General features: G+C 70.5%; 55 protein-coding genes and 1 rRNA gene (1 of these 56 running past the window's edge). 34 read left to right on the top strand and 22 right to left on the bottom strand.

The window, feature by feature from the left end; all coding sequences use genetic code 11:
- Nucleotides 1–24 carry the end of a fascin domain-containing protein gene (locus tag IE140_RS33795; RefSeq protein WP_150193493.1) on the top strand. It extends 642 nt beyond the left edge of the window, so only the last 24 of its 666 coding nucleotides appear in the window; its start codon lies beyond the left edge, outside the window; its stop codon occupies nucleotides 22–24.
- A gap of 13 nt (nucleotides 25–37) precedes the next feature.
- Here IE140_RS33795 and IE140_RS33790 read toward each other — a convergent pair whose 3' ends face one another.
- Nucleotides 38–679 carry a maleylpyruvate isomerase family mycothiol-dependent enzyme gene (locus IE140_RS33790; RefSeq protein WP_150193494.1) on the bottom strand — a complete coding sequence of 214 codons (642 nt, stop codon included), beginning with the start codon at nucleotides 677–679 and terminating at the stop codon, nucleotides 38–40.
- A 270-nt stretch (nucleotides 680–949) separates the two neighbouring features.
- Between IE140_RS33790 and IE140_RS33785 the strand changes: the two genes are divergently transcribed.
- Both IE140_RS33785 and IE140_RS33780 read left to right on the top strand, forming a co-directional pair.
- A complete protein-coding gene (locus tag IE140_RS33785; RefSeq protein ID WP_150193495.1) occupies nucleotides 950–1,423 on the top strand; it encodes a spore-associated protein A in 474 nt (157 codons plus the stop codon).
- Nucleotides 1,424–2,139: 716 nt separating this feature from the next.
- Entirely contained in the window at nucleotides 2,140–3,480 is a 1,341-nt protein-coding gene (locus tag IE140_RS33780; protein WP_150193496.1) for an LAETG motif-containing sortase-dependent surface protein, read from the top strand.
- 100 nt (nucleotides 3,481–3,580) lie between these two features.
- Here IE140_RS33780 and IE140_RS33775 read toward each other — a convergent pair whose 3' ends face one another.
- Nucleotides 3,581–4,576, bottom strand: a complete 996-nt coding sequence (locus tag IE140_RS33775) for a GlxA family transcriptional regulator (RefSeq protein WP_150193497.1) — start codon at nucleotides 4,574–4,576, stop codon at nucleotides 3,581–3,583.
- A gap of 155 nt (nucleotides 4,577–4,731) precedes the next feature.
- Between IE140_RS33775 and IE140_RS33770 the strand changes: the two genes are divergently transcribed.
- The 3 genes from IE140_RS33770 to IE140_RS33760 all read left to right on the top strand — a co-directional run bounded on the left by IE140_RS33770 (nucleotide 4,732) and on the right by IE140_RS33760 (nucleotide 7,795).
- Nucleotides 4,732–5,319 carry a cysteine hydrolase family protein gene (locus IE140_RS33770; RefSeq protein WP_150193498.1) on the top strand — a complete coding sequence of 196 codons (588 nt, stop codon included), beginning with the start codon at nucleotides 4,732–4,734 and terminating at the stop codon, nucleotides 5,317–5,319.
- A gap of 109 nt (nucleotides 5,320–5,428) precedes the next feature.
- Nucleotides 5,429–7,177: an immunity 49 family protein gene (locus IE140_RS33765; protein WP_167533444.1), complete on the top strand. Its 1,749-nt coding sequence runs from the start codon at nucleotides 5,429–5,431 to the stop codon at nucleotides 7,175–7,177.
- 123 nt (nucleotides 7,178–7,300) lie between these two features.
- Entirely contained in the window at nucleotides 7,301–7,795 is a 495-nt protein-coding gene (locus IE140_RS33760; RefSeq protein ID WP_150193499.1) for a GNAT family N-acetyltransferase, read from the top strand.
- A gap of 18 nt (nucleotides 7,796–7,813) precedes the next feature.
- Here IE140_RS33760 and IE140_RS33755 read toward each other — a convergent pair whose 3' ends face one another.
- A complete protein-coding gene (locus tag IE140_RS33755; protein WP_150193500.1) occupies nucleotides 7,814–8,338 on the bottom strand; it encodes an ATP-binding protein in 525 nt (174 codons plus the stop codon).
- Nucleotides 8,339–8,490: 152 nt separating this feature from the next.
- On the opposite strand from IE140_RS33755, the gene IE140_RS33750 reads away from it, so the two are divergent.
- Genes IE140_RS33750 through IE140_RS33740 form a run of 3 tightly spaced genes read left to right on the top strand, consistent with a single transcriptional unit; the run spans nucleotide 8,491 to nucleotide 10,971 of the window.
- Nucleotides 8,491–9,561, top strand: coding sequence for a helix-turn-helix domain-containing protein (locus IE140_RS33750; RefSeq protein WP_088576002.1), 1,071 nt, complete (start codon nucleotides 8,491–8,493; stop codon nucleotides 9,559–9,561).
- The gene (locus tag IE140_RS33745; protein ID WP_189461007.1) at nucleotides 9,558–10,214 is read left to right on the top strand and encodes a YdcF family protein; all 657 of its coding nucleotides are present in this window, start codon (nucleotides 9,558–9,560) and stop codon (nucleotides 10,212–10,214) included. The genes IE140_RS33750 and IE140_RS33745 overlap by 4 nt, the downstream gene beginning before the upstream one ends.
- Nucleotides 10,150–10,971: a WbqC family protein gene (locus tag IE140_RS33740; protein WP_150193502.1), complete on the top strand. Its 822-nt coding sequence runs from the start codon at nucleotides 10,150–10,152 to the stop codon at nucleotides 10,969–10,971. Before IE140_RS33745 ends, IE140_RS33740 begins: the two co-directional genes overlap by 65 nt.
- A 204-nt stretch (nucleotides 10,972–11,175) precedes the next feature.
- Here IE140_RS33740 and IE140_RS33735 read toward each other — a convergent pair whose 3' ends face one another.
- From IE140_RS33735 to IE140_RS33725, 3 genes are all read right to left on the bottom strand, one after another.
- Nucleotides 11,176–12,576, bottom strand: a complete 1,401-nt coding sequence (locus IE140_RS33735) for a S41 family peptidase (RefSeq protein ID WP_229827019.1) — start codon at nucleotides 12,574–12,576, stop codon at nucleotides 11,176–11,178.
- Between the two features lie 123 nt (nucleotides 12,577–12,699).
- A complete protein-coding gene (locus IE140_RS33730) occupies nucleotides 12,700–13,338 on the bottom strand; it encodes an HAD family hydrolase (protein WP_150193503.1) in 639 nt (212 codons plus the stop codon).
- A gap of 20 nt (nucleotides 13,339–13,358) precedes the next feature.
- A complete protein-coding gene (locus IE140_RS33725; protein WP_093445373.1) occupies nucleotides 13,359–13,802 on the bottom strand; it encodes a hypothetical protein in 444 nt (147 codons plus the stop codon).
- 467 nt (nucleotides 13,803–14,269) lie between these two features.
- On the opposite strand from IE140_RS33725, the gene IE140_RS33720 reads away from it, so the two are divergent.
- Entirely contained in the window at nucleotides 14,270–15,415 is a 1,146-nt protein-coding gene (locus tag IE140_RS33720) for a hypothetical protein (RefSeq protein ID WP_189461005.1), read from the top strand.
- Between the two features lie 15 nt (nucleotides 15,416–15,430).
- Here IE140_RS33720 and IE140_RS33715 read toward each other — a convergent pair whose 3' ends face one another.
- From IE140_RS33715 to IE140_RS33705, 3 genes are all read right to left on the bottom strand, one after another.
- A complete protein-coding gene (locus tag IE140_RS33715) occupies nucleotides 15,431–15,784 on the bottom strand; it encodes a hypothetical protein (RefSeq protein ID WP_189461003.1) in 354 nt (117 codons plus the stop codon).
- 48 nt (nucleotides 15,785–15,832) lie between these two features.
- Nucleotides 15,833–16,516 (bottom strand): hypothetical protein, encoded by a 684-nt coding sequence (locus IE140_RS33710; RefSeq protein WP_189461001.1) that lies wholly within the window; start codon nucleotides 16,514–16,516, stop codon nucleotides 15,833–15,835.
- 147 nt (nucleotides 16,517–16,663) lie between these two features.
- On the bottom strand, nucleotides 16,664–18,487 hold the full coding sequence (locus tag IE140_RS33705; protein WP_150196998.1) for a bifunctional metallophosphatase/5'-nucleotidase: 1,824 nt from the start codon (nucleotides 18,485–18,487) through the stop codon (nucleotides 16,664–16,666).
- Between the two features lie 240 nt (nucleotides 18,488–18,727).
- Here IE140_RS33705 and mshD point away from each other — a divergent pair, with 240 nt between their 5' ends.
- The 11 genes from mshD (at nucleotide 18,728) to pstB (ending at nucleotide 30,668) form a co-directional block, all read left to right on the top strand.
- Nucleotides 18,728–19,651 (top strand): mycothiol synthase, encoded by a 924-nt coding sequence (gene mshD / locus IE140_RS33700; RefSeq protein WP_150196999.1) that lies wholly within the window; start codon nucleotides 18,728–18,730, stop codon nucleotides 19,649–19,651.
- 97 nt (nucleotides 19,652–19,748) lie between these two features.
- Nucleotides 19,749–20,213 (top strand): GntR family transcriptional regulator, encoded by a 465-nt coding sequence (locus tag IE140_RS33695; protein ID WP_109179176.1) that lies wholly within the window; start codon nucleotides 19,749–19,751, stop codon nucleotides 20,211–20,213.
- Complete coding sequence (locus IE140_RS33690) at nucleotides 20,210–21,121, top strand: ABC transporter ATP-binding protein (protein ID WP_150197000.1); 912 nt, start codon at nucleotides 20,210–20,212, stop codon at nucleotides 21,119–21,121. The genes IE140_RS33695 and IE140_RS33690 overlap by 4 nt, the downstream gene beginning before the upstream one ends.
- Complete coding sequence (locus tag IE140_RS33685) at nucleotides 21,118–22,119, top strand: ABC-2 membrane transporter-related protein (protein ID WP_150197001.1); 1,002 nt, start codon at nucleotides 21,118–21,120, stop codon at nucleotides 22,117–22,119. The genes IE140_RS33690 and IE140_RS33685 overlap by 4 nt, the downstream gene beginning before the upstream one ends.
- Nucleotides 22,120–22,510: 391 nt before the next feature.
- The gene (locus tag IE140_RS33680; RefSeq protein ID WP_109179179.1) at nucleotides 22,511–24,760 is read left to right on the top strand and encodes an RNA degradosome polyphosphate kinase; all 2,250 of its coding nucleotides are present in this window, start codon (nucleotides 22,511–22,513) and stop codon (nucleotides 24,758–24,760) included.
- Entirely contained in the window at nucleotides 24,747–25,886 is a 1,140-nt protein-coding gene (locus tag IE140_RS33675; protein WP_150197002.1) for a CHAD domain-containing protein, read from the top strand. The genes IE140_RS33680 and IE140_RS33675 overlap by 14 nt, the downstream gene beginning before the upstream one ends.
- Entirely contained in the window at nucleotides 25,883–26,332 is a 450-nt protein-coding gene (locus IE140_RS33670) for an NUDIX hydrolase (protein ID WP_093445254.1), read from the top strand. The genes IE140_RS33675 and IE140_RS33670 overlap by 4 nt, the downstream gene beginning before the upstream one ends.
- Nucleotides 26,333–26,530: 198 nt before the next feature.
- Nucleotides 26,531–27,667 (top strand): phosphate ABC transporter substrate-binding protein PstS, encoded by a 1,137-nt coding sequence (gene pstS, locus IE140_RS33665; protein WP_093445253.1) that lies wholly within the window; start codon nucleotides 26,531–26,533, stop codon nucleotides 27,665–27,667.
- Between the two features lie 103 nt (nucleotides 27,668–27,770).
- Nucleotides 27,771–28,772 (top strand): phosphate ABC transporter permease subunit PstC, encoded by a 1,002-nt coding sequence (gene pstC / locus IE140_RS33660; RefSeq protein ID WP_032766255.1) that lies wholly within the window; start codon nucleotides 27,771–27,773, stop codon nucleotides 28,770–28,772.
- Nucleotides 28,769–29,851, top strand: coding sequence for a phosphate ABC transporter permease PstA (gene pstA, locus IE140_RS33655; RefSeq protein ID WP_189460999.1), 1,083 nt, complete (start codon nucleotides 28,769–28,771; stop codon nucleotides 29,849–29,851). Before pstC ends, pstA begins: the two co-directional genes overlap by 4 nt.
- A gap of 40 nt (nucleotides 29,852–29,891) precedes the next feature.
- Nucleotides 29,892–30,668: a phosphate ABC transporter ATP-binding protein PstB gene (gene pstB / locus IE140_RS33650; RefSeq protein WP_032766252.1), complete on the top strand. Its 777-nt coding sequence runs from the start codon at nucleotides 29,892–29,894 to the stop codon at nucleotides 30,666–30,668.
- Between the two features lie 132 nt (nucleotides 30,669–30,800).
- Here the strand turns inward: pstB and IE140_RS33645 are convergent, their stop codons facing one another.
- Together IE140_RS33645 and IE140_RS33640 are read right to left on the bottom strand one after the other, a co-directional pair.
- A complete protein-coding gene (locus tag IE140_RS33645; RefSeq protein WP_093445251.1) occupies nucleotides 30,801–31,799 on the bottom strand; it encodes an inorganic phosphate transporter in 999 nt (332 codons plus the stop codon).
- Nucleotides 31,800–31,804: 5 nt separating this feature from the next.
- The gene (locus tag IE140_RS33640; protein ID WP_003968094.1) at nucleotides 31,805–32,425 is read right to left on the bottom strand and encodes a DUF47 domain-containing protein; all 621 of its coding nucleotides are present in this window, start codon (nucleotides 32,423–32,425) and stop codon (nucleotides 31,805–31,807) included.
- A 187-nt stretch (nucleotides 32,426–32,612) separates the two neighbouring features.
- Between IE140_RS33640 and IE140_RS33635 the strand changes: the two genes are divergently transcribed.
- Nucleotides 32,613–33,023, top strand: a complete 411-nt coding sequence (locus IE140_RS33635) for a metal-sensitive transcriptional regulator (protein WP_093445250.1) — start codon at nucleotides 32,613–32,615, stop codon at nucleotides 33,021–33,023.
- Nucleotides 33,024–33,047: 24 nt separating this feature from the next.
- Here the strand turns inward: IE140_RS33635 and IE140_RS33630 are convergent, their stop codons facing one another.
- Nucleotides 33,048–33,251 (bottom strand): hypothetical protein, encoded by a 204-nt coding sequence (locus IE140_RS33630; protein WP_093445249.1) that lies wholly within the window; start codon nucleotides 33,249–33,251, stop codon nucleotides 33,048–33,050.
- A gap of 213 nt (nucleotides 33,252–33,464) precedes the next feature.
- A complete protein-coding gene (locus tag IE140_RS33625) occupies nucleotides 33,465–34,349 on the bottom strand; it encodes an SCO4651 family lipoprotein (protein WP_189460997.1) in 885 nt (294 codons plus the stop codon).
- Between the two features lie 112 nt (nucleotides 34,350–34,461).
- Here IE140_RS33625 and IE140_RS33620 point away from each other — a divergent pair, with 112 nt between their 5' ends.
- A complete protein-coding gene (locus IE140_RS33620; protein ID WP_189461013.1) occupies nucleotides 34,462–34,734 on the top strand; it encodes a hypothetical protein in 273 nt (90 codons plus the stop codon).
- A gap of 114 nt (nucleotides 34,735–34,848) precedes the next feature.
- On the opposite strand, the gene IE140_RS33615 is transcribed toward IE140_RS33620, so the two are convergent.
- From IE140_RS33615 to IE140_RS36300, 7 genes are all read right to left on the bottom strand, one after another.
- Nucleotides 34,849–35,580, bottom strand: a complete 732-nt coding sequence (locus tag IE140_RS33615; protein WP_093445247.1) for a phosphatase PAP2 family protein — start codon at nucleotides 35,578–35,580, stop codon at nucleotides 34,849–34,851.
- 335 nt (nucleotides 35,581–35,915) lie between these two features.
- A complete protein-coding gene (locus IE140_RS33610; RefSeq protein ID WP_150198464.1) occupies nucleotides 35,916–36,911 on the bottom strand; it encodes a C40 family peptidase in 996 nt (331 codons plus the stop codon).
- Between the two features lie 151 nt (nucleotides 36,912–37,062).
- Nucleotides 37,063–37,659, bottom strand: a complete 597-nt coding sequence (locus IE140_RS33605) for a hypothetical protein (protein WP_150198460.1) — start codon at nucleotides 37,657–37,659, stop codon at nucleotides 37,063–37,065.
- Complete coding sequence (locus IE140_RS33600; RefSeq protein WP_189460995.1) at nucleotides 37,656–40,079, bottom strand: alpha/beta hydrolase; 2,424 nt, start codon at nucleotides 40,077–40,079, stop codon at nucleotides 37,656–37,658. The genes IE140_RS33605 and IE140_RS33600 overlap by 4 nt, the downstream gene beginning before the upstream one ends.
- 233 nt (nucleotides 40,080–40,312) lie before the next feature.
- Nucleotides 40,313–40,807, bottom strand: a complete 495-nt coding sequence (locus IE140_RS33595) for a hypothetical protein (RefSeq protein ID WP_373296215.1) — start codon at nucleotides 40,805–40,807, stop codon at nucleotides 40,313–40,315.
- Nucleotides 40,808–40,848: 41 nt separating this feature from the next.
- Entirely contained in the window at nucleotides 40,849–42,660 is a 1,812-nt protein-coding gene (locus IE140_RS33590; RefSeq protein WP_189460993.1) for an alpha/beta hydrolase, read from the bottom strand.
- Nucleotides 42,657–42,947: a hypothetical protein gene (locus IE140_RS36300; RefSeq protein WP_229827017.1), complete on the bottom strand. Its 291-nt coding sequence runs from the start codon at nucleotides 42,945–42,947 to the stop codon at nucleotides 42,657–42,659. Before IE140_RS36300 ends, IE140_RS33590 begins: the two co-directional genes overlap by 4 nt.
- Before the next feature lie 529 nt (nucleotides 42,948–43,476).
- Here IE140_RS36300 and IE140_RS33580 point away from each other — a divergent pair.
- The 7 genes from IE140_RS33580 (at nucleotide 43,477) to IE140_RS33550 (ending at nucleotide 51,696) form a co-directional block, all read left to right on the top strand.
- Entirely contained in the window at nucleotides 43,477–44,052 is a 576-nt protein-coding gene (locus IE140_RS33580) for a hypothetical protein (protein WP_229827015.1), read from the top strand.
- A 263-nt stretch (nucleotides 44,053–44,315) separates the two neighbouring features.
- A complete protein-coding gene (locus tag IE140_RS33575) occupies nucleotides 44,316–44,624 on the top strand; it encodes a DUF8827 family protein (RefSeq protein WP_003968086.1) in 309 nt (102 codons plus the stop codon).
- Between the two features lie 181 nt (nucleotides 44,625–44,805).
- Nucleotides 44,806–45,678, top strand: coding sequence for a DUF8175 domain-containg protein (locus IE140_RS33570; RefSeq protein WP_150198599.1), 873 nt, complete (start codon nucleotides 44,806–44,808; stop codon nucleotides 45,676–45,678).
- The gene (locus IE140_RS33565; RefSeq protein WP_189460987.1) at nucleotides 45,668–47,032 is read left to right on the top strand and encodes a hypothetical protein; all 1,365 of its coding nucleotides are present in this window, start codon (nucleotides 45,668–45,670) and stop codon (nucleotides 47,030–47,032) included. The genes IE140_RS33570 and IE140_RS33565 overlap by 11 nt, the downstream gene beginning before the upstream one ends.
- The gene (locus IE140_RS33560; protein WP_093445239.1) at nucleotides 47,029–48,579 is read left to right on the top strand and encodes an SCO6880 family protein; all 1,551 of its coding nucleotides are present in this window, start codon (nucleotides 47,029–47,031) and stop codon (nucleotides 48,577–48,579) included. Before IE140_RS33565 ends, IE140_RS33560 begins: the two co-directional genes overlap by 4 nt.
- A 101-nt stretch (nucleotides 48,580–48,680) precedes the next feature.
- Nucleotides 48,681–50,108, top strand: a complete 1,428-nt coding sequence (locus IE140_RS33555) for an ATP-binding protein (RefSeq protein WP_006125754.1) — start codon at nucleotides 48,681–48,683, stop codon at nucleotides 50,106–50,108.
- Between the two features lies 1 nt (nucleotide 50,109).
- A complete protein-coding gene (locus tag IE140_RS33550) occupies nucleotides 50,110–51,696 on the top strand; it encodes a type IV secretory system conjugative DNA transfer family protein (RefSeq protein WP_189460985.1) in 1,587 nt (528 codons plus the stop codon).
- Between the two features lie 24 nt (nucleotides 51,697–51,720).
- On the opposite strand, the gene IE140_RS33545 is transcribed toward IE140_RS33550, so the two are convergent.
- On the bottom strand, nucleotides 51,721–52,281 hold the full coding sequence (locus IE140_RS33545) for a GNAT family N-acetyltransferase (RefSeq protein ID WP_150198692.1): 561 nt from the start codon (nucleotides 52,279–52,281) through the stop codon (nucleotides 51,721–51,723).
- Between the two features lie 145 nt (nucleotides 52,282–52,426).
- Here IE140_RS33545 and IE140_RS33540 point away from each other — a divergent pair, with 145 nt between their 5' ends.
- The 4 genes from IE140_RS33540 to IE140_RS33525 are packed head-to-tail and all read left to right on the top strand — an operon-like array spanning nucleotide 52,427 to nucleotide 56,243.
- Nucleotides 52,427–53,398, top strand: coding sequence for an ABC transporter ATP-binding protein (locus IE140_RS33540; protein ID WP_150198690.1), 972 nt, complete (start codon nucleotides 52,427–52,429; stop codon nucleotides 53,396–53,398).
- Entirely contained in the window at nucleotides 53,395–54,189 is a 795-nt protein-coding gene (locus IE140_RS33535) for an ABC transporter permease (protein WP_189460983.1), read from the top strand. Before IE140_RS33540 ends, IE140_RS33535 begins: the two co-directional genes overlap by 4 nt.
- Before the next feature lie 18 nt (nucleotides 54,190–54,207).
- Nucleotides 54,208–55,581, top strand: a complete 1,374-nt coding sequence (locus tag IE140_RS33530) for a sensor histidine kinase (protein WP_150198659.1) — start codon at nucleotides 54,208–54,210, stop codon at nucleotides 55,579–55,581.
- Nucleotides 55,578–56,243 (top strand): response regulator, encoded by a 666-nt coding sequence (locus tag IE140_RS33525; RefSeq protein ID WP_032766228.1) that lies wholly within the window; start codon nucleotides 55,578–55,580, stop codon nucleotides 56,241–56,243. Before IE140_RS33530 ends, IE140_RS33525 begins: the two co-directional genes overlap by 4 nt.
- 69 nt (nucleotides 56,244–56,312) lie before the next feature.
- Here the strand turns inward: IE140_RS33525 and rrf are convergent.
- A 5S ribosomal RNA gene (rrf, locus tag IE140_RS36765) occupies nucleotides 56,313–56,384 on the bottom strand; the annotation flags it as partial.

Genomic DNA, 56,384 nt, shown 5'->3' with positions numbered 1-56,384 from the left:
GAGCTCTTCGAGATCACCGGCTGACACCACGGGCCCCTCAGGCCGCGGCCCCCGCCAGCGTTCCCAACCCCGGCCCGTCCAGTTCGTCGAGCGCCACCCGGCGGCCGGACACGGCCAGAAGCAGGGACAGGGCGGGGCCCGCCACCTCCGGCCCCTCCCCGATCGACAGGTCGGCGTCCGTCGCCGTCAGCCGGACGGACGCCACCGCCTCCCTCGCCCCGCCGAACGACGCCGGAGTCCGCACCTGGAGACGCAACGCCCGGACCAGCGCCTCCCGCGGATAGGAGCGGGCCAGGCCCACCGCCCGCCGGATGTCCTCGCCGTGCACGACCTCCTCGACCAGCCGGGTGTCGAGCGAGGCCGGAGGCGTGGTCGTCCGCGACACCACCCGGCGCAGCCGCTCCAGCGCCTCCGCGGGCGTCGCCCCACGCCGGAGCTCCACGCCGCGCGCGTTCTGCAGGTCGAAGTCGAACCGCGCCCGCACGAGTCCGGCCACGAAGCCGATACGGGTCGTGAGCGCGGTGTCCACGAGATGGGCGGCCACATCGTGCACGGTCCACCCCGCGCAGAGCGACGGCGTCGCCCACTGCCCGGCGTCCAGCCCCGCGAGGTCGTCCACCAGCGCCGCGCGCTCGGCGTGCACCATGCGCCAGATCCCGCGCTTCGCGTCGCTCTTCACGGCTGCCTCCACTCGACTGCGTCATGACCAGGTCTGCCGTATGAGACCCCGGACGCGCCCGGAACTCATCGCCGGGAGCCGCCGCACCCGTGATCAATAAAGGTGATCTTGTCCCCTTGTGTCATGAATTCGTAACAGCGCGCAAACAGCACAACTCCTCCGCGTCACGACCTGTCCGACAGGGTGTGACTCACACCACTTCGAGGGGTGGGGAGCCGGGCGCCCGACCAGGCGCCGCGCAGTGAACGAATCAAGAAACCGGGGAACGACATGATCAACATCCGACGGGCGTCAGCCATCGGCGCCGCTGTCACCGCCACCGCCTGTGCCGCGGTCGCGCTCGCACCGGCCGCCGTCGCGGCCGAGCCGGCCGCCCACCGGGCCGCCGCGGCACCGAAGGCCGCAGCCGCGCAGTACAACGGAGTCTGCGGCAGCGGCTACGCCGTGGTGAACTCCGCGCAGATCGGCACCAAGGGCACGGTCTTCCTCACGTACAACTCCGCCACCGGCAAGAACTGTGTGGTGACCATCCGCACCAAGCCCGGGAAGGCCGTGCACATGACGGCCTCGCTCGGCTTCGCCTCGCCCACCACGTGGGTCACGGACACGGGGTACTTCACCACGTACGCGGGGCCGGTCCACCTCGACGCACGCGGCCTGTGCGTGACGTGGCGCGGCGAGATCTCCGGCGAGGTGGCGGGCAAGAACGGCACCAACTGCGGCTCCCTGGCCGCGAACCGGTGACGGTCCCGCACTGAACGTCAGCGGCCCGCCGTGTGGTGTGCGCACACCACACGGCGGGCCGCGGCGCACTCACTCCCGGGGCCGGGGCCGGGTCGCCGCGGACGGCGGTCGCGGGCGCGGGCGCGGTACGCCTTGGGTCCCCGGGGGCGATGCCGTCGGGACGCAGGCTCCGGGAAGGTCCGGCGTGGCACAGCGGGGCGGAAGATCGGGGGTGAGCAGTTGGCGTGCGGTCATGGGTCCCACCTGCCGTACGAGGGGAGCCGGTCTGTCTCTCACCAGTGATTCGTAGCCGTACGGCAGGAGGATTGGGCCCGCCCCGACTCAGGCGCCGGGGTCAGGCGCCGGGGCCAGGCGTCCAGGCGCTCAGGCGCTCAGGCGCTCAGCAGCGAGTGCGGTCGATCACTGAGCCACCGGGACGCTCCCGCATGGCCTTCGTCACAGCGAAAACACAGAAATCGAGGGCAACTGCACGCTTTGGCGACGTCTGTCCGCTCCGTGTGACACCGCCCCGGCCCCGGGCCCCCGAATATTCACCCGGCACCGTCACAGAATCCCCATACGATCGGCGCAGGCAGCCCGCGTGATCCATTCCGCCGTGGCAGCCGCCTCTCTCCGTACTCACGCACCCACCGCCTCACCTCCGAACTGCCGGAACGCCGCTCGCCGCTCGCCGCACCACCGCTCGACCTCCTCCCGGAGCCGACCCAAGGGAACCTGTGAAGATTCGCCGCGTACTCGCCACCGCTGTCGCCCTCGCCGTGACCACCCCTGCCGCGCTGCTCTCCGTGAGCCCCGCGTACGCCGACGCCAAGCCGGCGGCGCAGACGCAGGAGAAGCAGAGCAAGCCGACCATCAAGGAGCTGGAGGAGGCGGCCGCCGAGGCGCAGAAGGCGTACGACAAGGCGGCCAAGGCGGAGGCCGCGGGGCGCATCGAGCTGGAGAAGACGCTCGACGACCTCAGTGAGGTCAGCGGCACCCACCCCCTCGCGGTGGCCTCGGCCGCCGCCGATCAGGCCGCCAAGGACGCCGCCGCCGCGAAGACCACCGCCGACCAGGCCGTGACCGACGCGAAGGCCGCGCTCGACGCCCTGACCGAGAACGCCACGGAGGAGGAGAGGACCGCGGCCGAGACCGCGCTCTCCGAGGCCGAGGCGACCGCCACGACGGCCGCCACCGCGAAGACGGCTGCGGACAACGCGGCTGCCGAGGCCGAGGAGAAGCTCGACGACGCACGGGTCGCGGCGGTCCGCGCCTACGGCGTGCTGCAGAACGCGGCGGAGAACGCGCTCGCCGTGAAGGTCGCGGCCGACGCCGCGCTGGCGAAGGCCATCAAGGAAGCCGAAGAGGCCGGGGAAGGCGAGGAGGGCAAGGAAGGCGGGGCCTGCGAGCCCGAGCTCGACCTCACCTCCAAGGTCACCGGCCTGCCGGACAAGCTCGTCGCGGGGACGTCCACCGACTTCTCCCTCCGGGTGACCAACGGCTCCGACCGGCACATGGACGAGGTCCTCGCGTTCGTCTCGGTCCACGCGACCGACAGGAGCGGCCTCAAGGACACGGGCAAGTTCTTCCGCCTCCAGTGGTCCACCAAGTCCGCCCCGAAGTGGCAGAACGCCGACTCGGACGACTACATCGACGGCGTGGGCGCGCTGAAGCCCGGCGCGCACGCCGATGTGAAGCTGCGCCTCACCCTCGACAAGGCCACCCCGGCCGGCAACGGCGTCGCGTTCTTCGCGGCCGACTTCTTCAACGAGGACGGCAGCTGCGGCGGAGCGCCCGACCTCGACATGTACGAGTTCGACGTCAAGGCGGCCGGCAGCAAGCCCGGCAAGACGGGGGACGCCAAGCCCTCCACGACCCCGAGGCCCGGCAACACCGGCACCACCCCGCAGGGTTCGGTGTCGGGCACCCCGGCGAGCACCGGCTCGAACGGCAGCCTCGCCGCGACGGGATCATCCTCCGCCACCACCCCGATCGCCCTCGCCGGCGGTGCGGCCGTGCTGCTCGGCGCGGCGGCGGTGTTCGTGGCCCGCCGCCGGAAGACGGGCACGGACGCCTGACGCTCCGTCACGCATGAAGCCCTGAGGGGGTGGTGAGCCGGGTCCGGCTCACCACCCCCTCGGGTTTCCGCCCCCTCAGGGGACCGCCCCCACACCCCTGTCAGCAGACGGGGGTGGACCGGAACCGGCTCCGGTACTCCGTCGGCGTCGCGTTCAACCGCCGCCGGAACGCCCGCACCAGCGTGTCCACCGTCCCGAACCCGCAGACGGTGGCGATGCGTTCGAGGGTGGAATCGGAGGACTCCAGCTCGTTACGGGCCTTCTCGACCCGTACGGACTCGATGTAGGCGTGCGGGGTCATGCCGAGCTCGGTCTTGAAGATCCGGGTCAGGTGGCGGTCGCTGACATGCGCGTACTCCGCGAGGTCCACGACGGTGAGCCGACGGCCGATGTTGCGCAGGATGTGGTGCCGGAGGTCCTCGATGCGCCGGGTCGCCGAGACCCGCTCCAGCGGAACGCTGAACTGGCTCTGCCCGCTCTGCCGCTTCAGGTACATCACGAGCTGCCGGGCGACGCGCAGCGCGATCGTCTCGCCGAGGTCGTCCGCGACCAGGGCGAGCGACAGATCGAGGCAGGCGCTGATCCCGGCCCCCGTCCACACATCGCCCTCACGGATGAAGATGGGGTCGGCGTCCACCTCGATCTCCTGGTGATCGGCGGCGAGTTGCTGCGCGGTCGACCAGTGGGTGGTGGCCCGCTTGCCGTCGAGCAGGCCGGCGGCGGCCAGCAGATGGGCCCCGACGCAGACGGACGTGGTCCGCCGCGTCCGCGCTGCGAGCGCCTTCACCCGTTCCACCAGCTCGGGATCGACGATGGCGTGCACCCGCCGCTCGCTGTCGACCTCCACCGAGCCGGGCACGATGAGGGTGTCGATGCTCCGCCCGGCGGCCTCCTCGAAGGTCAGATCCGGCAGGATGCGCACCCCGGCCCCGGTGGTGACGGGCTCCAACGTCTCGGCGGCGAGGACGACTTCGTACCCCGCCGCGTCGTCGGTCTCGCGGCGGGCGAGCGAGAAGACCTCCGGGGGCCCGGTGACGTCGAGCAGGTCGACGCCCTCGAAGAGCATGATGACGACGAGCCGCCTGACGGTATCCATGGTTGCCCTCCTGACTCCGTTCCCCCGCCCCATGTCGGTATCTGCATGCTAGACGTCATTGTGGACATGCGGGGCGGCTCCTAGCGTGGAGACCAGCTCGCCGCGCGGAACGGGCGAGCACTTCCCCGACGTACGATTCCCGAGGCGGTACACCCATGTCCCGAACCACCCTGCGCGAACTCAACGGCTTCGACGCGACCCCGGCCACGCTGACCGGCTCGACGCTGATCCTCGTGGACTTCCAGAACACCTACACCCGTGGCGTGATGGAACTCGACGGCTGGCGGCCCTCGTTGGAAGCGGCCGCAGACCTGCTGACCCGGGCCCGCGAGGCGGGCACGAAGGTCGTGCACGTCATCAACGACGGAGGCGAGGGCACCCCGTACGACATCCGGTCCGAGATCGGACAGATCCACCCGGCGGTCGCCCCGGCCGCCGGAGAGCCCGTCGTCGTCAAGCAGGCCCCGAACGCCTTCCACGGCACGGACCTCGGCGAGCATGTGCCCGCCGGCCAGGACGTGATCGTGGCCGGCTGGATGACACACATGTGCGTGGCGTTCACCGCCCAGGGCGCGTTCCTGCGCGGCAACCGCCCCACGGTCGTCGCCGACGCCTGCGCGACGAGATCCCTGCCGGCCCTCGGGTCCGACCTCGACGCCGCCCAGGTGCACGGTGGCGCGCTGGCGACCATCGGCGACCTGTACGGAGTGGTCGTCGCATCCCAGAAGGACATCATGCGATGAAGCCGCCTGTTCACCGCAGCGGAAATCCCTGAAGCAGCCCTTCCCGACCCTCTTCCTCTCCCCGGAGACGACCTCACCCCCCGGCGGTGGCCCTCAGTAGGGTTTCCGGGTGACACAGGACAACGACAGCAACGCACCCGACGCCCATCTGCCCGCATTGACCGCCGACCTGGCCGACCACCTGCGCCGCCTGGTGGCCGACGACCTGAGCGCGCGGGACGGAGTCCGCCCCCAGGTGGACGGAGCGACAGCCGTACGCGAACGCTCCTCCCACAACCTCACCATCCTGGCGCAGCGCTGCGGGGCGGAGGCCCCGGAGCACTGGCCGGCGCTGATAGCCCTGCACTTCACCTCCCTGGACGCGGTGGCGCAGGGCGGCGAGAGCGCCGAGGAGCTGCTGCGCCGGACCGTCCTGCGTCTGCTGCCCGCCGAAGCGCTCACCGGGGACGTGGCAGCCGGCCACCGGTACGCCTGGCAGCCGGCCGACGGCCTGGTGACCGCCCTCGCCCTGGACGCCCCCGACTCCGTACGCATGCTCACCGACGCTGACGTCGAGCGCGTCGGCCTCGACGCTCTGAAGGCGGCAGGCCGGGCGAACCTGCTGGCCGAACCGGTGGAGCACGAGGAGATCCGTACGCCGTCGGGCGCGCTGCTGCACTCGGTCTACGGCGACTCCCACTTCGTGGCGAGCAAGGCGCTCGTCCTGGGTGACCTGGCCCGCACCCTCACCGGCCGGGACCTGCCGGAGGCCGGGGCACTCGTCGTCGTGCCGACCCGGCACCTCCTGGCGTTCCACCCGATCGTCGATGCCACGGTGGTGGACGCGGTCAACGAGATGGGGATGTACGCGGTGGGCGCGTACGAGGACGGGCCCGGTTCCCTCAACCCGCTGCTGTACTGGTGGCGTCGGGACGGTCTGGTCTGCCTCACCGCCTTCGACGAGCAGACCCGCGCGATGCAGGTGGTGCCGCCGCCGGAGCTGATGGACCTGATGCGCGGGCTGCACACGGAAAGCCAGGGCGACACGGAACAGACCCGAGCGGACACCGCGCTCTCGGCCGACGAAACGGCCACCGAAGCGCGGCAGTTCACGGAGCGGCTCCCCCAGGAACCGGCCCTGCTCCCCGAGGCCTTTCGCGCGGCGACGGCCCACGCACTCGCCCGCTGCGTGGAGGACCCCGACAGCGCGAAGCTGGAGACCTGGGAGGCCTGGGTCACCGCCATGCAGCTGGGCGACGCCCTGTTCGCCACCACCCTCCCGCACACGGGCCCGGTGGAATGCCGCATCGGCGACCGCGTCGTCGCCCTGCCCGCCACCGGCCCGTCCCCGCAGGCGAACGCCCGCGCCTGGCTGGACGCCTTCTGGTTCGCCCTCGTCTGCCGCGAGCGCGACCGCCTGTCCCGGCTGGCGCAGATCCCCCTGGACGACCTGCGCCGCGCCGATCCGAAGCAGGACGCCTACCTGCTCCACTGGATCGACACGCTCCAGGCCTACTGGCGCGGCGCGTCCCTGGACGACATCGCCCAGAAGCTCATCGCCACGATGGAGACGTCCGACCCGAAGGTCGCGACCGGCACCGAACCGGCCCTGCTGAACCAGATCGACTACCAGCCGGCCGCCCTCTTCCACCGCCTCATCACCGGGAACCGCGAGGCGTTCGCCGAAATCCTCACCGAAGCCGTGACCCTCCACGACCACTACTGGTCCGACTCGCCGGACCCCCGCAGCCACGTGGCCCTCGGCCCGCTCGCCCTGGCCTGTCTTGCCCACGACGGCGACTTCCCGGTGGACGCGACACTGCCGCGCCTGCCAAAACACCTGATCAGCCGGGCGTGGTGCGGGGAGTTCCCGACCTGACCGTCGAGCAGACGGACCGACGAGCGGAAGGAGGGACAGCACAGCAAGGCCCTCCGTAGCCCGCCGGATGGCACCGCATATCCACGCGCACCCCGTCCGGCCCCCGTGATACACCTCCCTGCCATGGGAGACCTGATGACCGAACGACTCGCGCTGCACCCGATATCCGTGGATGAGGCCGAGCAGATGGCGGCGGGCCGGCCGGACGCCGAGGCGCGCTGGGAGCCCGGCTTCCCGACCGAGGGCGATGTGTCCGTGGCCAAGCGCTTCCTGGAACACTGCGCGGCCACCGGCGATCCTCAGCCGTTCGGCCCGTACGTGATCCGCCGCCGCTCGGACCACCGTGCGATCGGAGGCATAGGATTCCATGGCCCGCCGGACGAACACGGCAGCGTCACAATCGGCTACGGCCTCGTCCCGTCGGCACAGGGCAAGGGGTACGCCGCCGAAGCGCTCCGCGCCCTGCTGCCGTTCGCGCGGGACCAGGGGGTCACCTCGGTGAAGGGCGACGCCGACCACGACAACACGGCGTCCCAGCACGTGATGACAGCGGCGGGGATGCGGCAGGTCGGCGAGGACGAACGCGTCAAGTACTACGCGATCTCCTGGAGTCGGTGAGACCTGGATCCCGTGGCACTACGTTCTTGGCGCGCGCTGAACCAGACCGGTCTGCTGGTCTTCGGGCACGGCCTTGAAGTGGGACCACACGACCTTCCCGAACGGCTCACGGCGGTCGACGCCCCAGTCCTGCGCGAGCGACTCGACGATCCGCAGCCCTCGCCCTGACCCCTGCGTGCCGGCCGCGTGCCGCACCTGTGGGTGTCGCTCGGGACTGACATCACGGCTGTCATGGACTTCCAGGCGGATCAAGTCGTCAAAGGCCGAGAGGCCCACCAGGAATCCGTGGCCGCGGCGCGTGCCGTGGGTCAGCGCGTTGGAAGTTAGCTCCGACGCGCACAGGCGGATGTCTTCGGTTGATCCACCGGTGATCCCCCACGCTGCCAGCGTGGTCGTCACGAACTGGCGTGCCAGCCGGACCGACATCCGCTTCGCGTCGAAGTACCGGCGCGCAGCGCGGGCCACGGCCCTGTCCGGCTGCGGAATCCTGTGACCGACCACCAGTGAATTCGCCGGGCCGGGTAATGCGGTGAAAGGTTCCATGCGTGGACCGTCCAGAAGGTGCGGAGGGCTGGTCCTCCGAGCTTCGCCTTCTCCGAATCGTCGCGGAATCAACCGCTGTTCCACTTCTGTTCCACTTCCGCCCCGCCCTCTGCGCGTGACGTGATTCCATGACGGCCGGAGAGGAGCAAGACGTGGCCACCGTGCACCAGTGGAGCGGCCTGGAGGCCCGGGCTCTGCGCAAGGCGCTGCGAAAGAGTATCCGCGGCTTCGCGGAGCACCTCGGCGTGGCGGTCAACACCGTTGCCAAATGGGAGAAGCTGCTCTCAGAAACGACTCCGCAGGCCGACAGCCAGGCCATACTCGACACCGTTCTCGCCCGGGCCGAGCCCGCCGTGCAGGAGCGCTTCGAGCGCCTGCTGGACAGCGACGGTCTGACGCACCGGCCCCGCAGGCCGCCGGTTCCGTCCCTCGGGGATCACGAGACATGGGCCGAGGACCTGGAGCGGGCGATGGTCTGTCTGAGCCGACAGGACTTCACCTTCGCCCGCACCCTGCTCGACCGGTGGCTGCACCAAGTACTGCCTGGTGAACTGGACGAGCGAGGTCAGTATCTGTACGGCCGGACTCTGACGTTGTTCGGCGATATGAGACGCCTGCAGGGCACGGTCTGCGACCTCATCACGGCGGCGCGTCTGTACGCAGACGCGCGCAGCCTGTTCATCGGCCTCCGCATCCCACGCCGTGCGGCCCAGATCGAGCTGTCACTGGCCGTCGTCGAAGAGATGTCAGGCCGACTCGAATCTGCGGCATCCCGCTACGAGGCGCTGGCCGAGGACGACCGCCTCAGCAGGCTCGACCGCGTGCGGGCCCGTCTCTGGATCGGCACAGCCCTGTCCAAACAGGGCCGAGCCGACTCGGCCATCGTCCTCATGCGGGCGGCGGCCCGGGAGTTCTACGACCTCACGGAACCGGTGGACTGGGCGGTGGCCCAGCAGAAGCTCGCTCTGGCCCATCGTGGAGCGGGCGACCTCATCCACGCCCTCCGCTACATCGAGACAGCACGCTCGACCGGACGTCCGAACTCCCCGCTGGAGCATGTACAGCTCGACACCGCTCACGCGCACATTCTGCTGTCCGACCCGGCAACCGCCGGCGAAGGACGGACAACCCTCGCCGGAGCAGCTGCCACCGCCGGTCAGCACGGGCTGGGGCACCAACTGCGCAGCATCGAAGCAATCCGCGAAGCCCAGGAGTGCGCATGACCTCGATCACCGGCGCGGACAGAGGTGATGCCCGAATCCTCTGGAACTTCAATGTACTGAAGCAGCCGGTCCGCCCATGTTCGGCGGCACTGGCCCTGGGCGGCTGCGACATCGGGGTCGCCGCCGCAGCAGCCGATCTCTACCGGGCCCGGCTCTTTCCCGTAGTGGCCTTCTCGGGCGGCATCATGCCGGGCACAAGCAGGCGGTTTCCCCGGGGCGAGGCAGTCCACTTCCGGGAGAGAGCGATCGCCCTGGGGGTGCCGGAAGAGGCCACCCTGCTGGAGCCGTATGCGACCAACACCGGGGAGAACATCCGCTTCGGCCGCACGGTGCTGACGGGCGACGGGAGGACGATGCATTCGGTTCTGCTGATCTCCATGCCCTACATGCAGCGCCGCGCGTACGCCACCTGCCGCAAGCAGTGGCCGGAGGTCGACCCCGTGTGCGCTTCCCAGCCGGTGGCCTTTGACGAGTACGCCAAGGAACAGGACGACGAGGCGGAATTCATCTCCATGATGATGGGCGACACGCACCGAGTCATGGAATATCCCCGCCGTGGCTTCGCCATCGAGCAGGAGGTTCCGGAACATGTCCGCGACGCCTTCGAACGCCTCCGGAAACGCGGCTACGACACCTGGCTGCTCTCCGACTGACCGAACGTCCAGGCCCCCGGCCGGCCCCCTCTGCGCCATCCACCAGCCCAATCTCTTCCCCCGTCTGTCCACGCTCGCCAAGCTGTACGCGGCGGACTACTGGGTCGTCCTGAATGACGTCCAGTTCGCCCGCCGGGACTACCAACAGCGAGCCCGCCTCGGATCACTGCTCGATCCGCAGCACCGCCACTGGCTGACCCTCCCGACCCACCTTCCACGCGGCAGACCGACACTCATCAAGGAAGCCAGGGTTGTCGACCCGGCGAGGTCCCGCCGCAAGCTGCTGCTGTCCCTCCAACAGCACTACGGAACCAGCCCGCACTGGGCTTGCTTGAGCGAAGCACTCCAGCCGCTTCTCGATCTCATGAAGGACACGGAAAGCACCGCCGAGGTCACGGAGGCCTCCACACGGCTACTTCTCGATCTGCTCGGCTGGCGAGGCCGAATCGTCCACAGCGACACACTGCCCGCGCGTACCGGCCGATCCGAGAGGCTGGCAGACCTCGCGGCCTCGATGGTCGCCACCAGCTACCTGTGCGGAACCGGAGGCATGCGGTACTTGAGGCCCGATCCCTTCGCGGCCCGGGGCATCGGCGTCCTTCCCTTCCGCACTCCGACGGCGGGCGGGGCGTGGTCCGGCGCGCGGGAAATCAGCGCTCTATGGGCATTGATGACCCATGGACCCAACAGCCTGTCCGCTCTCCTGCGCGGACACCAGGGTGCCGTTTCCCGCGAGTGGGCAGCGTTGAGACCCTGACCGCGTCACGGCTCGTTCGGAGTGGTCGACGGCCAGGTGACGTTGCGGGACCCGAAGTCCGGAGACTCCTTTTCCGGTTCCCGCGGACGCCGTGCAGGTCCTCACAGCCGGGAAGGGGACGCCAGGTTCTTCCATCCCGCGTGATTGCCGGTTCTGATGGTCCCCAGGGCTCCCGCTGGGACCGCGCCGGCCGCCCTGTTCGCGTCAGCTGCCAGAACCGCCATGGTTATGCAGGACACTCACGGCCCTGTCGAAGGCCGAGTCCTTCTTCCGGTCGAACTCCTCCTTCGTGAAGACCGGTTCGGTGAGATGCGGCGGAATGCCGGTGCCGTCGAAGGTCCGGCCCGAACTCGTCAGGAACTCCTCGTTCGGCAGGTAGGCCGACATTCCGTTGGGGAGCTTGCGCATCATGACGTCCGAGAAGACGCCCTGGGTGGGCTGCCCGATCCGGACCGTTCTGCCGGGCCGGTCCATGAGGGCCTGGGTGAAGGTCTCGCCCGCGCTGAAGGTCGAGCCGCCGGTCAGCACGGCGATCGAGCCGGTGTAGTGGGGACCCTGGGCAGGTAGGACGTACGCAGGCTGGGGGCGGGTGTGCCGGCTGGGGTCGGCGGGGTCGTTGCGGGCCCGCTTGGCGTAGGCGACGTACGGGGTGTCGGTGAGGCGCTCAGCGATGTGGATGCCCAGGGCATCGGAACCGCCGCCGTTGATCCGCAGGTCGATGATCAGGCCCTTCAGGCGACGGGGGCGATCCTTGCCGAGCGCCGTGTCCAGTGCCGTTTCCAGCTCTGCCAGTTGGGCCGCGTACGACGTGTCCTCGCCCGCGTACCCACCGAAGCCGGAGATCCGCAGGTAGCCCTGACCGCCAGGGAGGTCCGCGTAGGTGATGCGTCCGTTGGCGAACTCCTGGAGATTCCGTGCGTCCTTCAGGTCGCGTTCCATGATGAACTTCTTGACCTTCGTGTCCAGTTCCCCGGTAGGCACGGTCGTTCCGGGGCGGGGCTGGGCGAAGACGCTGTCGCCGTGCTGAACGGCGACGTGGGCGTCGTGGAACGGCCGGACCATGTCACTGAAGACATCGAAGAGCTCGTCCTCGGTCGTCTTCGCGTCCACCTTGGGCCGGTACTGCTCGCGTACGGCGTTCCAGTCGATGCCCTTGGCAGAAAAGAAGGGGTAGTTCTCCTCGAAGGACTGCCAGAAGACGTCGAAGGCGGCGAGCGGACCGCCGTCGGCCGGACGCGTACAGGCCTCGGGCAGCTCCCCGATCCGGCGTAGCTTCCGGTCACCGACAGAGCCGTCGGCCCGCATCGACGCATGGTCGCGGTGGCCCGAGGTGCGCACGGTGATGACCGTGCCGTCGGGTGCGGTGTAAGTGCCGGGACCGGTCCGGCGCGCGGAGTCGCCCTCGACGCAGCTGACGGCGGTGGTCTGAAACTCCTGGAAGGTTCCGTTCCGGATGGCCAGCACCGTGCCGTAGCCATCCATCCTCCAGAATCCGTCAACGGTCGGCTTGTAGGCGGTGGAGGTGGAGGTGGTGGTGGCTGACGTGCCTCCGCCGGCGAGGGCGGCGAGGGCCAGGGCGCCGGCGGTGGCCGTGATGACGCGCACGATCTTGCCTTCTCTGTGGACGACTTGCTCGGGACCACTTCACGGTCCCCGACAGACGTCCTCCCGACCATCCAGCTGTCCCGATGATCAAAGGTGGGGCCAGCACCCGTACCCCACCTCACCTCACGAGCGGCCGCCCCCGAACCCGTACCCGGTCAGCAGACCCCGTACGTCCGCCAGCGACGCCACGCACGCACGCGCCTGCCTCAGCGCCTCCTCCGTGTGCGTCGTCGTCAGGCCGACGGGGACGCAGCCGGCCGCCACCGCCGCCTGGATGCCCGCGGGCGCGTCCTCCACGACCAGGCACTCCGATGCGGGGACCCCGAGGCGGGACGCTGCCAGGGCGAAGCAGTCCGGGGCGGGCTTCGCGTGGATTACGTCGCTGCCGTAGACCTGTACGGCGGGGAGAGGCAGGCCCGTCGCGGCGAACCCGGCCTCCACGAAGTCCCGGGCGCCGGAGGTCACAATGGCCCACGGGCTGCCGGACAGCGACTCCAGCAGGTCGGGGGCTCCCTCGACCGGCTGGATGTCGCCCATCTCCTGGGCCAGCAGGCGGTCGAGCGCCCTCCGTTCGGCCGCCGGGTCCAGATGCGCGGCCACGTCCCTGACCGTGTCCTCAGGACGCCGCCCGAACGTCAGCTCCCACACTTTCTCCGGGTCCAGGCCCCGCGCCGCCGACCACGCGTCCCAGACCTTGCGGTGCACACCTGCCGAGTCCAGCAGGACCCCGTCCACGTCGAAGAGCACCGCAGAGATTCTCATACGGGCATGCTCGCAGAGGTCTACTTGAGCTTGTACGAGCAGGGCTTGCCCGAGCCTTCCTCGCTCTCCACGACCTTCTTGCCGTCGACGGTGATCGAGCACTGTCCCGCGCCGAGCTTGCCGTCCGGCAGGGTCACATGGCCGGGGGTGAGGATCACCAGGCGGCCCACCTCGCGCTCCGCACCTCGCGCGGCGATGGTGGCCGTCTTCTTCCAGGGCAGGGTGATCTGCTCGAAGTCGGAGTCGTCGAGGGTGTACATGACGGTGCTCGCGCCTGTGCCCTTGACCTCGATCGTCACCTCGTGCGGGGTGCCTTCACCGTTTCCGCCGGATTCCTCGGGCTTCCCGGTGGCCTCCGCGGCCGGGCCTTTCGCCTTGCTGTCCTTCGCGGGCTCCTCCGCGGCGCATCCCGTGATCAGGACCGCGGCCATGGCGAAGCTCGCCCCGATAAGTACCTTGCGCATCATTCCCCCGTGCTGGGCATTTCCGGCGGTACTCGGCCCGCCAAGATTTTCCGAACAACCCTATAAGGCGCATGGATCGCGCCTCGCCAGTCGCTCCATCCGCGAAGCTCCTACCGGGTCGTGCGCCGCCGCGACCCGGTACACCGCCCGTAAAGCGCTCACCGGATCGTGCGCCGCCGCGACGCGGTGAGGCGCGACGCTAACTACTAAAGAACCAAGAGAAAGAACCCAACCCGACCCAACCCGACCTGGCGGGAACCTGACGCGTCCCAGGGCACATGGTCAAGCTCCCGGGGGCTTTCGCGGCTGCATCACTCACACGGGTGACATTTCCCAACTCAGCTCGCTTTTCGGCGGGTTGCCCGGCATATGCTCACGCCAGTACCAACACCCGACATACGTCGGCCCCCGACCGGGACTGCAATCCCAACCGAGGGCCTGGCCAACAAGGAAGACACCACTTCCCGATGGATACCAAGCAGAATACTGCCCTCACCCGCGCCCTGGCGGAGGTTCCCGGACCTCTCCCCACCCGAGGCGTCATCCACATCACCATCCCCCACACCGACCGCTTCACCGTCGTCGGCAACCACCTCGCCCAGCACCCCGACCTCAGCTGCACCGCCGTCGGACTCGCCGTACGCATCCAATCCCTGCCGCAGGGCACCGAGATCAGCATCAAGGCTCTCGCCGCCCGCTGCCGGGAAGGCGAGAAGCGCATCGCCGCCGCCCTCCACGAACTCGAAGCCCACGGCTACCTGCAACGCTTCCTCCACCGACTGCCCGGCAAGAAGGTCGCCACCCGCACGGTGTTCTGCAACCAGCCCGCCGAACTGCTGCGCCCTCGCGGCCAGATGCCCGCACCGGTCCCGATCCCGGTCCCGATCCCGGTTTCGGTCCCGGTCCCGGCACAGCCCCAGGCACGGGCGCAGCCTTCAGCGCAGCCCCCAGCTCATGCGCCGAAATCAGACCCGGCGACCGCCCCGGAGCCGGAGACCGACCCGGACCCGAACCCCGAGCCGGAGCCGGAGCCGAGCCCGGACCCGGAGCCGGGCCCGGAGCCCGAACAGGCGCCTGCACCGCCCCTACCCCCCGGCTCCCTTCCCGTACCGCCCCCGCCGCCTCCCCCGCCCTTCGTACCGCTCGTACCACCCCCGACCGCCCCCAAGCCGCCGCGCCCGCCGCTCCCCCAGCCCAGCGAGCTCACCGCTGAGCTCGACCGCGCCGCCACCGCGCTCCTCAGCGATCTACGCCGCCACGCACCCCAGTTCACCCTCTCCGAGGACGACATCCGTCAACTCGCCCCCGCAGTCGCCACCTGGCTCGAACGCGACGCGCACCCCGACACCATCCGCCGCACGCTCACCGACGACCTGCCCCAACCCCTCCGTCACCCCGTCAAACTCCTCAAGCACCGGCTGACCGCCCTGCTGCCCCCACCGCTCCCCGGAGCACGCGACCTGGTCGTCCCCGCCCGCCCCCGCATCGTCGTCACGCCCTTCCAGACCTGCGACGACTGCGACCGGGCCTTCCGCTCCCCCACCCCCGGCCACTGCCGCGACTGCCGCGAAATCCGCGAGTACCGGGGCGAGGACGTACGCGTCGCCGCCTGATCCGCCGGGCAGCCCTTAGCGCTGCGGCTCCCTCACCCGCCGCCGCATGCGCGCGGCGGGGATCGCGAGGGCCAGCAGGACCGGGACTGCGGCGGCGATGCCGACCCAGAGGACGAGGGCGAGGTAGCCGTAGGCCGCGTTTCTCGTGTCCTGGTCCGCCCGTACGAGGAAGACGACGCTCACCACGAGCGCCACCGCCATGAGGGCCCCCACGACGATCGCGGACCAGGTGAGGATTGCCGCCTTGCAGCGGTAGTCGGCGGTCACCTCCCGGGGCCGGGGCTGCACGAACCCCCAGGGCACACCGGGCGCACCGGACGTGCCAGGCGGGTGGGGGCGGTGCGGGGGCGGCGGCTGCTGGGCGGACATGGGCCCAGTTCTACGCCGCGCCGCCCCGGAACACCACCCCGCCACGGGTCACGTCTTCTGGCCGTCCCAGTTCACCGCGCTGAAGCTGCGCACCAGGGCGACCAGGGCCGCGCCCAGCCGCCAGTCCACCTCCGGAGCGTGCAGATGCAGCTTGTCGCCGCCCGAGCGGAACTCCAGGGGCATCCGGCCGGCCGCCCGCCAACGGATACGCCGAGGGGCACGCGCGGCCCCGCCCTCGTTCCCCGGGACGCTGTCGAACACCGTGATGACGACGAGCACCACCATCAGGGGCAGGCACAGCCACCACACGAACCACCACACGATCCGCCCCTTGTACCCCACCATCTCGGGGCCACCCGGCTGGCTGACGGTCCAGCGGGTCCGCAGGCCACGCCCCCGGAGCGCCTTCTCGCGCACGATCGTGCCGATCAACTCGCCCTGGGGGCCCAGGACCTGGAAGGTGGCGACCCCGCCGTCGGCGGACCGGGTCACCACGGTCGCCACCCGTTCGCGGCGGTGCTCGTCGGACCACAGCACGAACGAGCGAAAACCGGTCTTCCGGGCCGCCAGGTAGGCGGGGACGCCGCCCGGAGGCAGTTCGCGCTCCGGGCGGGCCACCACGCTGTGCGTGCCCGACCCGTCGAAGAAGTCGATGGTGTCCTCGACCGTCGGCGGCGGGGTGAGGCTCCGGACCTTTCGGTGGCCGCTGTTCATCCTCAGTACGTTGCTCACCCGGGGGTTCTCCTTGGTGGGTCCGACAGCCGACCGCCTACAACCGGCTGCCTACTTTAAGGGTCAACAAGCGTCGCCAAGAAGGGCAACAGGAAGGGGCGGCCGGCCCGCAGGCCCGCCGCCCCTCCCCCACACGTCACACCGTGCTTACTGGATGACCGTGATCCGGTCCGTCGCCGGCGGGGCCAGCGGGGCGGTGGCCGTGGAGTGGGCCGCCAGGTAGGCGTTGAACAGGTCCAGGTCGGACGCGCCGACCAGCTTGTTCGTGCCCTGGCCGAGGGCCGGGAAGCCGTCGCCACCGCCCGCGAGGAACTCGTTCATCGCGACCCGGTAGGTGCGCGCCGGGTCGATGGCCTCGCCGTTCAGCTTGATGGTGTCGGCGACCACGCGGTCCGCGCCGCTCTTCGTCAGGTCGAGCGTGTAGGTGAGGCCCCTGGAGACCTGGAGGATCTTCGGGCTGGCCTCGTTCGGTCCGCTGACCTGCTGCTGGAGCGCGGTGACCAGCTGGGCGCCGGTCAGGTCGACGACGTTCATCATGTTGGTGAACGGCTGCACGGTGAACGCCTCGCCGTAGGTGACGACCCCGTCGCCCTCACTGCCGGACGCCTTGTGCACCAGGTCCGCGCGGATACCGCCCGGGTTCATGAACGCGACTTCCGCGCCGCCCTTGTCGGCCGGGGCGAGGCCTTCGAGCTGGGCGTCGGCGATGACGTTGCCGAGCGGCTTCTCGGGAGCCGTGGAGCCGCGGCCGTTGATGTCGGCGCTGATCCAGCCCTGCGGCTTGTTCGCGATCGGCGCCGCGAGCTTGTTCCAGCGGTCGATGAGGCGGGTCATGTCGGGGGCCTTGGGCTGGTCCCGGGTCACGACGTGGTTCGCCGACTTCACCGACGTACGGACGATGTCGTTGGTGCGGCGGTCGTAGGTCAGCGTGGTGTCCGTGTACAGCTTGCCGAACGACGACGCCGAGGTGACCATGCGCGGCTTGCCGGACGGGTCGGGGACCGTGCACACGTACGCCTGGTGGGTGTGGCCCGTGACCAGCGCGTCCACCTTCGGCGTGATGCCCTTGGCGATGTCGACGATGGGGCCGGAGATGCCGTCGCCCGCGCCGGGGCTGTCGCAGTCGTAGTTGTACGAGGTGGAGGCCGGGGCGCCGCCCTCGTGGATCAGCGCCACGATCGACTTGACGCCCTTGCGGTCCAGCTCGCGGGCGTACTTGTTGATCGTCTCGACCTCGTCGTGGAACTTCAGGCCCTTGACGCCGTTGGCCGTGACGATGTCCGGGGTGCCCTCCAGGGTCACTCCGATGAAGCCGATCTTGACGCCCTTCTTCTTCCAGACGGTGTACGGCTTCAGCAGCGGCTTGCCGGTCTTCTCCTTGGTCACGTTGGCCGCGAGGTAGGGGAAGTCCGCTCCCCTGAACTTCTTGCCCTCCTCGTAGCAGCCCTCGACCGGGTGGCAGCCGCCGTTCTGGAGGCGGGCCAGCTCGGTGGCGCCCTCGTCGAACTCGTGGTTGCCGACCGCCGTGACGTCCAGGTCGAGCTTGTTCAGCGCCTCGATCGTCGGCTCGTCGTGGAACAGCCCCGACAGCAGCGGACTCGCGCCGACCATGTCACCGCCGGCCGCCGTGACGGAGTACGGGTTGCCCTTGCGCGCGGTGCGCAGCGAGGTCGCCAGGTACTCGACGCCACCGGCCGGGATCGACTCGACCGTGCCGTCGGGGTGCGTCTTCGAGACGTTCCCCGCCGAACCGGCCGGCGGCTCCAGGTTGCCGTGCAGGTCGTTGAACGACAGCAACTGAACGTCGACGGTACGGGGCTTGTGGCCGTGCCCGTGTCCGCCGCCGTGCCCGTGGCCCCGGTCATGGGCCCCGGCCGGCATCGCGGCGACGAGCGCGCCCACGGTGACCAGACCGGCCGCGGCGGCGAGCACCCGCCGGGAAGCGCGGTTCTTCTGTGGAGTCGCTGACATCGGTCCCCTTGTGTGTCAGTTCAGTGGTCTCAGTACTGCGTCCTGCGAGCCGCAGCCTAGAGTCAACGCGCGTAGCGCAACAGGTGTTCGGGGTTACGGACTGGTTGCCATCCGGCCACATGGCTCCATATGGCTCCTTTGCGTGCCGCAGAGGGCCGAACTCCCCGCCGCAGGCGCCCGTCCGCGTACCCGCCCCGCCGCGCGCCCCACCGGGCTCGCCCTCGCCGTACGCTCGGAGGCATGACGACTGACGCACCCCTCCCCGCCCCCGGACGCGAGATTCAGGCCCTCGACGCACTCGGCCCCGCACAGGCCGAGGTCGTCCTCGCGCTGCTCGCCGAGGCGGCCGCGTCTGACAGCCGACAGGCGGTCTCCGAGCAGGGCAGGCTCCGGATCCGGGGCGGACACCGCGACGGCGTACGGCACTTCCTGCTCACCGTCGACGGCGTACTCGCCGGATACGCCCAGCTGGAGGACACCGACCCGGTCGAGGCCCCGGCCGCCGAGCTGGTCGTCCACCCCGACCGGCGCGGCAGCGGACACGGCCGGGCGCTCGGGGCCGCCCTCCTCGCCGCGACCGGCAAGCGGCTGCGGGTCTGGGCGCACGGCGGCACCTCCGCGGCCCGCCACCTGGCCCAGGTGCTCGGCCTCTCCCTCTTCCGCGAACTGCGCCAGCTGCGGCGGAGCCTGATCCCGCTCGACCTCGCCGAGCCGGTGCTGCCCGAGGGCGTCACCGTACGGACCTTCGAGCCGGGTCGGGACGACGCCGCCTGGCTCGCCGTGAACCGCGCCGCTTTCGCTCACCACCCCGAGCAGGGGTCGCTGACCCAGCAGGACCTGGACGACCGCAAGGCGGAGCCCTGGTTCGACCCGAAGGGCTTCTTCCTGGCCGAGCGGGACGGGGAGATCGTCGGCTTCCACTGGACGAAGGTGCACGCCGAGGAGCAGGTCGGCGAGGTGTACGTCGTCGGGGTCCTGCCCGAGGCCCAGGGCGGCGGCCTCGGCAAGGCGCTGACCTCCATCGGCCTGCACCACCTCGCCGCCCAGGCGCTGCCCACCGCGATGCTCTACGTGGACGCGGACAACACGGCGGCCGTGACGGTGTACGAGCGCATCGGCTTCACCACCCACGAGGTGGACCTGATGTACCGCACCGAGTCCTGAACCCTCCGTCAGACCTGTTCGGGGCGGCGTCACTTGACGCCGCCCCTTCTTTGCACCACCCTTTCACTACTCAATTAGTGAAAGGGTGGTTCTGCGCATGGCAGCAGAATCCGCAGCGATCGAGTTCCGTATCGACCGGCGGAGCGGCGTCGCCACCTACCTCCAGATCGTCCAGCAGACGAAGCAGGCCCTGCGCCTGGGCGTGCTCGAACCGGGCGACCGGCTGCCGGCCGCCCGCGAGGTCGTGGAAGCCACCGCGATCAACCCGAACACCGTCCTCAAGGCCTACCGGGAGCTGGAGCGCGAAGGCCTCGTCGAGGCCCGCCGGGGGCTCGGCACCTTCGTCCGCCGGACGCTGGGCGGCGCGCCCGACGCGACCGCCGCCGACGCGCCCCTGCGCACGGAACTCGCCGACTGGGCCCGCCGGGCCCGAGCGGCCGGACTGGAGAAGGACGACGTCGGCGCGCTCTTCACCGCCGTACTGGACAGCACGTACAGCACGAATGGCACGAACGGCACGGATTCCGTGGGCCGTTCACACGAGGGGGACCAGGAACGATGACCGGCGTCGCGATCGAGGCACACGGCCTCGGAAAGACCTACGGGCGCAGGGGCGGCGGCCACCGCGCCCTGCACGACTGCTCGTTCCGGCTGCCCACCGGACGCGTCTGCGCCCTCGTCGGCCCCAACGGCGCCGGCAAGTCGACCCTGTTGAACCTGGCGGCCGGCCTGGACCGCCCCGGCGCCGGCTCCCTCGCCGTCCTGGGCTCCACCGATCCCGCCGCCGTCCGCGACCGGATCGCCTACGTGGCCCAGGACAAGCCGCTGTACCCACAGCTCACCGTCGCGGACACGCTGTGGGCCGGGGCCGAGCTGAACCCCGGGCGGTGGGACCGCGCCACCGCGGACCGGATCGCCGGAACGCTGCCGCGCACCGCCCGCGTCCGGGCGCTCTCCGGCGGGCAGCGCACCCGGCTCGCGCTGGCCCTCGCGCTCGGCAAGCGGCCCGAACTGATGCTGCTGGACGAGCCGATGGCCGACCTCGACCCTCTCGCCCGGCACGAGCTGATGGGCGTGCTGATGGCGGAGACCGCCGAGCACGGCACCACGATCGTGATGTCCTCGCACATCCTCACCGAGCTGGAGGGCGCCTGCGACTACCTCCTGTTCGTCGACGGCGGACGCGTCCGGCTCGGCGGCGAGGCCGAGGACATCGTCTCCGCCCACGTCCTGCTCACCGGCCAGGCCCGCGACCTGGCCCCGCACACCGTCGTCGAGTCCCGCACGACGGGGCGTCAGCTCACCGCGCTCGTCAGGAAGGAGGGCCCCGTGGACACCGCCACCTGGGCCGTCACCCAGCCCACCCTGGAGGAACTGCTGCTCGCCCACCTCCGCTCCCCGGAGGCTCCGCCGCTGCTGACGCCGAGCGCTGCGGCGGCCGGGACGCGGGCGGAGGCGGTGTCGGCATGAGCACCCTCACCCGCCCGAAGACCGAGGCCGTCGCCACTACGCCCGGCACCCTGCGGGGGTCTGTACGGGTGGTGCTTCGGGTGCACCGCAAGGCCCTGTGGGCGGGTGCCGCCCTGCTGGTCCTGGGCATCGGCATCGTCGTCGCGCTCCGTGTCTGGATGGCCTCCGCGAAGGAGCTGTGCGCGGACGGCGACATCACCCCGTGCGGCGGCTCCGTCTACCAGCCCAGCTACGCCCGTACGTCCACCGAGGTCTTCCTGGGCGACGGCGGCACGGTGCTGCTCCTGCTGGCCGGGCTCATCGGCGTCTTCGTCGCCGGACCGCTGATCGCCCGTGAACTGGAGAGCGGCACCTTCCGGCTGGCCTGGGCGCAGTCGGTCTCCCCCGCCCACTGGCTCGCCGCCCGGCTGGCCGTGCCCGCCGCGCTCGCGGTCGTCGGGCTGACGGTCCTGATCGGCGTCTACCGCTGGGGGCTCCGGGCGCTCCGCGGATACCCGTACTCCCACCTGACCCACTGGAACGCATCCGGCGTCTTCCCCGGCACCGGTCCCGCCCTTCTCGGCTTCGCGCTGCTGGCCGTGGCGGTGGGCGCGCTGTGCGCGGTGCTCGTCCGCCGCACGCTGCTGTCCATGTCCCTCACCGGGCTCGTCCTCGGGACGGTCGCCCTCGGTCTGGGCAAGAGGCGTTACGAACTGTGGCCGCACGTCCTCCGTCAGGGCGAAGGCCCCCTGACGCTCAGCGGCGGCGACTGGCATCTGGATTCCGGCATGCTCACGGCGTCGGGCCGGAAGCTGTACTGGCAGGACTGCTTCGGCACCGACATGGCGGGGAGCGCCGAGGCCTGTATGCGCGCCCGGGGCGGGGTCCTCCACTTCACCGAGGTGCACCCCTCCTCCCACTACTGGCCCCTCCAGCTCGTCGAGACCGGCATCCTCCTCGCCCTCGCCGCCCTCGCCGTGTTCGCCGCCTTCCGGGTCCTGCGCCGCCTCCACGGCTGAGCGGGAACTCCGGCGAGACCCGTCGTCCGGGCCCCACGAGGGGGGGGCCCGGACGACGAGCACGTACACCGGCCCGGCGCACACCCCGACGGACACGTACACGTACACCGGCCCGGCGCACACCCCTCCGCGTCGAACACGTAGAGTGACCGCGAGGCCCACCCGCAGGCACACCGCTTCCTGTACGTCATGTCGCCGTTACCGGCCATTCAGACGCCCTTGCGACCCTCACGGGATGCAGCCAGCTGTGCCCGCCCCCCGCCGCAACGGGAGAGCCAGGGGAAACGCCGCTCAAGGCTCCCCCGGCCGTGACCCCGGGTTTCCGGGTGCTTCCGCGATCTTTCCGGGCTCCGACGCGCCTGAGGAGCGTTCCGCGCGGAACAATAGGTCCATGAGCCAGCAGCCCAGCTCCGAGGTCCCCGTCCAGCCCACCGCCCAGCCGTCGGTCGGCTCGCTCGCCGCGCACCGGCCGCACGCCACCCCGGCGTCCAACGGGGTCAGCTTCTCCACCGCCGCCGACCTGGATCCCGACCTCGACGCCGACGCGGACGCCTACGAGCCCGACCGGGACGGCGACGAGCTGCCCCAGGGGCGCTTCCTGGACCGCGAGCGCAGCTGGCTCGCGTTCAACGAACGGGTCCTGGAGCTGGCCGAGGACCCGGCCACGCCCATCCTGGAGCGGGCCAACTTCCTCGCCATCTTCGCCTCGAACCTGGACGAGTTCTTCATGGTCCGGGTGGCCGGCCTCAAGCGCCGCATCGCCACCGGCGTCGCCACCCGCTCCGCCTCCGGCCTCCAGCCCCGCGAGGTCCTGGACCTGATCTGGACCCGCTCGCGGGAGCTCATGGCCCGGCACGCCGCCTGCTTCCAGCAGGACATCGCCCCGGACCTCTCCGACGAGGGCATCCAGCTGATCCGCTGGCCGGACCTGACCGAGAAGGAGCAGGCCCGCCTGTTCACCTTCTTCCGGCAGCGCGTCTTCCCGGTCCTGACCCCGCTGGCCGTCGACCCCGCACACCCCTTCCCGTACATCTCCGGGCTCTCCCTCAACCTCGCCGTCGTCGTCCGCAACCCGGTCAGCGGCCACCGCCACTTCGCCCGGGTCAAGGTCCCGCCGCTGCTGACCCGCTTCCTGGAGGCCTCGCCCCAGCGGTACGTGCCCATCGAGGACGTCATCGCGGCGCACCTGGAGGAGCTGTTCCCGGGGATGGAGGTGCTGGCGCACCACATGTTCCGGGTCACCAGGAACGAGGACCTGGAGGTCGAGGAGGACGACGCGGAGAACCTGCTCCAGGCACTGGAGAAGGAGCTCATGCGCCGCCGCTTCGGCCCGCCGGTGCGTCTTGAGGTCGAGGAGTCCATCGACCCGTACGTGCTGGACCTGCTGGTCCGCGAGCTGAAGGTGTCCGACGCGGAGGTCTACCCGCTGCCCGGCCCGCTCGACCTGACCGGGCTGTTCGCGATCGCCTCGCTGGACCGGCCCGAGCTGAAGTACCCGAAGTTCGTCGCGGGCACCCACCGGGACCTGGCCGAGGTGGAGTCCGCCTCCGCGCCCGACATCTTCGCCGCCCTGCGCGAGCGGGACGTGCTGCTCCACCACCCGTACGACTCGTTCTCCACCTCCGTCCAGGCGTTCCTGGAGCAGGCGGCGGGCGACCCGGACGTGCTGGCCATCAAGCAGACGTTGTACCGGACCTCCGGCGACTCCCCGATAGTGGACGCCCTGATCGACGCCGCCGAATCCGGCAAGCAGGTCCTCGTCCTCGTCGAGATCAAGGCCCGCTTCGACGAGCAGGCCAACATCAAGTGGGCCCGCAAGCTGGAGGAGGCGGGCTGCCATGTCGTCTACGGCCTCGTCGGGCTGAAGACCCACTGCAAGCTCTCCCTCGTCGTCCGCCAGGAGGGCGACACCCTGCGCCGCTACTCCCACGTCGGCACCGGCAACTACCACCCGAAGACGGCCCGGCTGTACGAGGACCTCGGCCTGCTCACGGCGGACCCGCAGGTCGGGGCGGACCTCTCCGACCTGTTCAACCGGCTCTCCGGCTACTCGCGCCGCGAGACCTACCGCCGCCTGCTGGTCGCCCCGAAGTCCCTGCGCGACGGGCTGATCGCCCGGATCAACAAGGAGATCGCCCACCACCGGGCCGGCCGCCCCGCCTACGTCCGGTTCAAGGTCAACTCGATGGTCGACGAAGCGATCATCGACGCCTGCTACCGGGCGGCCCAGGCGGGCGTCCCCGTCGACATCTGGGTGCGCGGGATCTGCGCGATCCGCCCCGGGGTCGCCGGGCTCTCCGAGAACATCCGGGTCCGCTCCATACTCGGCCGCTTCCTCGAACACTCCCGGATCTTCGCCTTCGGCAACGGCGGCGAGCCCGAGGTGTGGTTCGGCAGCGCCGACATGATGCACCGCAACCTCGACCGCCGGATCGAAGCCCTGGTCCGGGTCACCGACCCCGCCCACCGCGCCGCACTCAGCCGACTCCTGGAGACCGGTATGGCCGACACCACCTCCTCCTGGCACCTGGGCCCCGACGGGAACTGGACCCGGCACGCCACGGACGCGGACGGCCAGCCGCTGCGGCACGTCCAGGAAATGCTCATCGACGCCCGGAGGCGCAGGCGTGCGACGCCCTGACCAGCAGACGACGACCCGGCCGACCACGGGTCCCGCCCCGGGGACCGGCACCGGCACGGACGCCGACGCCACGGTGGGCCCGCCGCCGGGCAAGGCCGAAGAGCAGGACCGCCACCCCACCGGGACCGGGCCCACCGCCGAAGGCCACCCCGCCGGGGACCTGACCACGGAGGCGGTCCTCGCGCCCTACCTCCGGGGGCAGGCCGCCGACTTCCTGCGCAGCCTGCGCCTGCACCACGAGCACAGCGCCCCCGCCGAGTCCGGCGGCCACGACGCCGCGGCCGCCACCCGCGCACTGCGCCGCGCGGCCCGCCGGATCAGCGGCTCCCTGCACACCTTCCGGGCCGCCCTCGACCCGCACTGGGCCGACCAGCTCCGCGCCGAGCTGGCCTGGCTCTCCGGCGTACTCGCCCGCGAACACGCCTACGCGAACCGGCTCACCCGGCTCGTCGAGGCCCTGCACCAGCTCTCCGGCCCCGCCCTCCCCGCCGCCCGGGGGGCCAGGGCCGCCGGGGAAGCCGCCGCGTCCGACGCCCAGGGCCGCGCCGCCCTCGGGGTCGGGGCCGCGCGCGCCGGGGCGCTGCTCGAACGCCGCCTCACCCTCGCCCGGACCCGGTCGCACTCCGCGGCCCTCCAGGCGCTCGGCTCCTCCCGGTTCCACGCGGTCGCCGACGCCGTCGCGCTCCTGGCCTCCGACGTACCGCTGGCCCCCGGCACCACGGGCCGCACCGCCGAGGCCCTGCTGGAGCCCGCCGAACGCGCCGAGCAACGCCTCCTCACCGCGGTGGCCGCCCTCCCGCCCGCCGACTCCGAGCCGTACAACGAGGCGCAGGACGCGGCGTGGCACCAGGCCCGGCTGCTGCTGCGGCTCCACCGGTACGCCCACGAGGTCGTCCTCGGCGCCGCCGCCCCGTCCCTCGCCTCCTGCGGGCACGCCCTGGATCTGCACCGGGACGCGGTGGAGGCGGCCGCGGCGGCGGCAGCGGCGGCCCGCACCCCCCGGATCGCCCCGGCCACGGCGTACGCGCTGGGCGTGCTCCACGCGGACCAGCGCCACGAGGTGGAGGCGGCGCGGGCGGTGTTCCGCGAGACCTGGCCGTACGCCACGGCCCTGACGGCGCCATGAGCGGCGACCCGCACGGCCCCGCGAACGAGGACCCCCGCGGCCCCGTGATCCGCGCCGCGGGATGCGTGCTGTGGCGCCGCGCCCCGGGCAGCGGCGGCGTGGAGGTCTGCCTGGTCCACCGCCCCCGCTACGACGACTGGTCCTTCCCCAAGGGCAAGCTGAAGCGCGGCGAGGACCCGCGCGCCGCCGCCGTACGGGAAGTGCTGGAAGAGACCGGGCACCACTGCGCCCTCGGCGAGCCGCTGCCGGCCTCCCGCTATCCGGTGGACGGCCGGCCCAAGGAGGTCGCGTACTGGGCGGCCGAGGCGACGGGCGGCTCGTTCACCGCCAACGACGAGGTCGACCGCATCCTGTGGCTGGCCCCCGACGCCGCCCGCGCCCGGCTCACCCAGCCCCGCGACGTCCGGCAGCTGACCGCGTTCCTGGACGTCCTGCCCGCGTCCTGAACCGCACTCCGGACCGGCCCCGCACCCGCCTGCCCGACACGGTTCACCTGCCGTTCACTCTCCCCCGTCGGCGGCTTCACCTGTTCTGCCTAATTTCGGACGTACAAGGTGCGCGGCGGCAAGCCACAGCACCCCTCCTCATCGCACGCCGTCGTAGAACGAGACAACCACGGCGGCTCCTGGAAGGAACACCCGAAAGTGAAGCTTCAGCGCAAGAACCGGCTTCGTGCCACCGCGCTCGGTGCCCTCGCCGTCTCCGGCGCCCTGGTCCTCACGGCGTGCGGTTCGGACGACAACACGGGCGGCGGCACGGCCGGCACCGGCGAGAAGACGACCGCCGCGTCGGACGTCGACTGCGGCAAGGCCAAGGGCCAGCTGCGCGCTTCCGGCTCCAGTGCTCAGAAGAACGCCATGGACCTCTGGGTCAAGAACTACATGGCCGCCTGCTCCGGTGTGGAGATCAACTACAACTCGTCCTCCTCCGGTGAGGGCATCGTCGCCTTCAACCAGGGCACCGTCGGCTTCGCCGGCTCCGACTCGGCGCTGAAGCCCGAAGAGGTCGCCGACTCCAAGAAGATGTGCAAGACCGGCCAGGGCATCAACCTGCCGATGGTCGGCGGCCCGGTCGCGATCGGCTTCAAGCTGGAGGGTGTCGACAAGCTCACGCTGGACGCCCCGACCCTCGCGAAGATCTTCGACAGCAAGATCAAGAAGTGGAACGACCCGGCGATCGCCAAGCTGAACGACGGCGTCGACCTGCCGGACAAGGCGATCCAGGCCTTCCACCGCTCCGAGGACTCCGGCACCACGCAGAACCTCGGCAAGTACCTCGGCGCCGCGGCTCCGGACGACTGGAAGTACGAGGCCGAGAAGAAGTGGCCGGCCCCCGGTGGCCAGGCCGCGTCCGGCTCGTCCGGCGTCGCCGCCCAGGTGAAGCAGGTCGACGGCGCGATCGGCTACTTCGAGCTCTCCTACGCCAAGTCGCAGTCCATCCCGACCGTGGACATCAACACCGGTGGCGCCGCCCCGGTCCAGGCCACCTCGGAGAACGCCTCCAAGGCCATCGCCGCCGCCAAGGTCAAGGGCACCGGCAAGGACCTGGCGCTCGACCTCGACTACACCACCAAGGCCGAGGGCGCCTACCCGCTGGTCCTGGTGACGTACGAGGTCGTCTGCGACAGCGGCAACAAGCCCGAGACGCTCGACACCGTCAAGTCCTTCCTCTCCTACGCCGCCTCCGACGACGGCCAGAAGATCCTGACCGACGCCGGCTACGCCCCGATCCCGGCCGAGATCAACGCCAAGGTCCGCGAGACCATCGGCTCCCTCTCGTAACACCCCGGGGCGGCCGGGTCCCCACCCGGACCCGGCCGCCCCGGCCCATCCGGTGCACCGCCGCCAGGGGAGCCACGGCTCCCCCACACAGACCGGAAAGACCATGGCTTCCACCACACCCATAGACATGCCACCGGCCCCGCCGGCCCCGCCCGAACGGGCCGGGCGCCCCAAGTCCACCGGGCAGCTGGGCGACAAGATCTTCCTGGGCCTCTCCCGCGGCTCGGGCATCCTGCTGCTCGTGATCATGGCGTCGATCGCCGTGTTCCTCACCTACCGCTCGGTGCTCGCCATCTCGAAGGACGAGGGCAACTTCCTCACCACCTTCGACTGGAACCCGGCCGGGGACCCCCCGGTCTTCGGCATCGCGGTCCTGCTCTTCGGCACGGTCGTCAGCTCGATCATCGCGATGCTCATCGCGGTTCCGATCGCTGTCGGCATCGCCCTGTTCATCTCGCACTACGCGCCGCGCAAGCTGGCCGCCCCGATCGCGTACGTGGTCGACCTGCTGGCCGCCGTGCCCAGCATCGTCTACGGCATCTGGGGCGCCCTCGTCCTCGTGCCGTACCTGGAGGGCCTCAACCTCTGGCTCGACCAGTTCTTCGGCTGGACGTACATCTTCGAGAAGACCGAGGTCGGCGTCGCCCGCTCGCTCTTCACCGTCGGCATCCTGCTCGCGATCATGATCCTGCCGATCGTGACCAGCGTCAGCCGCGAGGTCTTCCTCCAGGTCCCGAAGATGAACGAGGAGGCCGCGCTCGCGCTCGGCGCCACCCGCTGGGAGGTCATCCGCCTCTCCGTGCTGCCCTTCGGCCGCTCCGGCATCATCTCCGCCTCGATGCTGGGCCTCGGCCGCGCGCTCGGCGAGACGATGGCCGTCGCCACGGTCCTCTCCCCGAACTTCCTCATCTCGCTGCACCTGCTCAACCCGGGCGGCGGCACGTTCGCCCAGAACATCGCGGCCAAGTTCGGCGAGGCCGACGCGTTCGGGCGGGACGCCCTGATCGCCTCCGGTCTCGTCCTCTTCGTCCTCACCCTGCTGGTCAACGGCGCGGCCCGGCTCATCATCGCCCGCCGCAAGGAGTACTCGGGGGCCAACGCATGAGCCACGCACCCACCGGCGTCATGGAACGCCCGTCGCCCGCCCCGCCCTCCCCGAAGAGCAGCCTCGGCAGCCGCTCCCTGCCCCGCCTCGCGCCGCTCGGCTTCGCCGTCGTCTCGGTCGCGCTCGGCGTCGGCCTCTCGCTGGCCGCCGGCTGGGAGAGCCGCATCCAGTGGGGCCTGATCTCGGCCCTGTTCTTCCTGGCCATCTCCTACGTCGCCACGACGGTCGTGGAGAACCAGCGCCAGGCCAAGGACCGCCTCGCCACCAGCGTGATGTGGGTCTGCTTCCTGGTCGCCGTCGTCCCGCTCGCCTCGCTGCTCTGGACGACGATCGTCCGCGGCGCCGAGCGCCTCGACGGCTACTTCCTCACCCACTCGATGGCCGGTGTGCTCGGCTCCGAGGCCAGCGGCGGCGTCTACCACGCGCTGGTCGGCACCCTGGAGCAGGTCGGCATCGCCACGGTGATCTCCGCCCCGCTCGGCCTGCTGACCGCCGTCTACCTCGTCGAGTACGGCAAGGGCGCGCTGGCCAAGGCCGTCACGTTCTTCGTCGACGTGATGACGGGCATCCCGTCCATCGTGGCCGGTCTCTTCATCCTGTCGATCATGCTGATGTTCAGCCTGGAGCCCTCCGGCCTGATGGGCGCGCTCGCCCTGACGATCCTGATGGTCCCCGTCGTGGTCCGCTCCACCGAGGAGATGCTCAAGCTCGTCCCCAACGAGCTGCGCGAGGCCTCCCTCGCCCTCGGCGTCCCGAAGTGGCGCACCATCCTGAAGGTGGTCCTGCCGACCGCGATCGGCGGCATCACCACGGGCGTCATGCTCGCCATCGCCCGTATCGCCGGTGAGACGGCCCCGATCATCCTGCTGGTCTTCGGCAGCCAGCTGATCAACACGAACCCCTTCGAAGGCGCCCAGTCCTCGCTGCCGTTCTACATCTACGAGCAGTACAAGATCGGCGAGGCCGCGTCCTACGACCGCGCCTGGGCAGCGGCCCTGGTGCTGATCGCCTTCGTCATGATCCTCAACCTCGTGGCCCGCGGCATCGCCCGCTGGAAGGCCCCGAAGACCGGTCGCTGACGCGGCCATCAGCGACCTCCCGAAAGAAGCAGTGATTCCCATGGCCAAGCGCATCGACATCAGCGGCCTCACCGCCTACTACGGCAGCCACAAGGCCATCGAGGACATCTCGATGACCGTGGAGCCCCGCTCCGTGACGGCCTTCATCGGCCCGTCCGGCTGCGGCAAGTCCACCTTCCTGCGCACCCTCAACCGGATGCACGAGGTCACCCCCGGCGGCCGCGTCGAGGGCAAGGTGCTGCTGGACGACGAGAACCTCTACGCCTCCAACGTCGACCCGGTCACCGTGCGCCGCACCGTCGGCATGGTCTTCCAGCGCCCCAACCCCTTCCCCACCATGTCGATCTTCGACAACGTGGCGGCGGGCCTCCGGCTGAACGGCAGCTACCGCAAGAGCGAGCTGAACGACATCGTCGAGAAGTCCCTGCGCGGCGCGAACCTCTGGAACGAGGTCAAGGACCGGCTCAACAAGCCCGGCTCCGGCCTCTCCGGCGGCCAGCAGCAGCGTCTGTGCATCGCCCGCGCCATCGCGGTCGAGCCGCAGGTCCTGCTGATGGACGAGCCCTGCTCGGCGCTCGACCCGATCTCGACCCTCGCCATCGAGGACCTGATCGGCGAGCTGAAGGAGCGCTTCACGATCGTCATCGTGACGCACAACATGCAGCAGGCGGCCCGTGTCTCGGACCGCACCGCGTTCTTCAACCTCGCGGCGGTCGGCAAGCCCGGCCGGCTCATCGAGATCGACGAGACGGAGCGGATCTTCTCCAACCCGTCGGTCCAGGCCACGGAGGACTACATCTCCGGCCGCTTCGGCTGAGCCTCCCCGGCTCCCCGCCCCCGATACGGCCTTGCGGTGCTGCATGGCGGTGCCACCACAAGGCGAAAGGGTCCGCCCCCGTACTCGTACGAGTACGGGGGCGGACCCACACGTGTAACCGACCGGAGCCGCTCAGCCGAAGAGCAGCAGGACGGCCCCATAGCTCAGCGCGGCGACCAGGGCCGCGGCGGGCATGGTGATGAACCAGCCCAGGATGATGTTCTTCGCGACGCCCCAGCGCACGGCGTTCACCCGCTTGGTCGCGCCGACACCCATGATCGCGGAAGTGATGACGTGGGTGGTCGAGATCGGCGCGTGGAAGAGGAACGCCGAACCGAACATGATCGAGGCGCCGGTGGTCTCCGCCGCGAAGCCCTGCGGCGGGTCCAGCTCGATGATCTTGCGGCCGAGGGTACGCATGATGCGCCAGCCACCCGCGTACGTACCCAGCGAGAGCATCACCGCACAGGCGATCTTGACCCAGACCGGGATCTCGTCGTTCGGGCCCTCGATGTCGGCGATGACCAGGGCCATCACCACGATGCCCATCGTCTTCTGCGCGTCCTGGAGGCCGTGGCCGAGCGCCATGCCCGCCGCCGAGACCGTCTGCGCGATCCGGAAGCCGCGCTTGGCCTTGTGCGGGTTGGCGTTCCGGAAGATCCACATGATGCCGACCATCACCAGGTAGCCGGCGATCAGGCCGACGAACGGTGAGATGAACATCGGGATGACGACCTTCTCCAGCACCCCCGACCAGATGACGTCCGTGCCACCGGCCAGCGCCGCCCCGACCATGCCGCCGAACAGGGCGTGCGAGGACGAGGAGGGGAGGCCGAAGTACCAGGTGATCAGGTTCCAGATGATCGCGCCGACGAGCGCCGCGAACAGGATCCCCATCCCCTTCTGCCCGACGGGCGTGGCGATGAGGCCCTCGCTGACGGTCTTGGCGACCCCCTGGCCCAGGAAGGCGCCGGCCAGGTTCATCACCGCCGCCATCGCCAGAGCCGCACGCGGGGTCAGCGCCCGGGTGGAGACCGAGGTGGCGATGGCGTTCGCGGAGTCGTGGAAGCCGTTCGTATACGTGAAGCCGAGCGCGACGCCGATGGTCACGATCAGCGCAAAGGTGTCCACGAGGTTCAGGACTCCTTGACCGCGATGGTCTCCACGGTGTTCGCGACGTGCTCGAACGCGTCAGCCGCCTCTTCCAGCACGTCCACGATCTGCTTGAGCTTCAGCACCTCCATGGCGTCGTACTTGCCGTTGAAGAGGTGGGCCAGCAGCTTGCGGTGGATCTGGTCGGCCTGGTTCTCCAGACGGTTGACCTCGATCCAGTACTCGGTGAGGTTGTCCATCGTCCGCAGCCCCGGCATGGCCTCGGCGGTCAGCTCCGCCGCCCGGGCCAGCACCTCGATCTGCTGCTCGACGCCCTTGGGGAGCTCCTGGACCTGGTAGAGGACGACCAGGTCGACGGCCTCCTCCATGAAGTCCATGATGTCGTCGAGCGAGGACGCCAGGTTGTAGATGTCCTCGCGGTCGAAGGGCGTGATGAAGGAGGAGTTCAGCTGGTGGAAGATCGCGTGGGTCGCGTCGTCCCCCGCGTGCTCCGCTGCCCGCATACGCTCCGCGATCTCGACTCGGGAGGCAGAATCCGCCCCGAGCAGTTCCATCAGGAGCTTCGAGCCCGTGACAATGTTGTCCGCGGAGGCGGAGAACATGTCGTAGAAGCTCGTCTCCCTGGGGGTCAGACGAAAGCGCACGTGGGGTCCTCGGGATGCTTTGGATTCGGTCAGGCTGATGCTAGGCGCATCATCCGGCCACGGCTAACCGGCGTTCTTCAGTGTCGCCCATCGAACGGGGCGATCGACACGGACCCCCGGTCACGTTTCGGCGGGATTCGTTACGATATACCCGGCAGGGGTATATCAGGACAACGGGAGGACGCAGATGACCACGACCGGAACCGGGGCCGGGGCCGGAATCACGGGGGCGGAAGCGACGGGCGCGGCTGACGTGGCCGCACCGGGCACGGGGGCGACCGCACCTGTGGACATCGTCACGGACCACGACCGCGGCATCCACGGCTACCACCACCAGAAGGACGAGCACCTCAAACGCCTGCGCCGGATCGAGGGCCAGATCCGCGGCCTTCAGCGCATGGTCGACGAGGACGTCTACTGCATCGACATACTCACTCAGGTATCGGCGTCCACGAAGGCCCTGCAGTCCTTCGCCCTCCAGCTGCTGGAGGAGCACCTGCGCCACTGCGTGGCCGACGCCGCGGTCAAGGGCGGCGAGGAGATCGACGCGAAGGTCGAGGAGGCCACGAAGGCGATCGCCCGGCTGCTGCGCACGTGATGCGCGGCAGCGCGGGCGTCGGCGTCACCCCCGGCGGGCGGCCTGCCGGGGGACCGTCGTCCAGGACTCCGCACCCCGGACGTCGAGCACTTCGTCGATACGGTCGGGACTGAGGCGCTCCTCGCCCGCGGCCGACGCGGCGATCATCAGCTCGCCGCACAGCTCGATCTCGGCGAGGGCCACACAGTCCTGAGCGTTCGGCGCGCTGAGCGTCACCACGTGCGTCACCTCTCTCTGCCGTCCTCCCGGCCGTCACCGGCCTCTGGCAACACCGACATCCCAGCCTAGGGAGCGCGATACGTGCCGCGCATGGCACGGACGGACCATTTTGAGCCCCCTCCCAACCGGTCCCACCCCCGGCCCGTCCCGGTAACCCGCGCCTCCCCCACCCCGCCCGGCCCCCCGTTCTCTCCGGTTCTCTCCGGTGAGATCCCGCACCCCTCAGCCCTGCCGGATCTCGCCGGTGTAGATGGCGTCCTCGTCCGGCAGCGTCACCGTGACCGGCAGCCCGAACCCGTACAGCAGCAGCGTCGAGACCACCGACACCTCCGGGCCCCGGGCGTCGGAGGAGAAGGTGAAACGGTGCCGGACCTTCCGCAGCCGGCCGTCCTCGTCGAGGTAGGCGTCGAAGGGCACGGCGTCCTTGCTGAACCCTTTCGCCGCCGCGCTCAGCGCCCCGCGCGACTGCGGCGAGGCGGCCCGGGCGGCCCGGCCCAGGTCGGCGACACCCCGGTAGCGATGGACGGTCACTCCGGCCAGCTCGGTCTTCCCCGAGTACGTCACATCGGCCGCGCCGCGCAGCAGTTCGGCCGCCGCCATCGGGTCGGTGACCCCGCCGGTGACGAGGTTGCCGTCCTTCAGCCCGGTCGTGTCGATCCTGACCCACTTGTCGTCGGGCACCCCGGCGCCGCGGTTCTTCATGTACAGCGCGCCGGGGGCCAGCAGCTCGGTGATCGGCCGGTGGCCGCCCGCACCCGCGGCGTCCTTGCCGGCGGCGTCCTTGGGCAGCACCACGCGGAGCCGCCCCATCTGCTTGCGGAAGTCGTACGCCCCCTGCCCCCGGATCGTCACCCGCGTACCGCCGGCCGCCGTCTCCATCGACGTACGGGTCTCCGCACCGCCCGCCTCGACGAGGACGTCCGCCGCCTGCCCGAGCAGATCGAGCGGCCGGTCGGCGGCGGCCACGGCACGCTGCCCGGACCCGTCGCCCGCACCACCGCCCCCGTCCCCGCCGAAGCACCCGGCGGTGACCGCGATCACCCCGGCCGCGGCGAGGGCGCGGACAGCGCGGGCCCCGCCTCCGTCTCCGTACTGCTGCACCACCATCGCCTGCCAACCCCCAACGACTACCGCCCGGCCGAGCCCTGACCCGCTCCGCATAACGACCGCCGCCGTCCCCCGTCACGCCACGGGGCGCCGCGGCCAGTACCGTGGATGAGTGCATGAGGATTCCCCCGCCGCGGCTCGCACCACCGCCGCGCCGCGCACCCCCGCCCGGACCGCCCCCGCCCCAGCGGAATCGCTGTCCGTATCGCTGTCCGCATCCCTGCCGGAGGCTCCCCCTCCGGACCAGCCCGCCGGGCACAGCGCCACGACGATCGAACGAGGCTCGTTCTGCCTGGCCCGCTGCAGCTGCGGCTGGTCCGGCCCGGCACGCAGATCCCGGGACCGGGCCCGCACGGACGCCGCCGAACACCTCGCCGCGCCCTGATCCCGTGGGGCCGCGCCGCCCCACCCCCGTACAGCACGAACCCCCAGGCGCCGGGGCACCTGGGGGTTCGTGGCAGGAATCAGAAGTCAGGGACCAAGGAGGGCCCCGGGACCGTCAGGCGGCCAGATCCTCCTCGCCCGGGTCGCCCCGACGGGAACCGGGCCGCGGCTCGGGGATGCCGACCGCCTCGCCGCGCTCGTCCGCGTACGCGACGGCCGCGCTCTTCGACCGGACGAACCAGCCGACGCGCGGCGAGCGGGCGACCGCCGCCATCAGCGGGGTCAGCAGCGCCATCGCGAGCGGGGCCAGCAGCAGGGTGACGGCCGTACCGAGGGCGAAGCCGCCGATCACGTCGGTCGGGTAGTGGACGCCCATGTAGATCCGGCTGAAACCGGCGAAGAGCGCGAGGCCGATCGCCCAGAAGCCGAACTTCCGGTTCGCCACGAAGATGCCGACGGCGATGCCCATGGCCAGGGTGGAGTGGTCGCTGACGAACGAGAAGTCCGTCTTGCCGTGGATCAGGACCTCAAGGCCGTCGTGGTCGTTGAAGGGGCGTGGCCGTTCGACGAAGCCGCGGATCGGGACGTTGATGAGGATGGCGATGGCTGCGGCGAGCGGCGCCCAGACGATGGCGGCGGCGGCCGTCACGGCGTCCTCGGCCGTCCCGCGCCCCCGCATGCTCCACCAGCACCACAGGCCCACCAGGACGAGGCCGAACATGATCCCGTACTCGCCGACGTACTCCATGACCCGGTCGAACCAGGTCGGAGCGGCCTTCGCGAGGCCGTTGATGTCGTAGAGCAGACTGACGTCCGGGTTCGACCCGTCGAGTTCGAGTCCAGCCATCTGCTGCGGCCCCTTGCCTTGTCTGCTTCTCTGCCGCGACGCGCGTCCTTGCGCGCCGCCCTGGTCGAACCCCCGTATCCGGTGCGATCCGATACCGCACTGCACCGCACAGCTTCACTGCGACGCATGGTCAGTGCGCTTGGCGTTCCCGTTCCCTGTCCAGGGAACGGCCCGGGCGTCGCGTGCGTTCCGTTCTCCACCGAATGATCACTATGACGTTATCGAAGAGTGACTCGTCGTCGCAGCTCAGGGCCCAGGCTTCACGGAGAGTTCCCGCCAGGGCCGACTGCCCGTCAGCACCCTTCGCCGCTCCGGAAGCCCGCGCGAGACGTACGTCACCCCGTGGGCAGGTCGGTCGGAAGGGCGGCGGCACCGTCCTTGGTGACCCGGGTCGCACCGAAGTAGTCCGGCGTATCGATCTTGTCGAACCGGATGACCGCCCCGGTGAACGGCGCATTGATCATATAGCCGCCCCCGACGTACAACCCGACATGCCGGATGGCCCGCGAATTGGTGAGGTCGTCGGAGAAGAACACCAGATCCCCCGGGAGCAGCTCGTCCCGCGAGGGATGCGGCCCCGCGTTGTACTGGTCGTTGGCAACGCGCGGCAGCTCGATCCCGACAGTCCGGTACGCGGCCTGGGTCAGCCCGGAACAGTCGAACCGCCCCTGCTGCTCGGGCGTCCCGTTGCCGCCCCACAAATACGGTGTGCCGAGCTTCTTCTGGGCGAAGTAGATGGCCCCGGCGGCCTGCCGGGAGGGCGCGACCCGGCCGACGGGCCGGGCGAAGCTCTTCTCCAGGGAACGAATGATCTTGACGTAGTTCTGCGTCTCTTTGTAGGGCGGCACACCGCCGTACTTGATGACGGCGTAGGCACCGGCGTTGTACGCGGCGAGCATGTTGCTCGTCGGATCGCCCGGCACCTTCTTCACGTACCCGGCGAGCTCGCAGTCGTACGAAGCGGCCGAGGGGATCGCGTCGGCGGGGTCCCACACGTCCCGCTTGCCGTCGCCGTTGCCGTCGATCCCGTGCGTGGCCCAGGTGCCGGGGATGAACTGGGCGATGCCCTGCGCGGCGGCGTGGCTCTGCGCCCTCGGGTTCCAGCCGCTCTCCTGGTACAACTGCGCGGCCAGCAGGGCGGGGTTGATGGCGGGACAGAGGTTGCCCCATTTCTGCACGAGCGGCTGGAAGCGCGCGGGCACGGCCCCCTTGGCCAGGGCGACGGCACCGCCGCCCCCCGGCCCGGCGAGCCCGGCGGCGGCGGAGTACGTACCGACGACGAGCAGCGCCAGGAAGCACATGACCATGCCGACGCCGATGCCACCGAACACCCAGAATTTCCGCACCCCTCAACCATCCCTCATCGGGACGCGCTTCAGAGGTGTTTTCGACGGTGTGTACGAGTCATCCGCGGCACACCACCGGCGCACCCGAAGCACACGGGGGCGCCGACGGCTCACGAGCAACAGAGCTGACGAACTCTCACCCGCCCTTGCCCGACCAGAAGTCGGACCGCACGTTGGGCCGGGGCAACGGATAGACGTCCTCGTAGGCGGGACCGTTCGGCTCGGCGGTGGGGGCGGCGACCTTCGACTCCTTCACGCAGGGGCTGTCGGCCTCCAGGAAGGCCTGCCCCTTCCCCCGGAAGGAGACGCTGACACCGAATCCGCTCCGGGTGACCGCGTAGACCGCGGGGAACTTCTCGTCCTTGTTGACGGCCTTGATCCGGTAACCGTTCTTCAGCCAGAAGTTCTCCGCCCGGTCCAGGAAGGTCTGCCGGCGCTCGGGGGAGACGACGGTCATGACCGTACGCCGACGGGTCACCCCGCAGGCCCGGGTGGTGGTGGGCCCATGGGCCCACTGCACATCGGGATCGATACCCTCCAGGACGGCATCGAGCATGGCGTCGGACTGCTCGGCGGCCTCCTGCATGTCCATCGTCGCCCCGCTCTCCTTCCCGGCACTCGTGGCATTCTCCCCCCGCGAACCACTCTCGCTCCCGCACCCGGCCAGCGGAACCCCGAGGGCCAGGACCAGGACCACCGCGACAGGGGGCAGGGCCCGCTTCGCTCGCCTCACTTCGGTTCCTCCATCTTGAGCCGGTCGGCGTTGCCCGACACGATCAGGGCGATGCTGTCCGCGGACACGGCGTCGCGTTCCGGGCTGAAGTAGTTCGAGTGCGAGTCCAGGCTGATGCCGCTCCCGCTGACGAGGGGCGGCCCGTCGGCCACCGGGAAGCGCCGCGCCCCGAACGCCTTGCTCGCGGGATCCTTCCCGAACCAGAGGTCGTCGTCACCCGGATCGGCGAGATCGCCGGCGACGTACGCGCCTCCGGGCCCGCCCAGGGCCAGCCCGAGCCCGCCCACCACGACCTGGGTCTTCGAGGGCAGCTTGGTCACCGGGTCGTTGGCGGCGGCCCCCACGAAGACGTGCTCGCTGCCGACGCCGAGGTCCACGGCGTGATCGACGCCGACCCCCGGGCTGCCGACGAGGATGATGTCGTCGACCCCGGGAATCCCCCCGGGCCGGGCGGCGGCCGCGCCCACGGTCCGGGACCCGTAGGAGTGCCCGATGGCGGTCAGATGCGGGTCCTTGTTCTGGTTGGTGACGGAGATCCCGCCCATGAAGTCGCGGTAGGCGGCCCCGCCCTTCTCGGCGCGCCCGGTGCCCATGACGGCGAAGTAGCCGGCCACCCCGTCCTTGTCCGGCAGCTGCGGGGCGTCGTACCCGAGCCAGACGATGGACGCCGTGGAATCGTCGTACCCCTGCGCCCCGATCGCGGTGTCGCGGGCCCGCCCGAGATCGTTCTTGGCGAACTCCTCGTCGAGGGAGGTGTTGAGCCCCGGCACGTAGGCGGACACATGCTGCGACACGTCCGGATTCCCGAACGACACGATCGCCCGCCCGTTCCCCTCGTCCCCGACCCCGATGAGATACATGGGCGGCTTCCCGTTCTCGTTCAACTGCCGCTCGATCTCGCGCAGCCCGGCCAGCTGGTCGCGGGCCTTGTCGGTGTCGACCCCCTCCAGCTTGTCGATGAGCGCCGGGAGGTTGCGTCGGTTGGCGGCGTCCCGGGCGAGGACGGGGATGCCGTCGAGGTTGCCGATCCGCTCCGGGACGAGCTCGATGTACCGCTCCCGCTCCTCCGGCGAGAGCCCGTCCCACCAGGCCTTGCGCTGGGCGGGCGTGGCGTTCTGCGGGATCCGCTCGCCGAGGTGCGCGCGCTCGGCGTCCCGCACCTCGGCGTCGACCCGCGCCCCGGACCCGGGCATCGCCAGCCCGGCGCCGGCACCACCGACGGCCTTGTTCCAGTCCCAGGCCGCACCGATGTAGTCACCCCGCGCCCACTTCTCCTCCGCGCCGCGGGTGTCACGCGCCCACTGCTCGACGATGCCCCGCCTGGTCTCCCCCGGCCGCAGAACGGCATCGACGACCCCGCGGACATCACCCCCCAGCCCGTCCCCGAGAAACCCGCCGAGGAACCCGCCGCCGCGGGGACCTGCGGGTCTACCCGCGTTGACCGGCACGATGAAGTCGCTCTGGGGGAAGGTGTCGCTGTTTTGGGGGGTGTTTTGGGGGGTGTTGGGGGAGCCTGGGGCTCCGGTGGTACCGGGGGTGCCGGCGCTGTCGCCGGGGGTGCCGGTGTCGCCAGCGCTGCCGGTGGAGGTTCCGGTGGTTCCGGTGGTGGTGCCGCTGGTGCTGGTGTCGCCAGCGGTGCCGGTGGTTCCGGTGGTGGTGCCGCTGGTGCTGGTGTCGCCGTTCTCACCCCTGGTACCGGTGCTGCCGGTACCACCGGTAAGGCTGGACTCGCCCGCTCCACCAGTGCCGTCGGCGCCGGAACCCGGGCGGCTGTCATGGGCCCCGCCGCCGCTGCCGTCGGCACCCCCGTCGCTGCTTCCACCACCGGCCACGACGTCGCGGACCGGCGCCGGACACGAACTGCCGGTCAGTTCACAGACCGCGCTGCGGATCTCCGCGGTGAGCTGCTGCCCGGTCCCGGTGGCCATGAGCCCGCCGACGAGAGCGACGACGACCAGGACGAGGCCGAGGTACTCCAGCGCGGTCTGCCCGCCGTCGCGGCGGAGCTTCATCATCCGGGCGAAGCTGAACAGCCGTTGCTCGGCCCGTTGCTCCAGGCCGCTGCGGAACCACCGACGGCTCTCCGGCCGGCACAGCAGCACGATGACGGCCACGGGCAGGGCCAGCCGCGCGAGGCCAAGGCCCTGGGCCCCGCCGCTGAGCTCGGCGAGGGCACCGAGGACGATCCAGGCCAGCACGGCGAGGAGCCCGTACCGGACGCGAACCCCGCCGTGACGGACGTACAGCGACAACACGAAGACGGCGAACCCGGGTAACGACGCGTAGAGCAGCAGCCCGAGGAGGTACCCGTCGACCGCGTCCACCGAGGAGGCGGACGACAGAGCCCGGACGGCGCCCACCAGGGTGGCCACGAAGAGAACGTGAAGCAGAATCAGGGCCGCCTGCAACGGCCGGGGCATCAACCGCCCGCCGGACTCCGCTACGGCAGCGCTTACATCGACGCCAACAGGGACCACGCTTCTTCGTATGCCGGACAAGAGCAGTCCCCTACCTCGTGAGTGGGCGGAACGGGCGACAGGTCGGTCACTCCGCGTATGCGACCACACGGGCAGGGGGCACGACATGGGCCCCAGGACCCAATACAGGGCTCAAAGCCTTTGCTTGACAGTGGAGTTGAGCCACACTGGCCCGATCACGACCCGCTTGCCGACCAGAAGTCGGAGTGGATGTTGGGGCGGGGGATGAGTTCCGCGCCGGGGTCGAGGAACGCGGTGGCGGGGCTGGTGGAACGGGCCACCTCGGACTTATGAACACATGGAGTGTCCACCTGAAAGAAGGCTTGCCCTTTGCCGCCAATGCGCAGGCTCAGCCGATACCCGTCGATAGTGCGCGCATAGATGGCGGGAAACTCGACACTGTTGTTCACTGCGGTCATTTCGTATCCACTCTTGCGCCAAAACCGATCGACCACACCCAGAAAGCTCCCTCGCCGCTCTGCGGAGATGTTGGTCATGACAACTCGCCTACGCGTCACCTCACACATCCCCGTTGAGGTGAAACCGTGAGCCCAACGCACCTCCGGGTGGATTCCCTGGAGCACCGCGTCAAGAATCGCATCTGAGCGAACCGCGGCAGCCTGCATGTCCAATCGGCTCTCCTCTTGCTTGGCACACCCCATCGACATCATTCCGGCAGCGAGGGCCAGTGCCAATGTTCGCAGAGGCAGCATCAGCGCGACTGCTCCTGCTTAACTTCATGTCCACGCCCGGCGGCAATCAACGCAATACTGCCAGCAGATGTGGAATCCAATTCCGGGTCGAAGTATTGCGAATGCGCGTCGATAGTGACGCGCCCGGGGGCAATCAACGGAGGCCCATCATCCGCACCGAAGCGCCGCCCGCCGAACTCTTCGCTAGCCGGATCCGTGCCGAACCACAGGTCGGCGTCACCTCCGTTCGCCAGGTCCACCAGAGAACCAACAGGGCCTAGAGCTCGCCCCATTCCCGAAATCACCGCGTGCTCGCTCGCTGGAAGTTTGGTGACCACGTCGTTCTCTGCTGCCCCCACGTACACGTGGTCCCTTCCCACTCCCAGGTCCTCGGCCCGATCCACACCCACGCCAGGACTGCCGACCAGGACAATGTCCGTCACACCGGGGATTCCTCCCTCCTGCTGCGTCGCCGCTCCGACTGTTCGCGACCCATAGGAATGTCCGATGGCCGTCAGGTTCGGACCAGCGTGATCGTTCGACGCCACCAACCCCGCCATGAAGCCGTTGAAGGCACGACCACCAGCCTCCGCTCGCGCAGTGCCGGCAACAGCCAAACTGTTCCAACCATCCGGACTCTGCGGTGCGTCATATCCCAGCCAGGTAATCACGGCACTCGAATGATCAATTTCCCGTGCTGCTGCAGCTGTGTCACGCGCCCGCTTCAAATCCCCCTCAGCAAACTCCTCGTCCAACGACGTATTCAACCCCGGCACATAAGCCGCCACATTCCGCGACGTATCCGGATTCCCGTACGACACGATCGCCCGACCGTTCCCCTGATCCCCGATCCCGAGCAGGTACATCGGCGGGTCCCCCACCTCCGGCACCAGCCGCAGCTGCCGATCGATCTCCCGCAGCGCCGCAAGTTTCGTCGCCGAATCAGCGTCGTCCCGCCCCTCCAGCTTCCCCATCAACAGCTGAAGGTTGTCCCGGTTCGCCGCGTCCCGCACCAGGGCCGGAATCCCGTCCAGGTTGCCGATCTGATCCGGGTACACCGCGAGGTACTCCTCGCGCTGTTCGTCCGTCAGCCCCGCCCACCACGCCTTCCGCTCCGCCGGACTCGCATCGTGCGGGATCGCGTCCTTCAGGTAGCCGCGCGCAGCATCCCGTACCGCCGCCGCATCGGCCGCCGCGTCCGTCCACGTCGCCACCGGCACGCCCAGCCCCTCGTGCGCCTTCAGCGATCGCAGGATCCTGGTGTACCGCCAGTCCGCATCGGCCGCCGCCCGCACCGCCTGCGCCACCCGGTCCGCGATGTCCTGGGCCTTGCCCGCGTTCGGGTTGGGCGCGACGAGCCCCGAAGGCGGGACCATGCCCGGGTTCGGCACCCCCGACGCCGTCCCGCCCGCCAGCGGCTTGCCGTCGACCAGGCCCTCGCCCGCCGCCGGATACGTCACCGAACCGTCCGCCTGCACCGTGAACCTCAGCGCCGCCGCATCGTCCAGCGCCCCCTGCAACACCCGCTGCTGGGTCTTGATCTCATGGGCCAGGCTGTTCAGCGTGGTCCGCAGCAGCCCGCACTCGGTGTAGATGTACTGGAAGTTCGTCCCCAGCCTCCGCAACCCCCTCACGGCCGCGTCCGGCGCCTCCCCCTTCTGCGTATCGCGCAGGCCCGGCAGCAGCTCTCCCTCGATACGGTCCCGGACCGCGTCCGCCCGGTTGCTGACCCGCCCCCACCCGTCCGCCGCCTGCTCCAGTTCGGCGCACTTCACCTCACGTAACGCCGACCAGGTCAGGGCGGACCCCGCCCCACCGCTCCGCCCGCTCACCGCGCGCCACCGACGCTCGGCGTCTTCACCCCGTCGAAGCCGCTCTTCACCGCCTCGTTGGCCCGCGTCTGGCCCTGGACGACCGCGCGCATCTTCCCGCCGAGGCTCCCGCACTCCTTACGGGCCTCCTCGATCCGGCGCTCCCACGAGGCCCGCACGGTACCCAGTTCCGCCAGCGCGGACAGCGCTCCGGCCCCGGCGGTCAAGCCCTGGTGCGCCACTTCCAGTTCGCCCTTGACCGGGCCGAGGAGCGTCACCAGTTGGTCGGCACCGGCGGCGGCCCGCAACCACGGGCCACGGCTGTGCCGGAGATCCCCTCCCCCTGCCCCTCCCGCCTCTCCCGCCGGGACGGCAGCCCCTGCCGGTCCGCCAACCCCCGTCGGCCCGGCCGGCGACCCCAGCCACTCCCGGCCGCCGTTCGGCTGACCGACCACCGTCACTCCGCCCACACCGCTCACCCCGTTCTCCTGATCGTGGAGCGGCACTGTGCCAAATCCGCCGTACGCGACATGCCGTACGTCAACACGCGGGGCCGCAGCCCCCTGCACACCCCGGACACACCCCGGTCCCGCGATTCCCGGCCGGGCGAAGCGGAGGCACCGATCCCGTTGAGCCCGCCCGGTTCACCCGAACGAAGGGGGAGGCATACGTGGGCGCACACCCGGCGCACGACGGCGGTCGCTCGCACGGCCCCGGGAGCCGAGGCCCTCTCCGCCGCACGGCGGACGTCCGCGCCGTGGGCCTCGTACCGCAGAACCGAGGACTTGGGAGCAGAAGCTGACGCCCCGCCACGGCCCACGAACCACGATGGAACGCATGCGAGCCCGAAGGGAACAGCCCGCCGCCCCCACGTCAGCCTCAACCTCAACCGCCCCCGCCCCGCCTCTCCCCCCGCCCCGGTGGGCGATTCGCGCCGCGCAGCTGATCACGCTGCTCGCGCTGCCGACCGGGCTGTGGCGGCTGGCGATGGTGTGCGGGTTCCCGTCCGGGTACACCGCGGCCGGTTTCGTACCGTTCGACACCCCGGGCTCCAAGCTGTGGATGCTGACGCTGAGCGTCGCCTGCGAGCTGCTCGCCCTGCTCTCCCTCGGCCTGGTACGGCCGTGGGGCGAGACGGTGCCCCGCTGGATACCGGTCATCGGTGGCCGCCCCGTTCGCCCGCCGGCCGCCGTCGTACCGGCCGCCGCCGGGGCCCTCGCGCTGACGGCGCTCTGGGCGGCCATGCCGCTGTGGTGGACGTACCCCCATCCGGACATGACCCCCGCCGGCCGTCTGCTGGTCGGTGTCATCTACCAGCCGCTCGTCCTCTGGGGACCGCTCCTCGGGGCCGTCACCGTCTCCTACTACCGGCGCACACGCGGCTCTCGAACGGCGCATACGAACACGCCGTGACCCGTGAACGCCGCAACCGTGTCAGAACCCATGGCCACCGTCGTTGCTCCTGGTCACAGCCCGTGATACACAGAGTGACCAGTCATATGCACGAGGAGTGGACGAGCCGCAGGTCAGGGTGGCCGCCCCGGTCAAGCGTGCGAGATTCCGGGTAAAGAGACCCGGGAAGGCGTCGTGCGAGCGCGGTTTCATCAGCGAAGATAGAAGGCGACCCATGCCGGACGGCACGGGCAGCGAACTACCCAACAGGGGCGGTGACTTACATGATCCTGGCAGCAGAGAAGGGCGACATCACCACCATCATCGGCGGAATCGCTCCGGACTGGGGGCCGTTCGGGACGCTGGGCAACGAGGCGCGCATCATGATCGAGGTGGTGATGGCCATCGCCATCCTGCTCTGCCTCGGCATCGCGATCTGGGGTGCTGCGAAGCAGCGCATCGGAGCGACGGCACTGCGCGACACGTTCAGCGCGGAGCAGGGCAAGGGCCTGATCGTGGCAGGGCTGACAGGGGTCTTCATCATCGGCTCCCTGGGAACCCTGTTCACCATCGTGTACGGAATGGCCGTCTGACCCACCGTCGGCCAGTTCCCGCCGGGCCGTCCCAGCCCGCTCCCCACCATCCGCCCGTCGTGCCCACCGGCTGAGGTTGCGTTTCCCTGATGTCGAGTCACCACACCGCGTTCAAGCGGCAACCAGCACAGCTACCGTCGTCCTGCGCGGATCCGCACACGACCGAGGGAGCGAACGCGGCATGAGTCCCGGTGACGAGCACGACTACCGCGGCAAGGACCAGGGGGGCCGCGCGGACGACCCGTACAGCACGCTCGGCGGCACCCGCCAGACCCGTACCCGTCTCCCCGACGGCGACCCGGGCAACCCCGGCGCGCGCCGCCCCGTCCGCAACTCCCGCTCCCTCGTGACGATCACCGGCATCGTCGTCCTCCTCGTCGCTGCCATCGCCTTCGCCAACCGGGGCGGCGGCAGCGACGACGAGGCCTCCTCGGGCGCCAAGAGCCCCGGCACCGCGGGAAGCGCCCCCACCGCGGCCACCGGCACCAAGCCCGTCGAGGGCAGGAACGGCACGATCCCCTCCGGCTTCGCCCACGACGAGCAGGGGGCGCAGAGCGCGGCGGCGAACTACTCCGTTGCGTTGGTCTCCGACGGCATGTTCTCTCGGGAACGGCGCCGAGAGATTTCCAAGGCGGTATATGCGCCTGACGTAGCAAGCGCACGACGAGATGACCTGGACAAGGTCTACTCCGACGAATCCTTCCTGGCAAGCATCGGACTGAACCCGGATGGCAGCGCCCCAGAAGGCCTGACCTTCATCTCTCGTGCCAACCCCGTGGGTACCAAGGTGGAAAAGTACGCAGGCGACACCGCGAGCGTGGCTGTCTGGTACTCCGCCCTGTTCGGCCTGGCCGGCGAAGGCTCCAAGAACCCTGTCTCGGAAAGCTGGTACACCACGACGTACGAGCTGCGATGGGTCGATGGGGACTGGAAGATCTCCGACTTTCAGCAGGAGGACGGTCCCGTACCCGTAGGTCGCGACCAAGCCGCCTCTTCCGCGGAGGAGATGGCCGACGCTGTGCAGCAGTTCGGAGGGTTCACGTATGCCAGGTAAGCGATCCCTTCGCGGGCTTTCGGTCGCCACGGCCTTCGCCAGTATTCAAGCGGTAGTCGTTCTCTTCGCCGGCCGTGCAGCAGCCGACCCGACACCAACACCGTCTCCTTCGAACAGCAACGACGCGTGCGACCTGATCCGTGGCCCCGCCAAGGACTACTGCGAAGGCGGCGAAGGCGCCGGCTCACGCACCCAGGACGTCCCCACCACCGACGCCCTCGACCCCCTCTCCTCCCTGGCCCGAGGCTGCGCCGACGCCGCCTCCTGGATCGTCGGCAAGCTCAGCGAGGCCGTCGACTCCACGGCCGACGTCGACTTCACCAACCCCAAGTTCCTCCAGCAGTACGCCGTCATCTTCGCGGCCTCCACCATCCTCACGCTCGTCCTCTGGCTCCTCGCCGTAGCCAAGCGCGCCATCCGCGGCGTCCCCCTCACCACCGCGATCTCCGAGGCCGTCGGCTACCTCTGGCTCACCGTCCTCGCCTCGGCCTTCACCCCGCTGATCCTCTACACGATCGTCTCCGCCACCGACGGTGTCACCGAGATCATCGCCTCCGCCACCGGCGGCCAGACCGACGTCTTCTTCGGCTCGTTCGCCGAAGCCCTCAAGAAGGGCGAGGACATCGGCGGCGGCCCGATCATGCTGATCGTCGTCTCGCTCGTCTCGATCCTCGCCGCCGGCATCCTGTGGCTGGAGCTCGTCATCCGCGCCGCCCTGCTCTACGTCGGCGCACTCCTCGGGATCGTCGTCTACGCCGGCCTCGTCGACAAGAACATGTGGGGCCACGTCCGCCGCTGGGCCGGCATCATGATCGCGGTGATCATGGTCAAGCCGGTCATCGTCATCGTCCTCGGCCTCGCCGGCGCACTCTCCTCCGGCGACGGACCCGACGCCTTCTCCGCCGTCGTCTCCGGCCTTTCCATCATCCTCCTGGCCATCTTCGCCTCCGCCATGATCTACCGCTTCGTCCCCGGCTTCGGCGACGAGATCCAGGGCGCCCGCACCAACCGCAAGCAGGCCACCGACGGCTCCCAGGCCGCCGCCCTCATCAGCTCCCCGGCCGCCCTCGTCTCCCAGGGCATCAAGACCCACAGCGGCCGCAACGACCAGAACAGCGGCGGAGGCGGCGCCCGCCCCGCCAACCCGGCCAGCGGCGGCGTCGCCGCCCACAGCTCCCGCCCGTCCGGCGGCAGCGGAGGCGGGGTCGGCGGCGGATCTGTCCCCTCCGCCGCACCCTCGCCCCGCAGCGGCTCCGCGCCCACCTCCGCCACCCCCCACAGCAGCCGCTCCTCCCGAGGCGGAGGCGGCTTCGGCACCACAGGTAACTCGAGCACAGGAGGTGGAGGGCGTTGACGACCCAGTCCCACACGATGACGCCCCGCCGCACGTATCTCATCGGCCGTGCCCGGCCGAACGCGATCGTCGGCAAGAACCGCGAGACCGGCGAGATCGCCCTGATCATCGCCGGCGCGTTCCTCGGCATGATGAGCGGACTCCTCGTCCCCGTCCTCTCCCTCCGCATCGTCTGCCTCGTCGGCTTCCCGATGCTGGCCCTCGCCATCGTGTACGTCCCGTACAAGGGCCGCACCTTCTACAAGTGGTTCGAGATCAACCGCACCTTCAAGCGCTCCCTGCGCCGCGGCACCGCCTACCGCTCGGGCGCCATGGAAGCCGGCGTCAGCGTCGACGGCCGCGAGGTAGAGATCGGCCCGCCCCCCGGCATCGGCCGGATCAGCTGGCTCGCCGCCCCCTTCGGCCCCGACGAGATCGCCGTACTCCTCCACGCCGACCGGCGCACCGTCACCGCCGCCATCGAGATCGAGGGCCCCGGCGTCGGCCTCCGCGACAGCGAGGACCAGGAAGCCCTCGTCGACCGCTTCGGCACCCTCCTCAAGCACGTGGCCAACGGCGACGGCTTCGTCACCCGCCTCCAGATGCTCGCCCGCACCCTGCCCGCCGACCCCGACGCCCACGCCAAGGACGTCGCCCAGCGCGGCGACAAGGCGTCCCCGGCCTGGCTCCAGGACTCCTACGACCAGCTCCAGTCCATGGTCTCCACCTCCAGCGAGCAGCACCGCGCCTACCTCGTCGCCTGCATGCACTACAGCCGTGAACTGGCCGCCGAGGCCAACGCCGTGGCCCGCGCCGCCCGCCCCCACGGCGGCCGCAAGCTCGACCGCGACGCCGGCCTCGCCGCCGTCATGGCCCGCGAGCTCACCGACATCTGCGCCCGCCTCGCCGAGGCCGACATCCGGGTCCGCCAGCCGCTCGGCCAGAGCCGCGTCGCCTCCCTCGTCCACTCCATGTACGACCCCGACCACCCCATCGACCACATCCAGGCCATGACCAAACGCAACGCCTGGCCCGCCGAACTGGACGCGGTCGAGCCCACGTTCCTCCAGGCCAAGACCCGCGAGTCCACCACCCGCGCCCCCTGGTGCCACGCCACGGCCTGGGTGAAGGAGTGGCCGATGACCCCCGTCGGCGTCAACTTCCTCGCCCCGCTCCTCGTCCACACCCCCGACGTCATCCGTACCGTCGCCGTCTGCATGGACCTCGAACCCACCGAGGTCGCCATCGAACGCATGCTGACCGAGAAGACCAACGACGACGCCGAGGCCAGCCGCCAGGCCAAGATGAACCGCACCGTCGACCCCCGCGACATCGCCGCCCACGGCCGGCTCGACCAGCGGGGTGAAGATCTCGCCAGCGGTGCGGCCGGAGTGAACCTGGTGGGGTACATCACGGTGTCGTCCCGCTCACCCGAGGCGCTCGCCCGCGACAAGCGGACGATCCGCGCCTCGGCCGGCAAGTCGTACCTCAAGCTGGAGTGGTGCGACCGCGAGCACCACCGGGCCTTCGTGAACACGCTTCCGTTCGCCACCGGCATCCGCCGCTGACCCGAGCACCCGCACAGAACACCGAACCGACCGCCCGACCCGTCCAACCCGTCCAACCCGTCCAACCCACCCAACCCGCAGGAAGAGAGGGCAGCCACGCCATGCGAGACCCCCTGTCCGCATTGTCGGATGCCTTCACCTCCTTCCTCTTCGGCAAGGTGGAGACGACCCGCCTCCCCGTCCGTACGTCCACGGGCCAGGCGCAGGCCGTCTACCTCCCCACCGCGGCCCCCGGCCTCGGCGACTCCGGCGTGATCATCGGCCGTGAGGTCTACAGCGGCAAGGGCTACATCTACGACCCCTTCCAGCTTTACGGGCAACAGCTCCCCGCCCCCCACTGGCTGGTCCTCGGCGAGTCCGGCAACGGCAAGTCGGCGCTGGAGAAGACCTACGTCCTGCGCCAGCTCCGCTTCCGCGACCGCCAGGTCGTCGTCCTCGACGCCCAGGGCGAGGACGGCGTCGGCGAGTGGAACCTCATCGCCCAGGAGCTGGGCATAACCCCCATCCGCCTGGACCCGACCGCAGCCCTCAACGGCGGCATCCGCCTCAACCCCCTCGACCCCTCCATCACCACCACCGGCCAGCTCGCCCTGCTCCGTACGATCATCGAAGTCGCAATGGGCCACGGCCTCGACGAACGTTCCGGCTTCGCGCTCAAGGTCGCCCACGCCTACGTCACCGCGACCATCACCGACCGCCAGCCGGTCCTGATGGACATCGTGGAGCAGCTCCGCCACCCCGAGCCCGAGTCCGCCGAGGCGATGAACGTCGACATAGACGATGTACGGGCCTGGGGCCTGGACGTCGCCCTCGTCCTGGACCGGCTCGTCGACGGTGACCTGCGCGGCATGTTCGACGGCCCGACCACCGTCGGCATCGACCTCGACGCGCCGCTCATCGTCTTCGACCTCTCGCACATCGACCGCAACTCGATCGCGATGCCGATCCTGATGGCGATCGTCGGCGTCTGGCTGGAGCACACCTGGATCAGGCCCGACCGCAAGAAGCGCATCTTCCTGGTCGAGGAGGCGTGGCACATCATCAACTCGCCCTTCGTCGCCCAGCTCTTCCAGCGCCTGCTGAAGTTCGGACGCCGCCTCGGCCTCTCGTTCGTCGCCGTCGTCCACCACCTCAGCGACGTGGTGGACGGAGCAGCGGCGAAGGAAGCGGCGGCGATCCTCAAGATGGCCTCCACGCGAACGATCTACGCCCAGAAGACGGACGAGGCCAGAGCGACCGGCCGGGTCATCGGCCTGCCCCGCTGGGCCGTCGAGATCATCCCGACCCTCACCCCCGGCATCGCCGTCTGGGACGTCAACGGCAACGTCCAGGTCGTCAAACACCTGATCACCGAAGCCGAACGCCCCCTGGTCTTCACCGACCGCGCCATGACCGAGGGCTCGGCCCCGGACCCGCACGACCTGCTCCCCGACGACATCCGCGCCGCCGAACTGGAGGCGGAGCAACGAGCGGCCCGGATCGAGCACCAGCAACGGATGAACGAGTCGTCAGAGTCAACGGTGGCCTGACATGGCACGCCAGGCACCGCGAGGCCGGAGCAACGACCCCGCGCATCACGACAGTTACGACGGACGTTCCCAGGGCGGCGGCGGCATCCCGGACGGCCTGCTGATCGGCCTCCTGGCCCTCTTCCTCGCGGCCACCCTGGTCACCTGGACGGCCACCGGCCTGGCCGGCCTCCTCGCCCACGGGTCCTGGCCGGACGGCGTGACGTTCACCCGCTCCCCGCTCGCCCTGCGCGAACTGGCCACCGCACCCCAGGACCTCCCCGCGGCCTGGCCGGAGACACCCACGGCCCAGCTCTCCGGATACGGCCTGTTCTGGGGCCTGTTCATCGGCGGACTGATGGTGCTGCTGGTCCTCACGGTGTTCACGCTCGGAGTCGTGTCCCGTGGCCGTGCCGTACGGGAACGACGCCGCGAGGAACGGGCCCTCAAGGCACACGAGCCACGGCTCCCCACGGACAGGCCGGCACAGGAGCAAGCACAGCCAGAGGCACAGGCACCACAGGCACCACAGGCACCACAGGCACAGGCACAGGCAACACCCCAACCACCTCCCACCACGCCACCCCCCGTCGAGAAGACGCCCCCTCCCCCCGAAACGAGCACGGCGCTTCCCCTCGAAACGAGCACGGCGCTCCTCCCCTCCCCCCGCACCCCCCTCCTCGTCTACGCCCCCGCCCCCGCCCGGCGCCCCACCGTCGTCCAGGCGATCCACGACGCCGAGGGCCCCGCCCTGGTCGTCACGTCGGACCCGACGGTCTGGGCCGAGACGAAGGACGCCCGGGCCAAGCTCGGCCCGGTCCTCGTCCACGACCCGGGCCACCTCTGCGACACCCCCGCCCGCCTCCACTGGTCGCCCACCGCAGGCTGCGAGCTGCCCGACACGGCGGCCGCCCGGGCAGCAGCCCTCCTCGCCCCGGTCCGCCCGCAGGCCAGGATCGACGCGGCGGTGGCCGACACCGCCCAGACGCTCCTCCAGTGCTGGCTGCACGCCGCGGCGGTGGACGGCCGCCCGTTCCGCCAGGTCGCCCGCTGGGCCTCGGGCTCCGCCGCCCACGAACCGGTACGCCTTCTCCGTACGCACCCCAAGGCCGCGTCCGGACTCGCCGGGCTCCTGGAGTCGGCGCTCACGGCCTATCCGGAACGCCGCGAGGTGGCACAGGAGTTGACCGTACGGGCCTTCTCGGCGCTCTCTTCGGTGCACATCCGCGAGGCCTGCACGGCAAACCGATCGGATACGGCCGCGCTGGAATCTTTTGCCCGCGAGGGGGGAACGCTCTACCTCGTGGGCGAACCGATCGAGGATCCCCGCTCACGCCCCGGCGCGATGCCTCTTCTCACCGCGCTGGCCGCAGACGTGGTCGAGCACGGCCGCCGCATGGCCGCACGGTCAACCGACGGTCGGCTCGACCCACCAATGACGCTCGTCCTGGACGACGTCGCGGCCGTGGCGCCGTTCCCCCAACTACCGGAACTGCTGGCGACCGGCGAAGCCCGAGGCATGCCCGCGCTGGTACTGCTCCGCTCCCGGGAACAGGGCCGAGCCCGCTGGCGGGAAACCCTGCACACACCGGCCCCGGGCATCGGCTAGCAGGACAAGAGGGCCAGGGCCTCCCTACCCCTCCCGCCCCAGGACGTACTCCACCTCCTGCTCGCCCCGGTCGCCCGGTGCCGGAATCCGCCGGCCGGACGGGACGAAGCCGAACTTCCGGTAGAACGCGGCGGCCCGCGGGTTCTTCTCGTGCACGTAGAGGCGCACCCGCTCCATCCGGGGCGCGGACAGCGACCAGGCCCACGCGACGGCCTCCCGGAACAACGCCTCGGTCACGCCGGTCCCCCGCTCCTCGGGCCGGACGAACACACCGACCAGGTGCGCCTGGTCCACCGGCGATGCCTCCCCGAAGCGGACCTCGTCGTCCGGGCTCTCGACGAGTACGGTGACCGACCCCACCCACTCCCCGTCGGGAGACTCCGCGACGAACTGGCGGACACGGCCGGGCCCGTCCTCGGCGGCATCGGCAGCACGCTGCCGCCAGAACGCATCCGGCCGCGCCGCAGCGTCCTCGTACGACTCCAGGAACGCCACCGGGGCCGCCGGATCCCGCAGAGCGTCCAACCGCAACTGTCTGACCTGCGGCCATTCGTCGGCCCGCACCACGCGCGTCACATAGTCCATACCGCGATCCTCGTCCCCGCCCGCCCCACGTTCAACCGATTACTCCACCGCACCGGCGCCCCGTCGTACCCCGGTACTACGCCCGTCCCCACGTCCAGCCCCCGGTCGGACGACCGGCCGCCGCCGGCTCCGTAGCGTCGTCCGCATGATCACGGCACACGGACTCACCAAGCGGTACGGCGACAGAACCGTCGTCCGGGACCTCGACTTCACCGTCCGCCCCGGCACGGTCACCGGCTTCCTCGGCCCCAACGGAGCCGGAAAGTCGACGACGATGCGCATGCTCCTCGGCCTCGACGCCCCCACACGGGGCCGCTCCACCGTCAACGGGCGCTCCTACGCCACCCACCCAGCGCCCCTCACCCAGGTCGGCGCCCTGCTGGAGGCCCGGTCCGTCCACCCCGGACGGTCCGCCTTCAACCACCTGACGGCCCTGGCCCACACCCACGGCATCCCACGCCGCCGCGTCGAGGAGGTCATCGACATCGCCGGGCTGACCGACGCCGCCCACCGCAGGGTGAAGGGCTTCTCCCTCGGCATGGGACAACGGCTCGGCATCGCCGCCGCCCTCCTCGGCGACCCCGCGACCGTCATCCTGGACGAACCGGTCAACGGCCTGGACCCCGAAGGCGTCCTGTGGGTCCGTACGCTCCTGACCTCCCTCGCCGCCGAAGGCCGTACGGTCCTCGTCTCCTCCCACCTGATGAGCGAGATGGCCCTCACCGCCGACCACCTGATCGTCATCGGCCGCGGCAGACTCCTCGCCGACACCACGGTGGCCGAACTCATCCGGTCGGCCGGCGGAGCATCCGTCAGGGTCGTCACCCCGCAGCCGGAAGACCTGAGAGCCCAGCTCGCAGCCCCGGACATCACCATCACCGCGGCCGACACACCCACGCCCAGCCCCACCCCCGAGGCCCACGAACTCCGGATCCGCGGAGTGGACGCGGCGCACATCGGCCGCCTGGCCGCCACGCACGGGATCACCCTGCACGAACTCACGCCGCAGACCGTGTCGCTGGAGCAGGCGTTCATGGACCTCACCCAGGAATCGGTCGACCACCGCCCGCAACGGCAGCACCAGCCGACAGCAGCAGCCACGGGAGCAGCAGCATGACCACCACCCACCCCGCCGCCTCGCCGCCGTACCGCATCACCCCGCCCCGCATCCTGCACGCGGAATGGCACAAGCTCCGCTCCCTGCGCTCCACCTGGATCACCGTCGTCTCGGCGGTCGTCATGGTGCTCGGCGTCGGCCTGACCATGGGCGCGACCTATACCTCCGGCGGCGGGGACTCCGACATCGACACCGTCGTCCTGTCGCTGTACGGGAGCATGCTCGCCCAGATCTTCCTGGTCGTCCTGGGCATCCTCATGACCGCCGGCGAGTACGCGACCGGCACGATCCGCTCCTCGCTCACCGCCGTACCCTCCCGGCTCCCCGTCCTGTGGGCCAAGGCCGTGGTCTTCGCCGCCACCGTCTTCACGGTCATGCTCACGACGTCGGTGGTGACGTTCGCGGCGGCTCAGGCCTTCCTCCACGACACCGACCAGGCCGCCTCGTTCACCGACCCGGGCGTCCTTCGCGCCCTGGTGGGCAACGCCGGTGCGCTCACCCTGATGGGCCTCCTCGCCCTCGGCCTCGGCGCGCTGCTGCGCTCGGTGCCGGGCGCGATCGGCGCGTTCATCGGCGGGGTCATGATCCTGCCGGAGATCCTCGGAATGCTTCCGTACGACGTCGTCGAGCGCGCCATCATGTACTTTCCCACCCAGGCCGCAGGCGCCCTCGGCTCCGCGACCCCCATCCCGGGCACCATCTCCCCCGGCCCCGCCCTGCTCGCCCTCACCCTGTGGGCGGGCGTGACACTGGCCGCGGCGGCGCTGACACTCAAGCGCCGCGACGTCTGACCCACGAGGAGCGACCAGGTGAGCAACCGACCGCGAGGCCGGATACCGGACCGGGAACAGAATCGGGGCCGGGGCCGGGACCGGGAACGGAGTCGAGGCCGCGACGGAGACCGGGAACAGGGCCGGGGCACCGAGGACACGGTTCCGCCCCTCACCCGGATCATCCGCGAAGCCCTGGACCGGCTCCGCGCCTTCGACCGACGCCGGCCACGGGTCTGGGACGCGGCGGTGACGGGGTTCTGGACCGCGGCCGCGGTACTCGACTACACCTCCGGCGGCTGGCGGACCACCGCACACGACAACGTGACGGCCCCAGAGTTCCTGGTGCTCCTGATGAGCCTCGGGTTCTCGCTGCCGCTGCTGTGGCGCCGCACGCACCCCCTGGCCGTAGTCCTGCTCATGACACCGATCTCCCTCGTCAACGTCTGGACGGGGGCCGTGGTGCAGGCCTCCCTGCTCCAGCTGATCCCGGTCTTCCAGATCGTCCTGCGCTCCTCTTTCCGTACGGTCGGGGCAGCGGCCCTGCTGTTCGTCGTCCCGGTCCTGTCGGGCGGCGTCCGCATCCCCTCCACCTGGGGTCAGGAAGTGGTCTCGTACGTCTGGGGCCTGGTCTTCGTCGCCCTGCTGGGAATAGCGGTACGCACGCGGCGCGAGTACACCGAGGCCCTGGTCGAACGCGCCCACCGGCTGGAACGCGAACGCGACCAGCAGGTCCGACTGGCGGCCGCAGCCGAACGCACCCGTATCGCACGGGAGATGCACGACATCATCGGCCACAACCTGTCCGTCATCACGGGCCTCGCGGACGGCGGAGCGTACGCGGCCCGGAAGAACCCGGAACGCGCGGGCCAGGCCCTGGAGGCCATCGGCACGACCAGCAGGCAGGCCCTGTCCGAACTCCGCCGCCTCCTGGGTGTCCTGCGCGACGACCACCCCGACGCCGAACGCACCCCTCAGCCGACACTCGACGAACTGGCCCCCCTGATCGAACGCGTACGCAGGGCGGGCCTGCCCGTCCATCTGGAGCTCACCGGCGAACCCACCCCGCGCTCCCTCACCCCGGGCCGCCAACTCACCGTGTACCGGGTGATCCAGGAGGCCCTGACCAACACCCTGAAGCACGCCACCGGCCCCACGTCCGCGACGGTCGCGCTCACCTACTCACACACGCACCTGGACGCCCGCATCACCGATACCGGCATGGGCACGGGCACAGGCACGGGAGTCGGCAGAACCAGGGACACGGAGGAAGCACCGCTGGCAGCCCAGGGCATCATGGGCATGCGGGAACGCGCTGCCCTCTACGACGGCTCCCTCGAAGCGGGCCCGCTGCCGGACGACAAGGGCTGGCAGGTACAACTCCGCCTTCCCCTGGAGGAATCGCACCCGTGACGACGGTACTGCTCGCCGACGACCAGCCGATGCAGCGCTTCGGGTTCCGCATGCTGCTGGAGAGCCAGGACGACATGACGGTGGTCGGCGAGGCGGCCAACGGCACCGAGGCCGTCCACCTGGTCGCCCGCCACCACCCGGACGTCGTGCTGATGGACATCCGCATGCCGGGTCTGGACGGCATCGAGGCGACCCGCCGCATCATCGCGTCGGGCGCCCGCACCCGCATCCTGATCGTCACGACGTTCGACCTCGACGAGTACGCGTACGACGGCCTCCGCGCCGGCGCCAGTGGCTTTCTGGTGAAGGACGCCCTCCCCGAGGAACTCCTCGCCGGCATCCGCGCCGTGGCCGCCGGCGACGCGGTGGTCGCCCCGACATTGACCCGCCGACTCCTCGACGCGTACGTCCACCATCTCCCGGTCGTACCGGGCGCACGGCCCACCTCGGATCCGCGCATCACCGCCCTGACGGAACGGGAACGCGAGATTCTCACGGTGATCGGGCAGGGCTGGTCCAACACCGAGATCGCCGCCCGCCTCCACCTCGCCGAATCCACCGTGAAGACACACGTGACCCGCATTCTCGCGAAGACCGGCGCAAGGGACCGCGTCCAGGCGGTCATCCTGGCCTACGACACCCGCCTGGTCACCCCGATGTGACAGTGCGCAAGAGCCCGGAAACGCAGAAAAGCCCCGTGCCACAAGGGCACGGGGCTTCCCGCAATGATTGTTCGGCGGCGTCCTACTCTCCCACAGGGTCCCCCCTGCAGTACCATCGGCGCTGAAAGGCTTAGCTTCCGG

The organism is Streptomyces parvus (assembly GCF_014648875.1).
GTDB lineage: Bacteria > Actinomycetota > Actinomycetes > Streptomycetales > Streptomycetaceae > Streptomyces > Streptomyces parvus.
Note: the sequence above shows the minus strand (reverse complement) of the source record. Positions and strands in the feature narration are given on the sequence as shown.

What these genes read in the sequence shown, in the direction of transcription:
- IE140_RS33785 (WP_150193495.1), top strand. Translation starts at nt 950, where the DNA reads ATGATCAACATCCGACGGGCGTCAGCCATCGGCGCCGCTGTCACCGCC.
- IE140_RS33775 (WP_150193497.1), bottom strand. Translation starts at nt 4,576, where the DNA reads ATGGATACCGTCAGGCGGCTCGTCGTCATCATGCTCTTCGAGGGCGTC.
- IE140_RS33770 (WP_150193498.1), top strand. Translation starts at nt 4,732, where the DNA reads ATGTCCCGAACCACCCTGCGCGAACTCAACGGCTTCGACGCGACCCCG.
- IE140_RS33760 (WP_150193499.1), top strand. Translation starts at nt 7,301, where the DNA reads ATGGGAGACCTGATGACCGAACGACTCGCGCTGCACCCGATATCCGTG.
- IE140_RS33755 (WP_150193500.1), bottom strand. Translation starts at nt 8,338, where the DNA reads ATGGAACCTTTCACCGCATTACCCGGCCCGGCGAATTCACTGGTGGTC.
- IE140_RS33745 (WP_189461007.1), top strand. Translation starts at nt 9,558, where the DNA reads ATGACCTCGATCACCGGCGCGGACAGAGGTGATGCCCGAATCCTCTGG.
- IE140_RS33740 (WP_150193502.1), top strand. Translation starts at nt 10,150, where the DNA reads ATGTCCGCGACGCCTTCGAACGCCTCCGGAAACGCGGCTACGACACCT.
- IE140_RS33730 (WP_150193503.1), bottom strand. Translation starts at nt 13,338, where the DNA reads ATGAGAATCTCTGCGGTGCTCTTCGACGTGGACGGGGTCCTGCTGGAC.
- IE140_RS33725 (WP_093445373.1), bottom strand. Translation starts at nt 13,802, where the DNA reads ATGCGCAAGGTACTTATCGGGGCGAGCTTCGCCATGGCCGCGGTCCTG.
- IE140_RS33720 (WP_189461005.1), top strand. Translation starts at nt 14,270, where the DNA reads ATGGATACCAAGCAGAATACTGCCCTCACCCGCGCCCTGGCGGAGGTT.
- IE140_RS33715 (WP_189461003.1), bottom strand. Translation starts at nt 15,784, where the DNA reads ATGTCCGCCCAGCAGCCGCCGCCCCCGCACCGCCCCCACCCGCCTGGC.
- IE140_RS33705 (WP_150196998.1), bottom strand. Translation starts at nt 18,487, where the DNA reads ATGTCAGCGACTCCACAGAAGAACCGCGCTTCCCGGCGGGTGCTCGCC.
- mshD (WP_150196999.1), top strand. Translation starts at nt 18,728, where the DNA reads ATGACGACTGACGCACCCCTCCCCGCCCCCGGACGCGAGATTCAGGCC.
- IE140_RS33695 (WP_109179176.1), top strand. Translation starts at nt 19,749, where the DNA reads ATGGCAGCAGAATCCGCAGCGATCGAGTTCCGTATCGACCGGCGGAGC.
- IE140_RS33690 (WP_150197000.1), top strand. Translation starts at nt 20,210, where the DNA reads ATGACCGGCGTCGCGATCGAGGCACACGGCCTCGGAAAGACCTACGGG.
- IE140_RS33685 (WP_150197001.1), top strand. Translation starts at nt 21,118, where the DNA reads ATGAGCACCCTCACCCGCCCGAAGACCGAGGCCGTCGCCACTACGCCC.
- IE140_RS33680 (WP_109179179.1), top strand. Translation starts at nt 22,511, where the DNA reads ATGAGCCAGCAGCCCAGCTCCGAGGTCCCCGTCCAGCCCACCGCCCAG.
- IE140_RS33670 (WP_093445254.1), top strand. Translation starts at nt 25,883, where the DNA reads ATGAGCGGCGACCCGCACGGCCCCGCGAACGAGGACCCCCGCGGCCCC.
- pstC (WP_032766255.1), top strand. Translation starts at nt 27,771, where the DNA reads ATGGCTTCCACCACACCCATAGACATGCCACCGGCCCCGCCGGCCCCG.
- pstA (WP_189460999.1), top strand. Translation starts at nt 28,769, where the DNA reads ATGAGCCACGCACCCACCGGCGTCATGGAACGCCCGTCGCCCGCCCCG.
- pstB (WP_032766252.1), top strand. Translation starts at nt 29,892, where the DNA reads ATGGCCAAGCGCATCGACATCAGCGGCCTCACCGCCTACTACGGCAGC.
- IE140_RS33635 (WP_093445250.1), top strand. Translation starts at nt 32,613, where the DNA reads ATGACCACGACCGGAACCGGGGCCGGGGCCGGAATCACGGGGGCGGAA.
- IE140_RS33625 (WP_189460997.1), bottom strand. Translation starts at nt 34,349, where the DNA reads ATGGTGGTGCAGCAGTACGGAGACGGAGGCGGGGCCCGCGCTGTCCGC.
- IE140_RS33615 (WP_093445247.1), bottom strand. Translation starts at nt 35,580, where the DNA reads ATGGCTGGACTCGAACTCGACGGGTCGAACCCGGACGTCAGTCTGCTC.
- IE140_RS33600 (WP_189460995.1), bottom strand. Translation starts at nt 40,079, where the DNA reads ATGCCCCGGCCGTTGCAGGCGGCCCTGATTCTGCTTCACGTTCTCTTC.
- IE140_RS33595 (WP_373296215.1), bottom strand. Translation starts at nt 40,807, where the DNA reads ATGATGTCGATGGGGTGTGCCAAGCAAGAGGAGAGCCGATTGGACATG.
- IE140_RS33580 (WP_229827015.1), top strand. Translation starts at nt 43,477, where the DNA reads ATGCGAGCCCGAAGGGAACAGCCCGCCGCCCCCACGTCAGCCTCAACC.
- IE140_RS33575 (WP_003968086.1), top strand. Translation starts at nt 44,316, where the DNA reads ATGATCCTGGCAGCAGAGAAGGGCGACATCACCACCATCATCGGCGGA.
- IE140_RS33570 (WP_150198599.1), top strand. Translation starts at nt 44,806, where the DNA reads ATGAGTCCCGGTGACGAGCACGACTACCGCGGCAAGGACCAGGGGGGC.
- IE140_RS33565 (WP_189460987.1), top strand. Translation starts at nt 45,668, where the DNA reads ATGCCAGGTAAGCGATCCCTTCGCGGGCTTTCGGTCGCCACGGCCTTC.
- IE140_RS33555 (WP_006125754.1), top strand. Translation starts at nt 48,681, where the DNA reads ATGCGAGACCCCCTGTCCGCATTGTCGGATGCCTTCACCTCCTTCCTC.
- IE140_RS33550 (WP_189460985.1), top strand. Translation starts at nt 50,110, where the DNA reads ATGGCACGCCAGGCACCGCGAGGCCGGAGCAACGACCCCGCGCATCAC.
- IE140_RS33545 (WP_150198692.1), bottom strand. Translation starts at nt 52,281, where the DNA reads ATGGACTATGTGACGCGCGTGGTGCGGGCCGACGAATGGCCGCAGGTC.
- IE140_RS33540 (WP_150198690.1), top strand. Translation starts at nt 52,427, where the DNA reads ATGATCACGGCACACGGACTCACCAAGCGGTACGGCGACAGAACCGTC.
- IE140_RS33535 (WP_189460983.1), top strand. Translation starts at nt 53,395, where the DNA reads ATGACCACCACCCACCCCGCCGCCTCGCCGCCGTACCGCATCACCCCG.